This is a genomic window from Streptomyces sp. NPDC055400 (genome assembly GCF_053644375.1).
On record NZ_JBSHLM010000003.1, the window covers coordinates 283,886 to 340,923 of the forward strand.

General features: G+C 69.6%; 51 protein-coding genes, 1 tRNA gene and 2 pseudogenes (2 of these 54 running past the window's edge). 37 read left to right on the forward strand and 17 right to left on the reverse strand.

Features of this window, described 5'->3' with window-relative positions:
- The 6 genes from ACWIGU_RS09410 to ACWIGU_RS09435 all read left to right on the forward strand — a co-directional run.
- Positions 1-435, forward strand: the 3' portion of a protein-coding gene (locus ACWIGU_RS09410; protein WP_454399066.1) for a hypothetical protein. Its footprint begins 108 nt before the window's first position; only the last 435 of its 543 coding nucleotides appear in the window; its start codon lies beyond the left edge, outside the window; it ends in the stop codon at positions 433-435.
- The gene (locus ACWIGU_RS09415) at positions 432-626 is read left to right on the forward strand and encodes a MerR family transcriptional regulator (RefSeq protein WP_356276658.1); all 195 of its coding nucleotides are present in this window, start codon (positions 432-434) and stop codon (positions 624-626) included. Before ACWIGU_RS09410 ends, ACWIGU_RS09415 begins: the two co-directional genes overlap by 4 nt.
- Before the next feature lie 261 nt (positions 627-887).
- Positions 888-1,289 (forward strand): hypothetical protein, encoded by a 402-nt coding sequence (locus ACWIGU_RS09420; RefSeq protein WP_454399068.1) that lies wholly within the window; start codon positions 888-890, stop codon positions 1,287-1,289.
- A gap of 42 nt (positions 1,290-1,331) precedes the next feature.
- A complete protein-coding gene (locus ACWIGU_RS09425; protein ID WP_454399070.1) occupies positions 1,332-1,934 on the forward strand; it encodes a phage tail tube protein in 603 nt (200 codons plus the stop codon).
- A gap of 99 nt (positions 1,935-2,033) precedes the next feature.
- Positions 2,034-2,324: a hypothetical protein gene (locus tag ACWIGU_RS09430; protein WP_454399072.1), complete on the forward strand. Its 291-nt coding sequence runs from the start codon at positions 2,034-2,036 to the stop codon at positions 2,322-2,324.
- 65 nt (positions 2,325-2,389) lie between these two features.
- Positions 2,390-2,734, forward strand: a complete 345-nt coding sequence (locus ACWIGU_RS09435; protein ID WP_454399074.1) for a hypothetical protein — start codon at positions 2,390-2,392, stop codon at positions 2,732-2,734.
- Between the two features lie 9 nt (positions 2,735-2,743).
- Here ACWIGU_RS09435 and ACWIGU_RS09440 read toward each other — a convergent pair whose 3' ends face one another.
- On the reverse strand, positions 2,744-3,085 hold the full coding sequence (locus ACWIGU_RS09440; protein ID WP_454399076.1) for a hypothetical protein: 342 nt from the start codon (positions 3,083-3,085) through the stop codon (positions 2,744-2,746).
- Between ACWIGU_RS09440 and ACWIGU_RS09445 the strand changes: the two genes are divergently transcribed.
- From ACWIGU_RS09445 to ACWIGU_RS09480, 8 genes are read left to right on the forward strand one after another with little or no spacing between them, the layout of a single operon-like run.
- Positions 3,084-3,851 (forward strand): hypothetical protein, encoded by a 768-nt coding sequence (locus ACWIGU_RS09445; protein WP_454399078.1) that lies wholly within the window; start codon positions 3,084-3,086, stop codon positions 3,849-3,851. The genes ACWIGU_RS09440 and ACWIGU_RS09445 overlap by 2 nt on opposite strands.
- A gap of 31 nt (positions 3,852-3,882) precedes the next feature.
- Complete coding sequence (locus ACWIGU_RS09450) at positions 3,883-4,998, forward strand: hypothetical protein (protein WP_454399079.1); 1,116 nt, start codon at positions 3,883-3,885, stop codon at positions 4,996-4,998.
- 10 nt (positions 4,999-5,008) lie between these two features.
- On the forward strand, positions 5,009-5,854 hold the full coding sequence (locus ACWIGU_RS09455; protein WP_454399081.1) for a hypothetical protein: 846 nt from the start codon (positions 5,009-5,011) through the stop codon (positions 5,852-5,854).
- The gene (locus ACWIGU_RS09460) at positions 5,841-8,216 is read left to right on the forward strand and encodes a hypothetical protein (RefSeq protein ID WP_454399083.1); all 2,376 of its coding nucleotides are present in this window, start codon (positions 5,841-5,843) and stop codon (positions 8,214-8,216) included. Before ACWIGU_RS09455 ends, ACWIGU_RS09460 begins: the two co-directional genes overlap by 14 nt.
- Complete coding sequence (locus ACWIGU_RS09465; protein ID WP_454399085.1) at positions 8,213-8,359, forward strand: hypothetical protein; 147 nt, start codon at positions 8,213-8,215, stop codon at positions 8,357-8,359. The genes ACWIGU_RS09460 and ACWIGU_RS09465 overlap by 4 nt, the downstream gene beginning before the upstream one ends.
- 19 nt (positions 8,360-8,378) lie before the next feature.
- A complete protein-coding gene (locus ACWIGU_RS09470) occupies positions 8,379-9,017 on the forward strand; it encodes a hypothetical protein (RefSeq protein WP_454399087.1) in 639 nt (212 codons plus the stop codon).
- An 11-nt stretch (positions 9,018-9,028) separates the two neighbouring features.
- On the forward strand, positions 9,029-9,892 hold the full coding sequence (locus ACWIGU_RS09475) for a peptidoglycan-binding protein (protein ID WP_454399089.1): 864 nt from the start codon (positions 9,029-9,031) through the stop codon (positions 9,890-9,892).
- Positions 9,885-10,133 (forward strand): hypothetical protein, encoded by a 249-nt coding sequence (locus ACWIGU_RS09480; protein WP_454399091.1) that lies wholly within the window; start codon positions 9,885-9,887, stop codon positions 10,131-10,133. The genes ACWIGU_RS09475 and ACWIGU_RS09480 overlap by 8 nt, the downstream gene beginning before the upstream one ends.
- A 74-nt stretch (positions 10,134-10,207) precedes the next feature.
- Here the strand turns inward: ACWIGU_RS09480 and ACWIGU_RS09485 are convergent, their stop codons facing one another.
- The 5 genes from ACWIGU_RS09485 to ACWIGU_RS09505 all read right to left on the reverse strand — a co-directional run bounded on the left by ACWIGU_RS09485 (position 10,208) and on the right by ACWIGU_RS09505 (position 15,641).
- A complete protein-coding gene (locus tag ACWIGU_RS09485; protein ID WP_454399093.1) occupies positions 10,208-10,672 on the reverse strand; it encodes a heat shock protein transcriptional repressor HspR in 465 nt (154 codons plus the stop codon).
- Between the two features lie 4 nt (positions 10,673-10,676).
- Entirely contained in the window at positions 10,677-11,867 is a 1,191-nt protein-coding gene (dnaJ, locus tag ACWIGU_RS09490; protein ID WP_356276699.1) for a molecular chaperone DnaJ, read from the reverse strand.
- Positions 11,868-11,900: 33 nt separating this feature from the next.
- The gene (grpE, locus tag ACWIGU_RS09495) at positions 11,901-12,599 is read right to left on the reverse strand and encodes a nucleotide exchange factor GrpE (RefSeq protein WP_454399095.1); all 699 of its coding nucleotides are present in this window, start codon (positions 12,597-12,599) and stop codon (positions 11,901-11,903) included.
- Entirely contained in the window at positions 12,596-14,449 is a 1,854-nt protein-coding gene (gene dnaK / locus ACWIGU_RS09500) for a molecular chaperone DnaK (RefSeq protein ID WP_454399096.1), read from the reverse strand. Before dnaK ends, grpE begins: the two co-directional genes overlap by 4 nt.
- Positions 14,450-14,609: 160 nt before the next feature.
- Complete coding sequence (locus tag ACWIGU_RS09505; protein WP_454399098.1) at positions 14,610-15,641, reverse strand: MraY family glycosyltransferase; 1,032 nt, start codon at positions 15,639-15,641, stop codon at positions 14,610-14,612.
- Positions 15,642-15,916: 275 nt separating this feature from the next.
- On the opposite strand from ACWIGU_RS09505, the gene ACWIGU_RS09510 reads away from it, so the two are divergent.
- The 12 genes and pseudogenes from ACWIGU_RS09510 to ACWIGU_RS09565 all read left to right on the forward strand — a co-directional run bounded on the left by ACWIGU_RS09510 (position 15,917) and on the right by ACWIGU_RS09565 (position 31,996).
- Positions 15,917-18,199 (forward strand): (Fe-S)-binding protein, encoded by a 2,283-nt coding sequence (locus tag ACWIGU_RS09510; RefSeq protein ID WP_454399100.1) that lies wholly within the window; start codon positions 15,917-15,919, stop codon positions 18,197-18,199.
- Positions 18,200-18,457: 258 nt separating this feature from the next.
- Entirely contained in the window at positions 18,458-19,744 is a 1,287-nt protein-coding gene (locus ACWIGU_RS09515) for an FG-GAP repeat domain-containing protein (RefSeq protein WP_454399102.1), read from the forward strand.
- A gap of 129 nt (positions 19,745-19,873) precedes the next feature.
- Positions 19,874-21,250: an FG-GAP repeat protein gene (locus tag ACWIGU_RS09520; RefSeq protein ID WP_454399662.1), complete on the forward strand. Its 1,377-nt coding sequence runs from the start codon at positions 19,874-19,876 to the stop codon at positions 21,248-21,250.
- A 199-nt stretch (positions 21,251-21,449) separates the two neighbouring features.
- Entirely contained in the window at positions 21,450-22,922 is a 1,473-nt protein-coding gene (locus tag ACWIGU_RS09525; protein ID WP_454399104.1) for an FG-GAP-like repeat-containing protein, read from the forward strand.
- A 102-nt stretch (positions 22,923-23,024) separates the two neighbouring features.
- A complete protein-coding gene (locus tag ACWIGU_RS09530) occupies positions 23,025-24,479 on the forward strand; it encodes an FG-GAP-like repeat-containing protein (protein ID WP_454399106.1) in 1,455 nt (484 codons plus the stop codon).
- A 17-nt stretch (positions 24,480-24,496) separates the two neighbouring features.
- A complete protein-coding gene (locus ACWIGU_RS09535; RefSeq protein ID WP_454399108.1) occupies positions 24,497-25,954 on the forward strand; it encodes an FG-GAP-like repeat-containing protein in 1,458 nt (485 codons plus the stop codon).
- Positions 25,955-26,004: 50 nt separating this feature from the next.
- Positions 26,005-27,426, forward strand: coding sequence for an FG-GAP-like repeat-containing protein (locus tag ACWIGU_RS09540; RefSeq protein WP_454399110.1), 1,422 nt, complete (start codon positions 26,005-26,007; stop codon positions 27,424-27,426).
- Positions 27,427-27,637: 211 nt separating this feature from the next.
- Positions 27,638-27,856: pseudogene (locus ACWIGU_RS09545) on the forward strand (VCBS repeat-containing protein); the annotation flags it as partial.
- A 12-nt stretch (positions 27,857-27,868) separates the two neighbouring features.
- Positions 27,869-28,015 carry a hypothetical protein gene (locus tag ACWIGU_RS09550; protein ID WP_454399112.1) on the forward strand — a complete coding sequence of 49 codons (147 nt, stop codon included), beginning with the start codon at positions 27,869-27,871 and terminating at the stop codon, positions 28,013-28,015.
- 52 nt (positions 28,016-28,067) lie between these two features.
- Positions 28,068-29,069 carry a Yip1 family protein gene (locus ACWIGU_RS09555; protein ID WP_454399114.1) on the forward strand — a complete coding sequence of 334 codons (1,002 nt, stop codon included), beginning with the start codon at positions 28,068-28,070 and terminating at the stop codon, positions 29,067-29,069.
- Between the two features lie 138 nt (positions 29,070-29,207).
- Positions 29,208-30,824, forward strand: coding sequence for an MFS transporter (locus ACWIGU_RS09560; protein ID WP_454399116.1), 1,617 nt, complete (start codon positions 29,208-29,210; stop codon positions 30,822-30,824).
- Between the two features lie 287 nt (positions 30,825-31,111).
- Complete coding sequence (locus ACWIGU_RS09565) at positions 31,112-31,996, forward strand: hypothetical protein (protein ID WP_454399118.1); 885 nt, start codon at positions 31,112-31,114, stop codon at positions 31,994-31,996.
- 169 nt (positions 31,997-32,165) lie between these two features.
- Here ACWIGU_RS09565 and ACWIGU_RS09570 read toward each other — a convergent pair whose 3' ends face one another.
- Positions 32,166-32,675, reverse strand: coding sequence for a phosphoribosyltransferase (locus ACWIGU_RS09570; RefSeq protein WP_454399120.1), 510 nt, complete (start codon positions 32,673-32,675; stop codon positions 32,166-32,168).
- An 8-nt stretch (positions 32,676-32,683) separates the two neighbouring features.
- Positions 32,684-33,259, reverse strand: a complete 576-nt coding sequence (dcd, locus tag ACWIGU_RS09575; RefSeq protein WP_100596440.1) for a dCTP deaminase — start codon at positions 33,257-33,259, stop codon at positions 32,684-32,686.
- A 526-nt stretch (positions 33,260-33,785) separates the two neighbouring features.
- On the opposite strand from dcd, the gene ACWIGU_RS09580 reads away from it, so the two are divergent.
- Positions 33,786-33,859, forward strand: a tRNA-Gly gene (locus ACWIGU_RS09580).
- 89 nt (positions 33,860-33,948) lie between these two features.
- On the opposite strand, the pseudogene ACWIGU_RS09585 reads toward ACWIGU_RS09580, so the two are convergent.
- A pseudogene (locus tag ACWIGU_RS09585) lies at positions 33,949-34,287 on the reverse strand (tyrosine-type recombinase/integrase); the annotation flags it as partial.
- A gap of 121 nt (positions 34,288-34,408) precedes the next feature.
- On the opposite strand from ACWIGU_RS09585, the gene ACWIGU_RS09590 reads away from it, so the two are divergent.
- From ACWIGU_RS09590 to ACWIGU_RS09605, 4 genes are all read left to right on the forward strand, one after another.
- Positions 34,409-35,518 carry a PP2C family protein-serine/threonine phosphatase gene (locus tag ACWIGU_RS09590; protein ID WP_454399122.1) on the forward strand — a complete coding sequence of 370 codons (1,110 nt, stop codon included), beginning with the start codon at positions 34,409-34,411 and terminating at the stop codon, positions 35,516-35,518.
- Between the two features lie 510 nt (positions 35,519-36,028).
- Complete coding sequence (locus ACWIGU_RS09595) at positions 36,029-36,487, forward strand: universal stress protein (RefSeq protein WP_454399124.1); 459 nt, start codon at positions 36,029-36,031, stop codon at positions 36,485-36,487.
- A gap of 165 nt (positions 36,488-36,652) precedes the next feature.
- Complete coding sequence (locus tag ACWIGU_RS09600; RefSeq protein ID WP_454399126.1) at positions 36,653-38,482, forward strand: glycoside hydrolase family 15 protein; 1,830 nt, start codon at positions 36,653-36,655, stop codon at positions 38,480-38,482.
- Positions 38,479-39,924, forward strand: a complete 1,446-nt coding sequence (locus ACWIGU_RS09605; protein ID WP_454399128.1) for a glucose-6-phosphate dehydrogenase — start codon at positions 38,479-38,481, stop codon at positions 39,922-39,924. The genes ACWIGU_RS09600 and ACWIGU_RS09605 overlap by 4 nt, the downstream gene beginning before the upstream one ends.
- A 58-nt stretch (positions 39,925-39,982) precedes the next feature.
- Here the strand turns inward: ACWIGU_RS09605 and ACWIGU_RS09610 are convergent, their stop codons facing one another.
- The 3 genes from ACWIGU_RS09610 to ACWIGU_RS09620 form a co-directional block, all read right to left on the reverse strand.
- Positions 39,983-41,023 carry a C-terminal binding protein gene (locus ACWIGU_RS09610; RefSeq protein ID WP_454399130.1) on the reverse strand — a complete coding sequence of 347 codons (1,041 nt, stop codon included), beginning with the start codon at positions 41,021-41,023 and terminating at the stop codon, positions 39,983-39,985.
- Positions 41,010-42,800 (reverse strand): IlvD/Edd family dehydratase, encoded by a 1,791-nt coding sequence (locus tag ACWIGU_RS09615; protein ID WP_454399132.1) that lies wholly within the window; start codon positions 42,798-42,800, stop codon positions 41,010-41,012. Before ACWIGU_RS09615 ends, ACWIGU_RS09610 begins: the two co-directional genes overlap by 14 nt.
- A gap of 119 nt (positions 42,801-42,919) precedes the next feature.
- Positions 42,920-43,177, reverse strand: coding sequence for a hypothetical protein (locus ACWIGU_RS09620; protein WP_454399134.1), 258 nt, complete (start codon positions 43,175-43,177; stop codon positions 42,920-42,922).
- Positions 43,178-43,633: 456 nt separating this feature from the next.
- Here ACWIGU_RS09620 and ACWIGU_RS09625 point away from each other — a divergent pair, with 456 nt between their 5' ends.
- Complete coding sequence (locus tag ACWIGU_RS09625) at positions 43,634-44,032, forward strand: LPXTG cell wall anchor domain-containing protein (RefSeq protein WP_454399136.1); 399 nt, start codon at positions 43,634-43,636, stop codon at positions 44,030-44,032.
- Positions 44,029-45,903, forward strand: coding sequence for a DUF4012 domain-containing protein (locus tag ACWIGU_RS09630; protein WP_454399138.1), 1,875 nt, complete (start codon positions 44,029-44,031; stop codon positions 45,901-45,903). The genes ACWIGU_RS09625 and ACWIGU_RS09630 overlap by 4 nt, the downstream gene beginning before the upstream one ends.
- A gap of 80 nt (positions 45,904-45,983) precedes the next feature.
- On the opposite strand, the gene ACWIGU_RS09635 is transcribed toward ACWIGU_RS09630, so the two are convergent.
- Together ACWIGU_RS09635 and ACWIGU_RS09640 are read right to left on the reverse strand one after the other, a co-directional pair.
- Positions 45,984-46,520, reverse strand: coding sequence for an arsenate reductase/protein-tyrosine-phosphatase family protein (locus ACWIGU_RS09635; RefSeq protein WP_454399140.1), 537 nt, complete (start codon positions 46,518-46,520; stop codon positions 45,984-45,986).
- Positions 46,521-46,523: 3 nt separating this feature from the next.
- A complete protein-coding gene (locus tag ACWIGU_RS09640) occupies positions 46,524-47,987 on the reverse strand; it encodes a polysaccharide biosynthesis tyrosine autokinase (protein ID WP_454399142.1) in 1,464 nt (487 codons plus the stop codon).
- Between the two features lie 337 nt (positions 47,988-48,324).
- Here ACWIGU_RS09640 and ACWIGU_RS09645 point away from each other — a divergent pair, with 337 nt between their 5' ends.
- The 3 genes from ACWIGU_RS09645 (at position 48,325) to ACWIGU_RS09655 (ending at position 51,670) form a co-directional block, all read left to right on the forward strand.
- Positions 48,325-49,641, forward strand: coding sequence for a glycosyltransferase family 4 protein (locus ACWIGU_RS09645; RefSeq protein ID WP_454399144.1), 1,317 nt, complete (start codon positions 48,325-48,327; stop codon positions 49,639-49,641).
- Between the two features lie 52 nt (positions 49,642-49,693).
- Positions 49,694-50,632, forward strand: a complete 939-nt coding sequence (locus ACWIGU_RS09650; RefSeq protein ID WP_454399146.1) for a glycosyltransferase family A protein — start codon at positions 49,694-49,696, stop codon at positions 50,630-50,632.
- 96 nt (positions 50,633-50,728) lie between these two features.
- Positions 50,729-51,670 (forward strand): glycosyltransferase, encoded by a 942-nt coding sequence (locus ACWIGU_RS09655; RefSeq protein ID WP_454399148.1) that lies wholly within the window; start codon positions 50,729-50,731, stop codon positions 51,668-51,670.
- A 218-nt stretch (positions 51,671-51,888) separates the two neighbouring features.
- Here the strand turns inward: ACWIGU_RS09655 and ACWIGU_RS09660 are convergent, their stop codons facing one another.
- Genes ACWIGU_RS09660 through ACWIGU_RS09670 form a run of 3 tightly spaced genes read right to left on the reverse strand, consistent with a single transcriptional unit; the run spans position 51,889 to position 55,282 of the window.
- A complete protein-coding gene (locus tag ACWIGU_RS09660; RefSeq protein ID WP_454399150.1) occupies positions 51,889-53,274 on the reverse strand; it encodes a UDP-glucose dehydrogenase family protein in 1,386 nt (461 codons plus the stop codon).
- Between the two features lie 20 nt (positions 53,275-53,294).
- A complete protein-coding gene (gene galE, locus ACWIGU_RS09665) occupies positions 53,295-54,326 on the reverse strand; it encodes a UDP-glucose 4-epimerase GalE (RefSeq protein WP_454399152.1) in 1,032 nt (343 codons plus the stop codon).
- Positions 54,327-54,328: 2 nt separating this feature from the next.
- Positions 54,329-55,282, reverse strand: coding sequence for a UDP-glucuronic acid decarboxylase family protein (locus tag ACWIGU_RS09670; protein ID WP_454399154.1), 954 nt, complete (start codon positions 55,280-55,282; stop codon positions 54,329-54,331).
- A gap of 405 nt (positions 55,283-55,687) precedes the next feature.
- On the opposite strand from ACWIGU_RS09670, the gene ACWIGU_RS09675 reads away from it, so the two are divergent.
- A protein-coding gene (locus ACWIGU_RS09675) for an oligosaccharide flippase family protein (protein ID WP_454399156.1) crosses the window boundary here: on the forward strand, positions 55,688-57,038 show its 5' portion. It continues 119 nt past the right edge of the window; only the first 1,351 of its 1,470 coding nucleotides appear in the window; it begins with the start codon at positions 55,688-55,690; the stop codon falls past the right edge of the window.

The following is a 57,038-nucleotide window of genomic DNA, read 5'->3' on the forward strand; positions in this document are numbered from 1 at the left end:
ACCCCGCGGCCGGGCAGCCCCGGCAGCCAACGCACCGGAGGCGGCCGCGCCCCGCTGCGGCTCTACGTCTCCGACACCCTGCGGGACGTGACCGACGGCGTGGTCGAGCTGGAGGAGGCGGTACGCGAACGGCTCGCGCTGCGGCCCGCTCGGCCCGCCCCCGTGCCCGTACGCCTGCGCCGCCTCGCCGAACTCCTCGACCGGGTCGCCGACGCCCCTGATCTGTACGCCCACGTGACCAGCGAGGCGCGGCGGATGGCCGGCCGGTGCGCCCGGGCGACCGGCGACCCGGAGCAGCTCGTGCGGATCCCCGGGCGCTGCCCCGCCTGCGATTCCGTGTCGCTGCGGGCCCTGCCGGAACGGGCCGTCGTGATGTGCGTGAACCCGGTCTGCCGTCACGTGCTCGACGCGCTCCACGAGGAGGGTTCCGAATGACGTACGTGACCGGAGACCTGGCCGCCACCGAAGCGGGGGTGGCCCCCGCGACCATCCGCAAGTGGGTGCAGCTCGGGCATCTGCGGACGGCGGGCAGGCAGGGGCGGCGGAGGCTGTACCGGCTTGAAGACGTGTTCGCCGCGGAGCGGGTCGCGCACGGCAGGAGCGAGCGACCACGTCGCGACGAGTGAACCGCGAAGAAACACAGGGAGAGGGCCCGTCGATGGCACGTCGACGGGCCCTCTCCCTGTGCCTGAAGTCAGGCGCTGACCAGACCGGTTGCGGGATTCGGCCCCCCGGATCACACTTGAAGCAGCGGCAGAGCTGCGCCCACCACCCGGGCGGCGGACCTGCCGCTTTGTGTTGCCCGGACCCTTGCCCGGACTCCCTCGTCGCGGTCGCGGTCCGGGCACGAACCCACCCCAACCTCCCTTCTCCGAAGGAGAGTCCATGTGGCCGTTCTGAACTTTCCCGACGTCGAGATGCTCGTCGTCACCTTCCTCAAGAACCGCGCCGAGCTGGCCGGGACGACCGTAGACAACCGGCCGCCCAGCGGCTTCGACGGCACCCAGCAGGTCGTCCTCGTCTCGCGCACCGGTGGTACGTGGATCGACGACCTCTACCTCGACCATCCGATCGTCGACCTCGAGGTGTACGCCGCCGGCAAGACGACGGCCCACACGATCTCGCTCGCCGCACGCGCCTGCGTCCATGAACTCCAGGGCACGGCCTACGGAACGGCGATCGTGACCGACGTGTCGGAGGCGGAGGGGCCGCGCTGGTACCCCGACTACAACCGTCCCGCGAGCAACCGCTATCTCACCCGGCTCCAGCTCTCCATCCGCCCTGCCTGACCCGCTCATCCGGCAATCCAGACCTCGTGAAGGAGCCACCCCATGGCCTCTCCCAACACCAGCTCCCAGATTCGCGTCCCGGGTACCGGCAAGGTGCTCGTCGCCGCTTACAACCCGACCACTCCGGCCGCCGCGCCCGCCGACACCGGTGTTCCCTGGGCGGCCGCGTGGACCGAGCTCGGATACACCTCCACCGACGGCGTCAAGCTCGCCAAGAAGGACAAGATCGACCAGGTGGACGGCTGGCAGTCGGTGAGCGCGCTGCGTTACATCTACTCCGACCGCGAGCTCACTCTGAAGTTCCAGCTGATGCAGTTCAACAAGAACACTCTGCCGTTCTTCATGGGCGGCGGTGCCACGGCGACCGCGCCGACCCCGGCCGAGGCCGGCACCTACAAGTACGACCTCACCACCAACCCGGCCGCCGACGAACGCTCCCTCGGCTTCGAGTTCACCGACGCCCAGGGCGGCACCGCGGTCGTCTACCGCCTGATCGTCCCGCGCGGCCAGGTCACGGACACCGAGGAGATCTCGATGACCCGCACCGGGGCCATGAAGCTCGGGATCACCTTCACCGCGTTCGCCCAGGACGACACGACGAAGCCGCTGGCGACGTGGCTGATGAAGGACGGGGCGTACGCGTAACGGGTCCCGCCCGGCACCAGGAGGCCCGGCGCGCATCCCATGCGCGCCGGGCCTCGGTCGCCCCCCTGTCTTCGCCAACACACCTGATGGGAGCACCTCATGCCCGGATTCGACGTCAACGCCGCCCGCGCCCAGCGCCTGGAAGCACTCGGCCGCGCGTGGACCTTCGACCTCGACGACGACTCGTTCGAGCTGCCGACCGAACTCAGCCGCGCCGTCGCCCGCAAGCTGCGCGACCTCGACGACAACGACGTCGACGGACTCCTGCGACTCCTCCTCGGCGAGCAGCAGTTCACCCGCTTCGAGCGCCACGACGTCACGATGCAGGACATCGCCGCGATCCTGGAGGCCTACGGCAAGGAGACGGGGCTGGGCCTGGGGGAAGACTGAGCCTCGACGCGCTCGTCGAAGAGCACGCCGAGGCCATCGAGGCCGATCTGCTGCGCCACTACGGCGTGGACCTGCTGGACTGGTATCGGGGGCGGCTGTCGTCGCGGCGGCTCGCGGTGCTGGTGCGGCACCTGCCACGCGACAGCGCACTCGCCCGCGAACTCCATGGAGAGTCCGCCGACTGGTCGGCCACCGAGCATCTGCTGGCGCACATCGCGGATCAACTCGCCGACGCGAACTGGATGTTCGCGACCGTCAACCGCGACGAGGAATCGGAGCCGCTGGAGTTCCCCCGTCCGTACCCGCGCCCGGGATCCACGGACGAGGCTGCCGAGGATTCCCCGACGCAGCCGGCACCCGCATCGGACGAGCCGAATCCGGCGGAGCTGGCCCGCTTCTTCGGGAGCTGACCGACGTCGTCAGTCCCGGCGCATCAAACGCTTGATCCTGCCGGGCCGCTCGGGTTCGGGTTCCTCCGGCGGGGCGGGCTCCACGACTTCGACGAGTCGGCTCACCGACACACGGAACGACGCCGTCCACGAGACCCAGCCGGACTTCTCTCTCCCGGCCACGAACCAGGAGTCCTCACTCAGCTGATGAATTTCCCGCACCAAACTCTTGAACCGCAAATCTTGCTCGTGCGTGCGCGCAATCTCAAGGGCTGCGCGTCGCGCGTCTTCCTTCACCCCTTCTACATGTCGCACTTTGCACCTCGATTCATATTCTTCGAGGATTACGTACCACACATCATGCTCATCCATGAAGGCCTCGCTGACTGCCGCGCCGGGAAGGCGGATCGATATGGGAAATCCCGGGAAGACTCCACCCGAAGCCAATTTCCTGGACCGGGTGACCTGGATCGACAAAGCGGACTACGAACGAACGAAGTCTAAAGCCTACGCGGCTTCGACCACAGCCACCGGGATCAAGAGTGACATCACCCTGCTGAAAGCGGAGCTGACCGGCTTCACCGCACTCTCCATCGGCTACTCCCTGTTCAAGATCGACGAAAAGGGGATCTCCTACCGCGGAAAGATGCTTTATGCGGCCAAATATGCAGATATGGCCAAACACCTCCAGGTCAAGACGGAGCGCCTGGAAGAGAAGACGATCAAGGATCACGCGAAGCTCGAGACGCAGGTGTCGCAACTGGCAGAACTCCGGGCCGAAAGGTCCGGGCGCGAATCGGCCGCACAGGAGGCGGTCGGGCGCCGTAACGAGGCGGCTCGTATTCACCGTGATTATCCGCACGAAACCTCGGGCGAAAACCTGAGAGCGGCGGAAGCCGAAGTCCAGAGGACGCGCCAGGAGGTCGAGAAAAATAATCGCCAGATAACCGTGGCCCGGCGCCAGGCCAGGGCGTCTCTCGCTGAACTGCGGAAGACTGCGAAGAAAGCGAAGGAGCAAAGGGAGACCTTTACGGCAGAGAAAGAACGACTACAAAAAGGCTCCGAAGACATCCACGATTCTCTGGATGCAATAAAGAACAGCATCAACGGCGTGTCCGCCGCAGCCGCCGGCCCCTGAGTGCATCACCCCACAATTCATTGGTGGAACCGTGAATCTGAAGCAGTCTCTCAATCAGGCGACAGCAAGCCTCGGCAAGCTGCGCAGCGCGGTATCGCAGACTTCTTCCACCCTCAAGCAGTTGCAGAGCTCCACCGGCACGGCCTCGACCGCCGTCGGGAGGATCAAGTCGTCCTCGGGGCAGGCCGACCCCGCTCTGACCAAGCTGAAGGGCGGAACGGACAGGCTCAGTGGTTCGCTCAACAAGCTGCGGACGTCGGCCACTCAAGGTGGCTCACAGCTCGGCAAGGTCAGGTCCACCGCCTCCCAGCTGGACAGCGGCGTCGGGAAAGCCCGGACCACGACCGACAAGTTCAAAACCTCCCTAGATCACCTCAAGTCCTCCTCCACCAAGGCCAACACCGCCCTCCGCGACGTAAAACGCCAGTCCGACTCCGTGGAGAAGTCCGTCGGCAAGGCCGGCAAGTCCGCGACCGGCAGCGGGAAGTCGATGGGCGGGCTCGGCAAGGGGCTCAAGGGGGCGACCCTCGCCCAGAAGGGCCTCAACACCGCCATGAAGGCCAACGCCTTCGGGCTGATCATGGCGCTGCTCGCGCCGATCATCGGACAGTTCATCAACATGGACAAGGTGTCCAAGGCCCTGGCCGCGGGCGTGAAGTGGGCCTGGAATGCCATCTCCGGGGCCATCAAGTCGCACGCCGGGCCCATCAAGGGCGTGATGAAGGGCATCGTCAACTCCTTCACCGCCCTGCCCCGCGCCTTCATCAGCGGCATCAACGCCATGATCGGCGGCCTGAACGGGATTCACGTCAAGATTCCCGGCTGGGTACCGGTCTTCGGCGGCAGGGAATTCGGGATCCACATCCCCAAGATCCCCAATATTCCGACGCTCGCCGAGGGCGGTGTCGTCGCCGCCCGCTCCGGTGGCCGGCTCGCCGTCGTCGGGGAGGGCGGCGAGGCCGAGGCCGTCATCCCGCTGTCCAGGCTCAGCGCGATGCTCGGCCATCACCCCGGCGGCGGCGCCGCCCTGCACCGGCTCGCCGCCGCCGTCGAGGCGCTCGCCGACCGGCCGGTGCATGTCGCGGTGGACTCGCAGATCATCGCCCGCGCCGTCCAGGTCGGACAGCGCCAGCTCGCCCGGAGGTGAAGGGAACGACATGACCAGGAACCTGTGGATAGGGAAGCCCGGCGCGCTGCGCGAGATCGAACAGGCGGCCAAGAGCTGGGACCGCACGGCCGATCTGAACGTCACCGAGTTCAAGTCTCTGGAGGGGACTGTCACCACCGTCGCGCCCGCGCGGACGGTACGCCGGCTCAAGTTCTCCTGGGACACCCTCCCCCCGGAGGACGCCCAGCATCTCGCCCGGCTCGCCCGAAGGGTCAACGGGCCCGGATTGCAGGGAAGCCCGAAGACCTCGTACGGGCCCGTCGTCGTCATCGACCCGGCCGCCGGCAATCTTCTCGACCCGTACCAGGCCGCCGCCCAGAGCGATTCGCCCAGCGGCGCCGACCACTGGTTCACCGTGCAGGGAACGATCGCCATCGGCCCTTTCATCGGGGACACCGTCGTCGGCGACTGCCAGGACCCCGCGACGCGGATCGGGTGGCGGCACGGCACCTGGAGCGGCTGGCCGGTGGCCCCGGGTCTGCCGGTGTCGTGGCTGGTGCCGCCCGACTGGAATCCGGCTGCCGCCGCGGCCCAGCTGGACTGGAAGGACGCCGACGGGGCCTATCTCAGTACGAGTTACGCCGCCGGGAACAACGTCACCGGGACCGCCCCGGCCGGCGCCGCCTTCGTCACGCCGATCGCCTCGCCCGGCGCCACCGGCATCGTCGGCCTCGCGGGTGCCTGCCTGACCATCGGTGAGGCCCCCGTGGCCTTCGCCCTCGGCGACGGCTGTCCGGCGATGAGCGTGACCGCGTACAGCGACGCACCGGCGAGTCCGCTGCCGTACCGCAACGTCAGCATCGATCTGGTGGAGGTGCGCGGTGCAGAGCTCTGACGACGACGCCCTCGACGCGGCACTCACCGCGCCCGAGCGCACGCCGGACCACTCGACCCGGCTCGGCGGCCGGGAGCTGGGCGGGCAGGTGCAGTCGTGGAAGGTGGAGCGGGCCTACGCGACCGATCTGCCGGACGCGATGCGTGCTGTCTCCGGCAGCGCGTCGGCGCAGCTGGAGGTGCAGCTCGGCGGCTCCGACGCGGTCCCCGCGCCCCGGCTGTACTCGGCGTGGGCGCCGCGCTCGACCTCCGATGTCGTACGGCCAGGTCAGTCCGTGGTGCACACGGCGGGTGTGGCGGGCCGCACCGTCCCGGCCTTCCGCGGCACCGTCCGCACCCGGCAGGCCGCGTCCGGCGGCGACACCGTCGTCGTACAGGCCCTGGACGGAGCCGAGCGGCTGCGCGGTCCTGCCCAACTTCCCCGCCCCTACCACGGGTTGCTCTACGGAAAGCCGGTGGCGACCACCGCCTGGTGCGTGGACGAGCTGCTGCGCCAGGGCGGCATCCACACCTGCCCGCCGCCGCGCGCCCCCGCCCCGGCCGACGACCCCACCCAGCCGTTCACCGCCCTGTACGCCTCCCTGCACGGCGGCTTCAACGCCACGCACGGCCAGCCGGAGACGCTGCCCGACCCGTCCGCGTACAGCTGGATCCGGGACGGGGCGCCGCACGAGATGGCGCTCCTGCCCGCGGCTGCGGGGCTGACCGTGTCCTGGATGCCGCGCTCGCGCTTCACCGTGTCCGGGAAGGTGTTCCAGGCGGAGGTCCACGTGAACACCGCGCTGGTCAAGGGCAGCATCGTCGAGGTGAAGCTGGTCTTCGACCGCAGCGCGGGCGCCTACGGCTACTACACCGGCACCTTCGACATCTCCACCGGACAGGTCAGGATCACTTCAGGCACGCTGAACGGCTCCGGCTGGATCTTCTCCTGGACGTTCAGCAAGCTCGGCTCGCTGCGCGGCGCCTGGCATCTCGGGTTCGCCGTGGACACGAGGGCGGGTGGGTCATCGGTCCTCGCCACCGTGAAACCGCGCTTGACCGCTCCCGACGGCGAGTACCTGGCCGGCAGTCCGGGAACCTACGTGGACGCCTCCGCCGGGCAGCCGCCTTCAGAACTCCACCGCGTCGACCTCAAGACGGACATGGCAGTCGAATGTCTGCAGGTCACCGACCGCTCCTGGCCCGACCTCGACTCCTACAACGCAGACGAGTGGGACATGAAGGGCCGTTGGAAGAAGGGGGCTGTGCTGGATGAGGCAGACGTGCCGCTGTACGACGTCCCGCAGGTGTCGGGGTCGCAGTGGGACGCGCTCACGGAGATCGCGCGGGCCACGATGTCGACGGCCGAGTTCGACGAGCAGGGCGTCTTCCGGTGGCGCGGGGCCGGCCGGTTCCGCACGGTGCCACCGCGCCCCGATCTGACGGTGACCACGCGCCGCTCCGTCGCCGCGCTCACCGTCTCCGAGGAGATCGACGCCTGCCGCAACTACTGCCGGCAGCCGTACGCGGACTGGGCGGGCATCACCAGCTTCAACGGGGAGACCGTGCCCGACACCGTGGTCCGGGAGATCAAGCCGGGAGCCGTGGTGGAGGTGCGGTACACCGTCGCCGAGGACGAGAACGACATCGGCCCGCTCCAGATCGACGACGACGCCGCCCCGATCACCGGCCACAAGGTGCGCTTCGGCAGCGCGGCCACCGGCGGCACCTCGGTCAAGGGCAGCGTCACGGTCAGCTCGCTGCGCGACGGCCCGGACTACGCCGTCCGTTTCATCAACCACGGCAGCGCGAGTGTGTGGACAGTGACGAAGGACGGCAAGCCGTCCGTCCAGATCGTTCCGCAAATCCGCTCCGGCCAGTCCAAGCAGCGCACCTTCGCCTGGTACAACACCACGAGCCAGGCGTACTACGGCAAGCAGGTCTACGAGGCCCCGGCCTCCGCCTGGGTGCAGTCCCGGCAGTCCGCCGACACCCTCTCGCACGCCATGCTCGACGCCGGCCGTTTCCCGGTGCCGGTGCTCGGAGAGGTGGAGGTGCTGCACGACCCGCGCATCCAGCTCGGCGATGTCGTACGGGTGGTGGACACCACCGGCGCCGCGCTCGACACGCTCGCCTGGGTGGTCGGCGTCCGCACCACCTGCCAGGCCGGATCGGCGCCGCAGCAGACACTGACACTGCGCGGCACCTCGTACAACGGTGTGCCCCTCGACCCCGGCCTCACCCCCGACCCGCCGGTCGATCCGGTGTACGGCACGCAGCGCACGTACGGGGAGATCACCGCGGCCTACGCGACGCTCGACCAGCTCACCGCGACCGGACTCACGTACCGCGAACTGCTCGCGGCCACCGGAGGCGCGACATGAATGAACTGCCCCCTGAATCACAGGAGTTGGAACCGGCCGACGAGGGGAACGTGGCGCTCCCGGTCCCCGTGGACAGCCCCGCGGCCACGTCCGGCGACGGTGCGTCGCCCAGCGAGACACTCCCGCCCGCACTGCCCGCCTGAGCCCCACCGGAGGAGACCCATGTCCCTGCTCACCCCGCTCGGCGGTCTGCCCTACCCGCAGCCGGCCGACGCCGCGAACATCCCCCTGCACCTCCAGTCCCTCGCCGAGGCGGCGGACGGCCGCACCGTGTTGCGGTTCGCCGACGCGGCGTCCCGCGACGCGAAGGTCGTCGCGCCGGTCGCGGGCATGCTGGCCTGGCTGAGCACACCCAAGCAGTTCACGTACTACACGGGGACGGCGTGGGCCCAGCTCGCGCCCGGCCCCGTCCACAAGGCCAACACCACGACGGGCACGACGACTTCGACTGCGTACGTCGAGACGCTGACCGGATCGACCGGCGACCCGACGACCGTCACCTTCGTCGCCCCGCCGTCCGGCGCCGTCCTGATCACGCTCGGCGCACGCGCCAACAGCTCGGCTGCCACGGCCTGTTACGCGTCGGCGAGCGTCAAGAACGGCACGACCACCGTGCTCGCCGCCGCCGACTCCCGTGCCTCGATCGCCACCGGCACGAGCGCGATATCGGCCTCGACCCAGTTCCAGGTCACGGGTCTGACCGTGAACACGGCGTACACGGCGACACTCGCCTACAAGTCGGCCGCCACCACCAGCACCGCGACGTTCACCAACCGCTTCGTCACGGTCACCAGCGTGTGAGGAACCCGCCCATGGCCACACCCCTGACCGCATACGCCCTCGCCCGTGCCCTGCGCGACGAGGGCGTACGCCTGAGAGAGCACGCCAACTGGCAGACGCACAACCGCAATCACAAGGGCCCGTGGGGGCCGGTGAACGGCGTCATGCTGCACCACACCGCGGGCAGCGACAGCCTCACCCTGTGCCGCGACGGCACCGCCGCCCTTCCCGGACCGCTCTGCGTCGGCCTGGTCGCGAAGGACGGCACCGTGCATCTGGTCGGTCACGGCCGCACCAACCACGCGGGCGCGGGCTCGTCCGCCGTGTACGCGGCCGTGCGCGCCGAGCGGGCTCTGCCCTCCCCGCCGGGCCCGGACGCCGTCGACGGCAACACCCACTTCTACGGCTTCGAGATCGAGAACCTGGGCAACGGCAAGGACCCGTACCCGGCGGCCCAACTCGCCGCCGTGGAACGCCTGTCGGCAGCTCTGTGCCGGGCGCACGGCTGGACGGCGGCGAGCGTCATCGGGCACAAGGAGTGGACCCGCCGCAAGATCGACCCGTCGTTCTCGACGGTCGGGATGCGGACGCGGATCGAGGCGCGGCTCGGCGTGCGCCCCGTGCCCGCTCCCGCTCCTGCGTTCGTGGCCTTCCCGGGCACCGCGTTCTTCGTGCCCGGCCGCCGCAGCGAACTGATCACGCGAGTCGGGCGGCGCCTGGTCGCGGAGGGCTGCGGCCGCTACCGCGTCGGCCCCGGGCCCGTGTGGGGCGAGGCAGACGTCCTCTCGTACGCCGCCTGGCAGCGCGGGCTCGGCTACGCGGGCGCGGACGCGGACGGCATCCCGGGCAGGGTGAGCTGGGACCGGCTGCGCGTGCCGGAGGCGGGTCATGAGTGAACAGGTCGACGTGGCCCTGGAGCTGGAGCGGCTCCGGCGCTCCGTCGATGTCGGGTTCGCCGCCACCCAGGGCAATCTGGCGCTGGTGCTCCAGCGCGCCGACCAGACGGACAAGACGCTGGGTGAGCACGAGGACCGCCTCGACGCCCTGGAGCGCTCGCGCTGGCCGCTGCCGTCGCTGGCGGCGCTGACGTCCTGCGCCGCACTCGTGGTGGCGCTGTGGGAGGCGGCGGGACGGTAGGCGCACACGAAGGGGCCCGGAGGCGACAGCCTCCGGGCCCCTTCACGTGTGTACACAGGTCAGTTGTGCACCGGTCAGTCCTGCGGCCGCTTGGGCCTCCACACCACGAGCGCGCTCGTCTGCTGGACCTCCTGGTACGGGACCAGGTCCCGGCGGTACGAGGCGTGGACGGCCGCCTCGCGCTGCTGCATCGCGGCGGCCGCGCCCTCCACCGCGGAGGACAGCTCGGCCACCCGGGCCTGCAGCGCAGCGACCTGGTTCTCCAGTTCGATGATGCGCTTGATGCCCGCGAGGTTGATGCCCTCGTCCTGCGACAACTGCTGGACGGTGCGCAGCAGTTCGATGTCGCGGGCCGAGTAGCGCCGGCCCCGGCCCGCCGTGCGGTCCGGGGAGACCAGGCCGAGACGGTCGTACTGGCGCAGGGTCTGCGGATGCAGCCCGCTGAGCTGGGCGGCCACCGAGATGACATAGACCGGAGTCTCGTCGGTCAGCTCGTAGGCCCTGCCAACAAAGGGACTCTGTCGTCGACGGCCGTCCATACGCTCATGCTCCCTTCGCGGCCTGGAACAGTTCTGCCCGCGGATCGGTCTCCGCAGTCGCCTTTCGGTACGCCTCAAGGGCGTCCTTCGCGGTGTCGGTGAGATCCGTGGGGACCGCGACCTCCACCGTGACGAGCAGATCGCCACGAGTTCCGTCCTTGCGGACGGCGCCCTTGCCGCGGGCCCGCATCGTCCGCCCGTTCGGCGTGCCCGGGGGCAGCTTGAGCGTGACCGGGGGCCCGCCGAGCGTGGGGACCTTGACCTCGCCGCCGAGCGCGGCCTCCGGGTAGCTGACCGGGACCGTGACCGTGAGGTTGTCGCCCTTGCGGCCGAAGACCGGGTGGGAGTCCACGTGCACGACCACGTACAGGTCGCCCGCGGGGCCGCCCCGCTCGCCCGGTGCGCCCTTGCCGCGCAGCCGGATGCGCTGATTGTCCGAGACGCCGGCCGGGATGCGGACCTGCATCGTCCGGGAGGACTTCGCACGGCCCGACCCCTTGCAGACCTCGCAGGGGGTCTCCGCGATCAGGCCGCGGCCCTTGCAGTCCACGCACGGGTCGGTCAGGGAGAAACCGCCGCCGCCGCCGCGCGAGACCTGGCCCGTGCCGACGCAGGTCGGGCACACGCGCGGTGTGCCGTTCTTGTCGCCGGTGCCGGAACATGCCTTGCAGGGCGCCTGCGACGACATGCGCAGCGGCACCGTCGCCCCGTCGACCGCCTCGGTGAAACTGAGGGTGACCTCGGACTCGATGTCCTGACCGCGGCGCGGCTGCGTGCGCGTGCCGGTGCCCGCGCCGCCCCGGTTGAACAGGCCGCCGAAGACGTCCCCGAGTCCGCCGCCGAACCCGCCGGCGCCCCCCGCCGTTCCGCCCTGGGCGCCGCCTCCGAAGAGGTCGCCCAGGTCGAAGTTGAAGGAGCCGCCGCCCGGCCCGCCCGGCCCCGGACGGAATCCGCCGTTGCCGAACAGGGTGCGCGCCTCGTCGTACTCCTTGCGCTTCTTGGGGTCACCGAGGACGTCGTTCGCCTCGGAGATCTCCTTGAAGCGCTCCTCCGCCTTGGCGTTGCCCTTGTTGGCGTCGGGGTGGTTCTCACGGGCGAGCTTGCGGTACGCCTTCTTGATCTCGGCGTCGGTGGCGTCCTTGGGGACGCCGAGGACCTTGTAGTAGTCCTTCTCGATGAAGTCCTTCGTGCTCATCCTCGACGTCCCTCCTCTCGCTGCTCACTGCCCTCAGCCCTCGTCCGGGCCACCGCTGTCCTCGTCGTCGGCGGCGGCCGATTCCCTGTCCTTGGCGGACTCGCCCTTGGCCGGCTGGGCCCCGGGCTGCGGCTCGGCCACGGCCACCCGCGCGGGGCGGATGGTGCGCTCGCCGATCCGGTAGCCCGGCTGCAGAATCGCGACGCAGGTCGTCTCGGTGACGTCCGGCGCGTACGAGTGCATCAGGGCCTCATGGATCGTCGGGTCGAAGGGCTCGCCCTCCTTGCCGAACTGCTGGAGCCCCATCTTGGCGGCGACCATCTCGAGCGACTCGGCGACCGACTTGAAGCCGCCGACCAGCTCGCCGTGCTCGCGGGCACGGCCGATGTCGTCGAGTACGGGAAGAAGCTCGGTCAGAAGGCCCGCGACCGCGACCTCCTTGACCGTGACCCGGTCCCGCTCCACCCGGCGACGGTAGTTCTGGTACTCGGCCTGGAGCCGCTGGAGGTCCGCGGTGCGCTCGCCGAGCGCCATGCGTACCTGGTCCAGCTGCGCCGTCAGACCTACGTTCTGAACCGTCGAAGCGGCTCCTGCTGCTGCGTCCCCGGCCGGGGACGCCCCCTCGCCCTTGTCGGGCGAGGGAGCGGCCTTCGGCTCGGCGTCGTCGGGGGTGGCGCCGGAGGGGACGTCAGGCTCGTCGCTCTCGCTGAAGCCCGGGGTCTCCTCCGTCACGCGGCACCGTCCTTACGGTCCTCGTCGACGATCTCGGCGTCGACGACGTCGTCATCGGCGGCCTTGTGGTCGTCGCCCGGGGCTCCGGCCTCGGGACCGCCCGCGGCCTGCGCGCCCTGGGCGTCGGCGTACATGGCCTGGCCCAGCTTCTGCGAGACGGCGGCGACCTTCTCGGTGGCGGTGCGGATCTCGGCGGTGTCCTCGCCCTTGAGCTTCTCCTTCAGCTCGGCGATGGACTCCTCGACCTCGGTCTTGACCTCGCCGGGGACCTTGTCCTCGTTGTCCTTGAGGAACTTCTCCGTCTGGTAGACGAGCTGCTCGCCCTGGTTACGGGTCTCGGCGGCCTCGCGGCGACGGTGGTCCTCGTCCGCGTACTGCTCGGCCTCCTGGCGCATCCGGTCGACCTCGTCCTTCGGCAGCGAGGAGCCGCCGGTGACGGTCATCTTCTGCTCCTTGCCCGTGCCCAGGTCCTTCGCGGTCACGTGCATGATGCCGTTGGCGTCGATGTCGAAGGCGACCTCGATCTGCGGGACACCACGCGGGGCCGGCGGCAGACCGGTGAGCTCGAACATCCCGAGCTTCTTGTTGTACGCCGCGATCTCGCGCTCGCCCTGGTAGACCTGGATCTGCACAGACGGCTGGTTGTCCTCGGCCGTCGTGAAGATCTCGGAACGCTTGGTCGGGATCGTGGTGTTGCGCTCGATGAGCTTCGTCATGATCCCTCCCTTGGTCTCGATGCCGAGGGACAGCGGGGTCACGTCGAGGAGCAGGACGTCCTTGACCTCACCCTTGAGGACACCGGCCTGCAGGGCGGCGCCGATGGCGACGACCTCGTCCGGGTTCACGCCCTTGTTGGCGTCCTGACCGCCGGTCAGCTCCTTGACGAGCTCCGCGACGGCGGGCATACGGGTCGAGCCACCGACGAGAACGACGTGGTCGATCTCGGAGAGCTGGATGCCCGCGTCCTTGATGACGTTGTGGAACGGCGTCTTGCAGCGCTCCAGAAGGTCGGACGTGAGCTGCTGGAACTGGGCGCGCGTGAGCTTCTCGTCCAGGTGCAGCGGGCCCTCGGCGGACGCCGTGATGTAGGGCAGGTTGATCGTGGTCTCGGTCGAGGACGAGAGCTCGATCTTGGCCTTCTCGGCGGCCTCACGCAGGCGCTGGAGCGCCATCTTGTCCTTGGAGAGGTCCACGCCGTGGCCGTTGTTGAACTGCTTGACCAGGTAGTCGACGACGCGCTGGTCCCAGTCGTCACCACCGAGGTGGTTGTCGCCGTTCGTGGCCTTCACCTCGACGACGCCGTCGCCGATCTCGAGCAGCGAGACGTCGAAGGTGCCGCCACCGAGGTCGAAGACGAGAATGGTCTGGTCGTCCTTGTCGAGACCGTAGGCCAGGGCAGCGGCCGTCGGCTCGTTGACGATGCGCAGGACGTTCAGACCGGCGATCTCGCCGGCCTCCTTCGTCGCCTGGCGCTCGGAGTCGTTGAAGTACGCCGGGACGGTGATGACCGCGTCCGCGACCTTCTCGCCCAGGTACGCCTCGGCGTCGCGCTTCAGCTTCTGCAGGATGAAGGCGCTCATCTGCTGCGGGTTGAAGCTCTTGCCGTCGATCTCGATGTTCCAGTCAGTGCCCATGTGGCGCTTGACCGAACGGATCGTCCTGTCGACGTTGGTGACCGCCTGGCGCTTCGCGACCTCTCCGACGAGCACCTCACCGTTCTTGGCGAAGGCGACGACGGACGGCGTGGTCCTGGCGCCCTCGGCGTTGGTGATGACGGTGGGCTCGCCGCCTTCGAGAACGCTGACGACGGAGTTAGTCGTGCCCAGGTCGATGCCGACCGCACGTGCCATTTCAATTCCTCCAGCATGACTACTTGAGTGGATCTGGCTCAAGGATGCACGACGGCCGCTGTTCAGTCAACAGAGCTGAGTCGAGCCGACTCAACTTTTATGTGGCCCATATGGCAGCCAGGGGGATACGCGCAGGTCAGCTACCGCGCCGGGACCTTCGTCATGGACCCGCGACGTCCACAACAGCGGTCGGTACGGGCCGGTGGACCCGCCGCCGCACCCCGTAGACCGGCACCCGCAGCAGCCCGGCGACCGACCCGGCCGCCGCGCAGAGCGGCCACAGCGCGACCAGCGGATCCAGCGTCCCGTCGTGCAGCAGGAGTCCGGTCACCGCACCTGCGAGCGACGCGACGCCGAGCACCACCGCCACGCCCCGCGGGGTGAGGCCGAGCAGGCGGAGCCGGTGCGCGATGTGGTCGGCGCCGCCCTGGAAGAGCGGCCGCCCCGCGCGTCGCCGCGACACCGCCACGAGGGCCGCGTCCGCCGTCACGACAACCGTAAAGGCGAACAGCGAGCCCGCGCCGGGCAACGCCTCGTGGCCCGCGTTCACCAGGACCGCGGCGGACGCCAGCAGGAAGCCCGTGAAGAGGGACCCGCAGCTCCCGAGGTGCATCCGCGCGGGGTACCAGTTGTGCATGAGGAACCCGGTGAGCGCCGCCGCGAGCACCCCGAGAGTGGCGGCGAGCGGGCCGAGCCCCTGGGCGGCGGCGCAGGCGCTCAGGCCGAGCGCGGTCACGACGGCGACGGTGCCGAGCGCCCCGTCCGAGGTGTCGAAGAGCCGGCAGGCGTTGGTGACGAAGACGATCCACAGGACGGCCGCCGCGCCGGCGAGGAAGCCGAGTTGAGCGGTGTGCACGACGAAGGTCGCCGCCCCCGCCTCGACGACGACGCGGGCCCGCGCCCCCACCGGCCGCACGTCGTCGAGCAACCCGAGCGCGGCGACGGCCCCGGCCGCGATCAGCAGCGTCAGCGCGCCGGAGCCGAGCGGAAGGAGTCCGGTACAGGCTCCGGCGGTGGCGACCACGGCGGTCACCGTGGCGACGGCGGCGCCGCCCAGGCGCGGCGTCCGCCGCCCCGCGCGGCCCACCCGCCGGACGGTGAATCCGGTGCGCAGGGCGACGGGACGGAGCAGGGCGGTGAGGGCGGAGGCCGCCAGCAGGGCGGTCGCGGCGGCGGCGATCCCGTAGGACACGGCAGACGTCCCGTCAGCTCGGTTTGCGGTATCGGGGTGACACCGGAGGGGCACGCCCGGCCGGAGACCTTCATAAGCTAGTCGCTTATGTCGCAATATGGGGTGAATAACACGATCTGCTTTCGCTGTCGACCCAGGGTGGCCTCAGCGACGCAGATCACCGCCCGGCTGGCTACAGTGCGGCCACACAAGTGGGTAGTCTCAGCATGGACTGAAATAAGTTACCGCTTAGTAATCGCTGAATATCCACCCTCGCAGGCCCGAGGAGCCCCCGAATGCAACTCGCCGCGATCATCGTGTCGCTGGTCCTGATCGTGGTCGGCGTCGCACTGTTCGTCCGAGCCATCGCGCAGATCTACCGCTTCATGCGGCTCGGCCAGAACGTCCCCGCCGGCACCCGCACCGACGAACCCGTACAGCGCACCGTGACGGTGGCCAAGGAGTTCCTCGGCCACACCCGGATGAACCGCTGGGGCATCGTCGGCGTGGCGCACTGGTTCGTGGCGGTGGGCTTCTTCTCGCTGCTGCTGACGATCGTGAACGCCATCGGCCAGCTCTTCCAGGCCGACTGGCTGCTCCCGATCATCGGTGAATGGGCCCCGTACAACGTCTTCGTCGAGTTCCTCGGCACGATGACGGCCCTCGGGATCCTGACGCTGATCGTCATCCGGCAGCTGAACCGGCCGGACCGGCCGGGCCGCAAGTCCCGCTTCGCCGGCTCGAACACCGGCCAGGCGTACTTCGTCGAGGCCGTCATCCTCATCGTCGGCATCTGCATCTTCACGCTGCACGCCCTGGAGGGCGCCCAGCACCATGTCGACGCCTACGAGGCCTCGTTCTTCGTCTCGTACCCGGTCGTCTCCTGGTTCCGCGGCATGGACGTCTCCACGCTGCAGAACCTCACGTACTTCTTCGCCGGGCTGAAGATCGCGACCTCCTTCATCTGGATGATCACGGTCGCCCTGAAGACCGACATGGGTGTCGCCTGGCACCGCTTCCTGGCGTTCCCGAACATCTGGTTCAAGCGTGAGGCGGACGGCGACGTCGCGCTCGGCGCGCTGCAGCCGATGACCAGTGGCGGCAAGGAGATCGACTTCGAGGACCCGGGCGAGGACGACGTCTTCGGCGTCAGCCAGGTCGAGCAGTTCTCCTGGAAGGGTCTGCTGGACTTCTCCACCTGCACCGAGTGCGGGCGCTGCCAGTCGCAGTGCCCCGCGTGGAACACCGGCAAGCCGCTCTCGCCGAAGCTCCTGATCATGTCGCTGCGCGACCACGCGCACGCCAAGGCCCCCTACCTGCTCGCCGGTGGCGGCAAGTCGATGGAGGGCGAGGAGAAGGCGACCGAGGAGCAGCTCAAGGACGTTCCCGCCGCCGCGCTGGCGGAGGCCGAGCGGCCGCTGATCGGCACCCTCGAAGAGAACGGCGTCATCGACCCGGACGTCCTGTGGTCCTGCACCACCTGCGGCGCCTGCGTCGAGCAGTGCCCGGTCGACATCGAGCACATCGACCACATCGTCGACATGCGCCGCTACCAGGTGATGATCGAGTCCGCGTTCCCGTCCGAGGCGGGCACGATGCTCAAGAACCTGGAGAAGAAGGGCAACCCCTGGGGCCTGGCCAAGAAGCAGCGCCTGGAGTGGCTCAAGGAGCTCGACTTCGAGGTCCCGGTAGTCGGCAAGGACATCGAGGACCTCACCGAGGTCGAGTACCTCTACTGGGTCGGCTGCGCCGGCTCGCTCGAGGACCGCGCGAAGAAGACCACCAAGGCCTTCGCGGAGCTGCTGCACATGGCGGGCGTCAAGTTCGCGATCATGGGCGGCGACGAGAAGTGCACCGGTGACTCCGCGCGCCGCCTGGGCAACGAGCCGCTGTTCCAGCAGCTCGGCCAGGAGAACGTCATGGCCCTGAACATGGCGTTCGGCGAGGAGCTCGACGACGACGGCAAGGTCGTGCCCGAGTCGGCGAAGCCCAAGTCCGCGAAGAAGATCGTCGCGACCTGCCCGCACTGCCTCAACACCATCGGCAACGAGTACCCGCAGCTCGGCGGTGACTACGAGGTCATCCACCACACCCAGCTGCTGCAGCACCTCATCGACGAGGGCAAGCTCATCCCGGTCACGCCGGTCGAGGGTCTGATCACCTACCACGACCCGTGCTACCTGGGCCGTCACAACAAGGTCTACACGCCCCCGCGTCAGATCATGGACGCCGTCCCGGGCCTGCGTCAGCAGGAGATGCACCGCCACAAGGAACGCGGCTTCTGCTGCGGCGCCGGCGGCGCGCGGATGTGGATGGAGGAGCGGATCGGCAAGCGCATCAACAACGAACGTGTTGACGAAGCGCTGTCGCTGAACCCCGACATCGTCTCCACCGCCTGCCCGTTCTGCCTCGTCATGCTGACCGACTCGGTCAACGGCAAGAAGAACGACGGCCAGGCCAAGGAGTCCGTCACGGTCGTCGACGTGGCGCAGTTGCTCCTCGACTCCGTGAAGACGCCGGTCGACCCGGCGGGTTCGCAGGAGACCGAGGACGCGCCGGAGCCGGAGCCGGTGAAGTAGCGGTTCCGTAGTTCCGTACCGACGTACGCGGAGGGGCCGATCGGGGAGACCCGGTCGGCCCCTCCGGCGTGCGCGGGGCCGTCTACAGGACACAGGAGGGGACGCAGAAGGGCCATTTGCAGGACACAGGAGGGGCGTTTACGGGACAGGGGCCGCGCTCCGTGGCCAAACCGGCAGGCCCCGCCCCTACCCCCTCCCTCACCCCGGCGGCATCATGAACGGGTCAAGTGGCGCATGAGGCGGGCGGGGTCAGAGGCGATGGTGGGCAAACGGGGCGGCCGCAGCGCCGCGATACGCAGGGCCGCGGCGGGGTGCACCCTGCTCATGGTCGCCGCCGTCACCGGCTGCGGCGGTGACGACAAGCCCGCCGCCAAGCACCGTCCCGTGGCCATGACCGGCAGGTCCGGCGCCGCGCTCCCCGTCCCGCACGGCCGCGGCAGCAAGGTGCCGGACGACTTCAACGGGGACGGCGCCCCCGACCTCGTACTGGACGATCTCGTGCACGACGGACTCGGGGACGACGCCGGGATCGGGGTCGTGTACGGGAAGAAGGGGCACGGACTCGTGCCCGGGGCACGGCAGTTGCTGCGTCCCGCGAAGTACGCGGCGCCGACCGGGGGCGAGACGCCCGCCGCGTTCGACTCCGAGGCGAGCTGTGACCTCGACAAGGACGGCTTCAGCGATCTGGTGGTGTCGACCGATCCGCCGTTCGACGGGCAGGGGCAGCCGCCGGTGCCGCTGCAGATCCTGTTCGGCGGCCCGGGCGGGCTCATCCACCAGGGCGTGAAGCTGGTCGTCCCCGCCCAGGCGCGGTTCGGCAACGACTGGCCGGACCAGCCGGTGTGCGGCGACTTCGACGGGGACGGCTCGGTCGACCTCACGGTCCACGCGAGCGGCGGACGGCTGAGCTTCCTGCGCGGCCCCTTCACGCGCAAGGGCGCCCCGCGCGCGGCCGGCAGGCCGCTGACCGCCCCCGGCAACGTACCCGTGGGCCCCGCCTTCGACGTCGACCGTGACGGGTACGACGACCTCCTCGTGCGCCGCACCTCCCGCGGCTCGTCACCGTCCCGGATCGTCCTGGGCGGCCCGCAGGGACCGGCCCGCTCCGGCGCCGCGCTGCCGTCCGGCCTCGGCCTCGCGGTGGGCCGTTTCACCAAGGGCGCCGGCGCGGACACCGCGCTGCTCACGCCCTCCGGCGTCACTCTCTCGCGGCCGGGCGCCGCCGCCCTCAGGGCCACCGGAACGGCCATCACCGCGGGTGACTTCGACGGGGACGGCGTGGCCGAACTCGTCGTGTCCGGTGGTGACGTGACGATCCGGAAGGCGAGTGGGAAGGGCGCGGTGACCGTCACCCCGAAGGCGACCGGCACCACGCAGGTCCTGAAGGCGGCCGACTTCGACGGGGACGGCCGTACGGACCTCGCGGTCCGCACGTACCGCGGGGAGAGCGCGGACACGGTGGCGGTGTATACGGGGGTCAAGGGCGGCAAGCTGGTCACGGCGAAGCCCCAAGTGACGTTCTCCACAGCTGAGTTCACGTCCTGAGGCGTACGGATCCGATGACTGAAGGCCGCCGTTCACCGCACGGCCCCCCGGACACAACCATCCCCTCACCTCACGAGTCACACCCCCGGAACCCCTTCCCCCCATTTCCCGGGAGTGCTTCTCGTGCGTATGCGCAAGCTCGTCATCGCCGCAGGTGCCGCCGTCGTCGCGGCGGCCGGACTCACCCTGCCGCTCGCCGGAACCGCCTCCGCCGCCACCACGCTCAAGGACGACTTCAACGGCGACGGCTACCGCGACCTGGCCGTCGGGACCCCGGGCGCGAACTCCGTCACGGTCACGTTCGGCTCCGCGAGCGGCGTGAGCCCGTCCCACGCCGTGACCGTCACCCAGAGCACGTCCGGGGTGCCCGGAGTCACCGAGCCGGAGGACGAGTTCGGCGAGAACGTCACCTCGGGCGATGTCAACGACGACGGCTACGCCGACCTGATCGTCGGCGCGCCCGGCGAGCGGGTCACCGGCAACACCACGGGCTCCGTCACCATCGTCTGGGGCGGCCCCAGGGCCTTCAACCGGGGCGCCAAGGTCCTCAACTCCCCCACCGCCGGCACCGAACGCTTCGGTGAGGCCGCCTCCTTCGTCGACATCGACGGCGACGGGTCCGCCAACCTCGCCGTGATCAGCTCCGACGCCTGGTGGTACTACGCCGAGAGCGCGGACCCGACCCGCGCCATCGCCCCCGAGGTCGACTTCCTGCCCGACGGCGTCCGTCTGGAAGGCATGGAGGCGGCCACGTTCCTCTCCAAGGACGGCTACACGTACGTCCTCTACGGGGAGCGCGCCGACGGCAAGCCGTACACCGTGTACATGAAGGGCGGCGTCGGCGACATCGGCTACTACTCGGGCGTACTCGCCGAGGGCGACGACCCGCGTGCCACCCGGGAAGCGGCCGCGGCCGCCGACGTGAACGGCGACGGCTACACCGACCTCGTCACCGGCAACGCCGCCGCGAACTCGGTCACCGTGCGCTACGGCGCGCAGGGCTCCTTCGGGGCCACGAAGACGTACACGCAGGACTCCGCGGGCGTGCCCGGCGCCGACGAGCCGGAGGACCGCTTCGGCGCCGCCGTGAGCGCCGGTGACCTCGACCACGACGGGTACGCGGACGTCGCCGTGGGCGCGCCCGGCGAGAGCGTCGGCACGGTCACGGGAACGGGCAGCGTCACCGTCCTCAAGGGCGGCACCGGCGGGCTCGGCGCGGGCCGCGCCTACCACCAGGACACGGCCGGGGTGCCCGGCGTCCCGGAGGCGGGCGACCACTTCGGCTCGTCCCTGCGCTTCAAGGACATCAACAAGAACAGCCGGGCCGACCTGGCGATCGGCGCGAACGGCGAGGACATCGGCACCTCGGCCGACGCGGGCGCCGTCTGGGTCCTGCGCGGCGCGGTCCCGTACGTCACCACGTCGTACGCCACGTCCTTCAACGGCGCGGACTTCGGGACGGCGACGAGCGGTGCGGGTCGCGCCTTCGGGACAGTCCTGCGCTGAACGGGCCCCGGGAACACCGAAATCCCGGGCGGCCGGAAATAACTGTGAATCACATACAACCCTCCGGCCCCACTACGAGTCTCCTGTTCGCCAACCGCAGGGCAATGCCTGGGACAACTCCCGGCAAACACCGGCGGAACGCACCCCATTGACTGCGGATGCCCGCCAGGCATCCCCGCATGCTGCAGGAGAATCCCGCATGCACAAGCACATACGTATCGCCCTCGCCTCGGCCGCCGCGGTCGCGCTGACGGGCGGGCTGCTCTCCCTCTCCACGGGCTCGGCCCTCGCCGCCGACTCCGTCCACCACCACGAGGCCGACTTCAACCACGACGGGTACGGCGACGTCGCGTACTCCGCCGGGTGGTCGACGGTCGGCGGTAAGAAGGGCGCAGGCCAGATCGTCGCCCTGTACGGCTCCGCGAACGGCGTGAACGGCGCCGCCCGCAAGACCGTCAGCCAGAACACCACCGGTGTCCCCGGCTCCGCGGAGACCAACGACGGCTTCGGCTGGGTCAGCGCGTACGGCGACTTCAACCACGACGGTTATGACGACCTGGCCGTCTCCGCCCCCTGGGAGGACGTGGACGGCGACACCGACGGCGGCACCGTCCTGATCATGTGGGGCTCGGCGTCGGGCCTCACCGGCGGCACGACCATCAAGGACCCGGCCGTGTCCTCCCACGACAACTGGGGCAACGCGCTCGCCGCCGGCGACTTCGACGGCGACGGCAAGGACGACCTCGCGATCGGCTCCTCGTCGAGCACGATCTACGTCTACAAGGCCGGCATCACCTCCGCCGGCACGTCGGGCGGCCGCTACACCATCAAGCCGCCGATCATGTCCGGCGGCGGCACGGGACCGCTCAACCTCACCGCGGGCGACGTCAACAACGACGGCAGGACCGACCTCGTCGTCGACGGCTTCGAGACCACCAGCGACTACGGCTGGAACACGAACTACTACGTGCCCGGTTCCGCGGCCGGCCTCGACGGCTCGTCCGCCACGGAGCTGAAGCGCGGCGTCATCACCGGCATCGGCGATGTGAACGGCGACGGCTTCGGCGACATCGTGACCGGCCAGGAGTGGGACCCGTCCACGGACGGCACCCCCTCCGTCCCCGAGTCCGTCACCGGCGGCAAGGTCAACATCACCTACGGCTCGGCCACCGGCCCCGCCACCACCACCGCCATCTCGCAGGACACCGGCAACGTGCCCGGCGGCTCCGAGCGCGGCGACGACTTCGGCGGCGAGCTCACGCTCGGCGACATCAACGGCGACGGTTTCCAGGACCTGGCCGTGGGCGCGCCGGGCGAGAACCTGGGCGGCGTGGACAACACCGGCTCCGTCACGGTCCTCTACGGCTCGCCGAACGGCATCGACACGTCCACCGGCGGCCAGTTCTTCGCCCAGTCCACGGCCGGCGTCCCCGGCTCGGACGAGAAGGACGACCAGTTCGGCAACGAGGTCAAGCTCACCGACATGACCGGCGACGGCAAGGCGGATCTCACGATCGGCGCGTTCGGCGAGAACACCGGCAACGGCGCGCTGACGTACCTCCCGTCCAACGGCACCAAGCTCACCACCACCGGAGCCCGCTCCCTTTCGGCGACATCGGTGGGCGTCTCGACGGACGGCTACCCGGAGCTGGGCGGAAACGCGGCGAACTAGCGTCCCTCGTCAGCTTATCGGGCCCGCACCACTCCGGTGCGGGCCCGCTCGGCCGGCGGGCCCGCGCCGTCACTCAGTACCCGCCACCATCTCTGGAGCAGCATGCGTCAGCGAAACAACCTCCTCCTGGCCGCGGCCGCTACGGCGGGCCTCCTCACCGCCGTCCTCACTCCCGCCTCCGCCTCGGCGGCCCCGTCCGGGCTGCAGGGGGACTTCAACGGAGACGGCTACCGCGACGTGGCCGTCGCCGCCCCGGGCGCCACGGTCGACGGGAAGAGCTGGGCCGGACAGGTCGCCGTCGTCTACGGCACAGCCGAAGGACTCGCCCCCGCCCGGCACGCCGTCATCAGCCAGAACACCTCCGGGATCCCCGGCGCCGCAGAGGCGTACGACGAGTTCGGCGACCGGGTCGCGACGGCCGACCTCAACCGTGACGGGTACAGCGACCTGATCGTGGGCGCCGAACACGAGGCCGTGGGCAGCAAGGAGGACTCCGGCACCGTGGTGATCGTCTGGGGTTCGGCCGCCGGTCTCTCCGGCGGGACGACGGTCAAGAACCCCCTTCCCCTGTACGGGAGTTACTTCGGTCTGAGCATCGCCGCCGGGGACTTCACCGGCGACGGAAAGCCCGACCTGGCCGTCTCGGCACAGAGCGACTCCGGTGCCAACCCCTACCGGATCCGCCTCATCCGCGGCCCGTTCGGCAGGACCGGCTCGACAGGAACGGTCTCCACGTACACCCCCGGCGTCGACCGTCCGGGACTCACCGCGGGCAAGGTCAACGGCGACTCCAAATCCGATCTCGTCGTCACCGGCAGGAAGACCAACAGCGACCACCTCGCCGCCGCCCTCTACTACCAGGGCACCTCCTCCGGCCTCAGCAAGGGCGCCACCTTGCGGGCGGGCACGAACGCGGCCGTCGGCGACATCGACCACGACGGCTACGGCGACATCGTCCTCGGCAACCCCGACGACCCCGACACCGAGCCGTCCGGCTCCACGGGCGGCGAGGTCAGCATCGTCTACGGCACCTCGTCCGGGCCCAGCAGCACCCGGCGCACGACCCTGACGCAGGCCAGCGCGGGCGTTCCCGACAGCGCCTCGTACGGGGACAAGTTCGGCGAGGCCGTCGCCCTGGGCGACCTCGACAAGGACGGTCACGCGGACCTCGCGGTCGGCGCGCCCGGCGAGGCCTTCGGGGACGAACTCGACTACCGCTCGTCCGCCGGAGCGATCACGCTCCTGCCGGGAAGCGCGTCGGGCGTGACGACCACGGGTGCCGTCGCGCTCACGCAGGACAGCCCCGGCGTGCCCGGAACCATGGAGGCGAGCGACAACTTCGGCGCCCGGCTGCTGGCCTCGGACGTGAACGGCGACGGCCACAGTGACCTCACCGCGATCGCCGCCCAGGAGAACGACGACGCGGGCGCCCTGTGGCATCTCCCCGGAGCCACCGGCTCCCTCTACTCGACCACCGCCTCCACCTCCTTCGGCCCCACCAGGACCGGCCTTTCCAGCAACCAGCGCGGAGCCTTCGGCTGCGACCTCACGGGCTGACCCTCCAGGGAGAACTCATGCGCATCCGAACCACCGCCGCCCTGGCCGCCCTCGCCGCGGCGGCCCTCACCCCCATGGCGCTCCCCACCTCCGCCGGCGCCACCACCACGTCGCCGGCCAAGTACGCCGATGACTTCAACGGGGACGGATACCGGGACATCGCGGTCGCCGCACCGCAAGCGACCGTGTCCGGCCACGAAGCGGCCGGGGCCGTCGTCGTGCTGTACGGCACCGCGTCAGGACCCTCCGCCGCGAAGCGCAAGCTGATCACTCAGGCGAGCACCGGGATTCCCGGTTCGCCCGAGACCGCCGACCACTTCGGCGGATCCGTGGCCTCCGCCGACCTCGACCTCGACGGCTACGCCGACCTGGTGGTCGGCACGCCGGACGAGGACACCGACGGCGCGTTCAACAAGGGCTCCGTCACCGTCGTCTGGGGCAGCGCGCAGGGGCTGGGCTCCGGCACCGTCCTGCCCCTCACGTACGGCGCCGGAGACCCTTCCGGCTGCGCGTTCGGCGTCGACCTCGCCGCCGTCCCCGCATCGCCGGCCCCGCGCCCGTGGATGCACATCGCCGGTGGCTGCTCGGTCTGGACACTGCAGGGCCCCATCACCCGTACCGGCAAGGCCTACAGCAGGTCCGAACGCATCCAGGGCCCCTCGACCGAGAAGATCGTGACCGGCCGGCTCTCCGACAACCATTCCGACCAGATCGAGGTCTCGGTCCCCCTGAGCGACCACCCAATGGGCGCCGTCTACATCAACCGGGTGTCCAGCTCCAACCCCCCGCCCCTGTCCACCGACGCGAGCAACGCCACCGTCGGAGACGTCAACGGTGACGGGTACGGCGATCTCGTCCTCGGCGACCCCGGTGACATGACCGTCGACGGAACGCCGCAGGAGGGAACCGGCCACGACGGCGGCCAGATCGCGATCTGGCCGGGAAGCGCGCAGGGCGTCGACCCCGCGGCGCAGCCGCTCCTCATCAACCAGTCCACGCCCGGCGTACCCGGCTCCTCCGAATCCCACGACACGTTCGGGACGGACGTGACCGTCGCCGACCTCAACCACGACGGCTTCGGTGACATCGCCGTCGGCGCCCCCGGCGAGACACTCGGGTCGGTCAGGCAGGCCGGCGAGGTCGTGATCGTCCCCGGCGGTCCTGACGGACCGACCGGCGCGGGCTCCTACGCCATCACGCAGAACTCGACGGGCGTACCCGGTACAGCTGAGCACGGGGACGCCTTCGGCACGACCGTGCGCTTCGCCGACCTCACCAAGGACGGCCGCGCGGACCTCGTGGTCGGCGCACCCGGTGAGCTCGCCCCCGGTGCCACGCGCTCCACGGGCGGCATCTGGGTGTTCAAGGGCACGTCCACCGGTGTGAGCCTCGGCAGCTCGTACAGCGTGATGGCGGGAACGGTGGGCCTGCCCACGACCAGCGACACCAACTGGTCGGCCGTGCAGGCCCCTTGATACCGGTGACACCAGAGGCTCTCTTCTCTCCTCTCCCCCCAAGGACTCCCATGCGCCTACGCACCACCACGGCCCTCGCGGCCCTCGTCGCGGCGGGCCTCACCCCGCTGACCCTGCCGTCCGCCCCCGCTTCCGCCACGCCCTCCGGACTTCAGGGGGACTTCAACGGGGACGGGTACCGGGACCTCGCCGTCTCGGCCCCGGCTGCCTCGGTCGGCGGCGCCGGCCGCGCCGGCACCGTCGTCACGCTGTACGGATCCGCCTCCGGCATCACCGCCGACCACCGGAAAGTCATCAGCCAGAACTCCTCCGGTGTCCCCGGATCCGCTGAGAAGAACGACGTGTTCGCCTCGGCCACCGCCACGGGTGACTTCAACGGGGACGGCTACGCGGACCTCGCAGTGGGCACTCCGGGCGAGGACGTGGGAGACGACACGGACGGCGGCACCGTCACCCTCCTCTGGGGCAGCGCCTCGGGCCTGTCCGGCGGCACGACCGTCCCGGACCCCGCACCCACCAAGCACGACGACTTCGGGCAGTCGCTCGCGGCGGGCGACTTCAACGGCGACGGCAGGACCGACCTGGCCATCGGCAGCACCGGCACCGCCGTGTGGATCTACAAGGGCGGGATGACGAAGGCGGGCGGCAACGGCGGCAAGCTCTCCCTCGCCACCACCGTGGACGGGAACGGTCACGGCGTCTACCAACTCGCGTCCGGCGACCTGAACGGCGACGGCACCTCGGACCTGGCCGTCGGCGGAATGTGGTCCAGCCTCGTCTACGAGAGCGGGCCCGACGGCCTCACGCTCGCCGCATCCCTGGACGACGGCGACAGCACCAACCGGCAACACCTCGCCATCGGCGACATCACGGGCGACGGCTACGACGACTTCGTCTTCGGAAACCCCTACGACCTGAACGGCTGGGCCAGTGGCGGCGGAAGCGTGAACGTCTTCCGCGGCGGCGTCGACGGCATCTCCGCGGAGCCGAACCAGGTCATCAACCAGAGCACTTCCGGTATCCCCGGACCCGACGAGTACGAGGACGCGTTCGGCAGCGCCGTCTCCGTGGGCGATATCACCGGCGACGGACTCGCCGACGTCGCGATCGGATCCTCGGACGAGTCCATCGGCAGTGCCACCACCACCGGCCAGGTCTTCGTCCTCAGGGGTACCCCGACCGGCCTGGCCACGTCCGGGGTACAGAACTTCCATCAGGACTCCGCCGGAATCCCGGGCGCGAACGAGGACGTCGACCGCTTCGGCTGGGCCGTCCAACTCACCGACGTCAACGCCGACAACCGCGCCGACCTGTTCATCGGCGCCCAGAACGAGAACGCCGGCGCGGGCGCGCTCTGGTACCTGCGCGGCCCATCGGCGGGTGCCGGTACGAGCGGCGTGGTGAGCTACGGCCCCGGCTCCGTGGGCCTGTCCTCCACGGGCGGGGACTTCGGAAGTGTCCTCACCGGCTGATCTGCCGCACCCGACGTATCAGCCCCGCCAGCGCCTCCGGCCGGGTCCTGAGCACGTCACCCGGGGCGTCGCTCTCCCTCAGGAGGGCGGCGCCTTCGTGCGTGGCGAGTTCTAGGCAGTCGGGCCCGTCCTGACCGCCCGGCCCGACTCCCACGACGGTTATGGCGGCATCCTTGAAGCCGGTGACTTCGACGGGGACGGCCACCTCGACCTGGTCATCGGCTCCCCCGGCGAGGACCTGACGGGCGGCGCGGACACCGGAGCGGCAACGGTCCTGTACGGAGCGACGGACGGCTCCGGGATCACCACCAAGGGCGCCCTGTTCCTGGAACAGAACAACGCGTTCGTCCCCAACTCCAATGAGAAGAACGACCAGTTCGGCTGGGACGTCCACCTCGACGACCTGAACGGCGACGGCCGCGACGAGGTGTACGTCGGCGCCTTGGGCGAGAACGGCGGCAATGGTGCCGTCTACCCGGTGAAGGTCAAGGCGGACGGCACCCTCGCGGCGTCCTCCGGCATCTACACGTCCACGCTCGGCATCTCCGCGTCGGGCACCCCGGCCCTGGGCGCCAACTTCACGGACTGACGCCCCACCCCACCCCGGCCCCCGGGGAACACCCTGAAATCTCCCTTAGGGGATGTCACAGCTCGGCAGCAAAGCCGGGCCCGATCCACCGGGCCCGGCACCTCGCTCCCCGGGACCAGGTACGTTCGATGACGTGGCTGGATTCAGGATCGGACGCGGCCGGGACAACCGCGCCTCGCAATCGCGACCGTACGGACAGGGTGCCCCCCGGGGGCAGGCCCCGTACGGCTACCCTCCCGCGCCCCCGAACGGGCAACCGCGGCAGCACCAGTACGGCGGCCGGCAACCGCAGCAGCCGTACGGTCAGCAGCAGCGGCCCCGGTCCGGAGGCCACGGCGAGCCGGAGTACTTCGGCGACCCGAACGGCCCGCAGGGGCACGGTCAGCAGGGCCAGGGCTACGACCCGTACGCGGCGAACAACCCGGGGCACACCCAGGCGTTCTCCGTGGGTGAGGACCCGTACACCCAGGGCGACACGTACCGGGCGGGTTCGGCCCCGGCCGCGCCCGTCGGTCCCCGGCTGCACTGGAAGCAGCTGCTGTCCGGGGTCGTCCTGCGCCCCGGCCAGACGTACCTCCAGATGCGGGACTACGCGATGTGGGGCCCCGCCCTCATCGTGACGTTCCTCTACGGGCTGCTCGCGATCTTCGGCTTCGACTCGGCCCGCGAGGACGTGATCAATGCCACGCTCTCGGCGGCGGTCCCGTACGTCCTCACGACCGGCGTGGCGATCACCGTCAGCTTCTTCGTGCTCGGCGTGGTCACGCACACGCTGGCCCGCCAGCTCGGCGGTGACGGAGCGTGGCAGCCCACGGTCGGCCTCGCGATGCTGATCACCGCGATCACGGACGCCCCGCGCCTGCTCTTCGCGATGTTCCTCGGCGGCGACGCCCCGTTCGTGCAGATCATCGGCTGGGCGACGTGGGCGCTCGCGGGCTTCCTGCTGACGCTCATGGTCGGCAGGTCGCACGACCTCCCGTGGCCGAAGGCGCTGGCCGCCTCCGCGATCCAGCTGATCGCGCTCCTGTCGATCATCAAGCTGGGCACGTTCTAGAGACCTGACACCTGAGTGGGGCCCGGCACACACGGTGCCGGGCCCCACTCGCGTTCGCCGCCACCCCGTCGCCGCCAACGGGTGACGCCGGTGGCGGGTCGGAGCACCGGCCTCCGGGACAGCTGCCACCATGCGCCCATGGCACCTGCGGCAGGCACTGCTGGGAGTTCGACGACGGCGCGACTCGTCCTGCTGACACTCGCGGCAGGTCAGTTCCTGATGGCTCTCGACAGCTCGGTCATGAACGTCTCGATCGCCACCGTGGCCGAGGACGTGGGCACGACCGTGACGGGGATCCAGGGCGCCATCACGGCGTACACCCTCGTGATGGCGATGTTCATGATCCCGGGCGGCAAGGCCGGCGCGCTGATCGGCCGCAGACGCGCGTTCATGACCGGCTGCGTCATCTACGGCTGCGGCTCCCTGACCACGGCGCTCGCACCCAACCTCCCCGTACTGCTGCTCGGCTGGGCGCTCCTCGAGGGGGTCGGGGCCGCTCTCATCATGCCCGCGATCGTGGCGCTCGTGGCGGGCAACTTCGTCACGGAACGCCGTCCCGCCGCCTATGGTCTCGTCGCGGCCGCAGGGGCCGTGGCGATCGCGGTAGGGCCGCTCGTCGGAGGTGTCGCGACGACGTACTTCTCCTGGCGCTGGGTGTTCGCCGGTGAGGTCGTGGTGGTGCTCGGCATCCTCGTGCTCGCCCGCCGCATCGCCGACGCGCCGGTCGGCGAACGCTCCCGCATCGATCTCCCCGGCTGCGTGCTCTCCGCCCTCGGCCTCGGGATCTTCGTCTACGGAGTCCTCCGCTCGGACGAATGGGGCTGGCTCCGGCCCAAACCAGGCGCGCCTTCGTGGCTCGGTATTTCGCCGGTCGTCTGGCTGGCGCTGGCCGGTCTGCTGCTGATCTGGCTCTTCCTCCGCTGGGAGGCCCGCCTGGTGGAGCAGCGCAAGGAGCCGCTCATCGACCCGGCCCTGCTGCAGAACAAGCAGCTCACCGGCGGCCTGACGATGTTCTTCTTCCAGTACCTCGTGCAGATGGGTGTGTTCTTCGTCGTCCCGCTGTATCTGTCGGTCGCCCTGGGCCTGTCCGCGCTCAAGACCGGTGCCCGCATCCTGCCGCTCTCGCTGACGCTGCTGGCGGCCGCGATCCTGATCCCGCGCTTCCTCCCGGATGTCTCACCGCGCCGGGTGGTGCGGCTCGGGATCCTCGCGCTGCTCGCCGGCGCGGTGGCCCTGATGGCCGCGCTCGACGTGGGAGCCGGCGCGGAGATCGTCACCCTCCCCCTCCTGCTGATCGGGCTCGGGATGGGCGCGCTGGCGTCCCAGCTCGGGTCGGTCACCGTGTCCGCGGTGCCGGAGGCACAGAGCGCGGAGGTCGGCGGAGTCCAGAACGCCGTCACCAACCTGGGCGCTTCGCTCGGTACGGCACTCGCCGGGTCGATCCTCATCGCCGCGCTCACGACCTCGTTCGTCACCGCCATCGAGCAGAATCCGGCGGTCCCGGCCGATGTCAAGAGCCGGGCCTCCGTCGAGCTCCAGAGCGGCGCGCCCTTCCTCTCGGACGCTCAGCTCAAGACCGCGCTCGACGAAGCCGGCACGAGCACGGAGGTCACCCAGGCGGCGCTCGACGCGAACAACGAAGCACGGCTCGACGGGCTCCGCGCCGCACTCGCCGTCCTCGCCCTCACCTCGCTGCTCGCGATGTTCTTCACCTCACGGATCCCGACGACCCAGCCCCGCTCGGCGACGCCCTAGCCCACGCGCGCCGTATGCCGTGCCGCTTGCTCAAGCGTCCGGAACTTACCCGGCCCGGGTGCGTTGGGAGCTTGTGGCCAACGGGACTTCGGAGGCCACTGTGACGCCGGCTAGGGATCTTGCGCTTCTATAGCGGGGGCTTTGACAGCCCCCAAAGATCGAGCTTCATCCGACTCGGCCCGAATGGTGCTATGTCATGCACCTGACTGGCCACGCAGGCCCGAAACACTCCCTTGGGGGGAACGTTGACGAGAAGCACCATGCCGAGACGCATACTGGCCCGGACGGTGGGCGTTGTCGCGGCGGTGACAGTTGCGCTCACGGCTGCGCCCTTGGCGGGCACCGCGCAGGCCTACAGCGCGACATCGGGAACGCTGAGCTTCAGCGGCGATCCGGGTGAGCACATTTCAGGCGGTCAGTCGTATGAGTACACGGCTGGAGCGGTCCAGATGTTCGACGTCCAGGGCAGCAGGGACGACAACAGCCTCACCGTCGCGATCGATTCGGACCAAGGCACGCTCTGGCGTCTCATCGTCGCCGCCCCAGATGGTCAGAAGCTGACTGAGGGCACCACGTACACCGGGGCGAAGAAATGGCCCTACGTCCAGCCGGGGGATCCGCAACTGGAGTTCGCCGGGATCGACAACGGGACCGAAAAAGGGTGTAACACCAACTCCGGCTCCTTCACCATCGAGCACATCGCTTTCGGCCCCTACGGCTACGTCCGCGCACTCGATGCCACCTTCGAGCAGTACTGCAACGGGTCGACAGTGCCTCTGCACGGTGCGGTTCACGCGGTCATGCCCGACCCGCCGGCCGAACTCGCAATGACGATGAACGCCGACCCCACGGGCACGGTGAACGTCAAGAACGGTCAGATCACCGTCGGCGGCACCGTGACGTGCAACAAGCCTGCGAGCGTCTCGCTCACCGGCCAGGTCTTCCAAATCCTGAAGAAGGGGACGCCAGGCGCGTCCTACGAGACGGCCGTGGCGTGCACCCCGGGCGCACCCGTCCCCTGGTCCGTCGAGCTGACCAGCCAGGACCCCGGCGTCTCGTTCGAGCCCGGCACCGCAACGATGCGCAGCAGGGCCAAGGCGGATGACCGGGACTACCCGGTGACTGCCGACACCGGACAGCAGGAGTCAGAGGTCACGCTTTCCAAGAGCTGAGCCCAGGCGGCTGCGAGATCAGCTGACATCGCTGGTGACAGCAGCGGGAGCCGACAGCCCCGATCGACCGGAGCGGTGAACCGGCCCCGGGATGACGCAGGGGCCCCTCGATGCCTGTCGAGGGGCCCCTTCGCGTCGACAGCGCGCGACGAAGACCTTGAAGCGCAGATCAGAGCGCTTCCTTGTTCTCCTTGGGCGCCTCTCCCGACTTGTGTACCGGAGGCAGGACACTCCACGGGAAGTTGATCCACTCGTCCGTGCGCTTCCACACGTACTCGCACTTCACGAGCGACTGCGACTTCTCGTAGATCACGGCGGAGCGCACCTCGGCCACGGTGTCGAGGCAGAAGTCGTGGACCAGCTTCAGGGTCTTCCCGGTGTCGGCGACGTCATCGGTGATGAGCACCTTCTTGTCCGAGAAGTCGATCGCGTTGGGCACGGGCGCCAGCATGACGGGCATGTCGAGCGTCGTTCCCACACCCGTGTAGAACTCGACGTTCACGAGGTGGATGTTCTTGCAGTCGAGGGCGTACGCGAGCCCGCCGGCCACGAAGACGCCACCGCGCGCGATGGACAGCACTATGTCCGGCTCGTAACCGTCGTCGGCGATCGTCTGCGCCAGCTCGCGCACGGCAGTGCCGAACTTGTCGTACGTAAGGTTCTCGCGTACGTCACTCATGCTGCTGCTCACACCTGTGTCCGATGGAAATTGAGGAAGGAACGGGAGGCCGTGGGGCCGCGCTGGCCCTGGTAGCGGGACCCGTAGCGCTCGTTGCCGTAGGGGAACTCGGCGGGCGAGCTCAGCCGGAACATGCACAGCTGCCCGATCTTCATGCCCGGCCACAGCTTGATCGGCAGCGTCGCGAGGTTCGACAGCTCCAGCGTGACGTGCCCGGAGAACCCGGGGTCGATGAAGCCGGCGGTGGAGTGCGTGACGAGCCCGAGCCGGCCGAGGGAGCTCTTGCCCTCCAGGCGCGAGGCGAGATCGTCCGGCAGCGAGATGACCTCGTACGTGGAGGCGAGCACGAACTCGCCGGGGTGGAGGATGAAGGGCTCGTCGCCCTCCGGCTCCACGAGCCGCGTCAGGTCGGCCTGCTCCACCGCGGGGTCGATGTGCGGGTAGCGGTGGTTCTCGAACACCCGGAAGTAGCGGTCGAGCCGCACGTCGATGCTCGAGGGCTGCACCATGGATTCGTCGTACGGATCGATGCGGACCCGCCCGGCGTCGATCTCGGCCCGGATGTCCTTGTCTGAGAGAAGCACGTAGCGAGGATACGCAGAGCGCGCGGGCCCGCCACAATCCGGCCATTGCACCGCGACTGTGGCGCACCCGCGCGCCTGCTCTCCGGCTGTGCGCCGGCTACCGCTTCTCGAACTCCACAGGAACCGCGTTCCTCAGCCGCGCACACCGCGGACATCGGATCAGCCGGCCGGGTCCGAGCCGGTCGGCCTGCTGCATCGGGAACGAAGCGGTGCTGAACACGTGCCCCTCGGCACAACGGACGAATGTGCGCTCCATCGAGTCCCAGAGTCCCTTCCCCACGAACCACTACGCCATTTCTGGCTGACAACGATGGGTCACATTACGGGATGAAAGGGACGCCACTCCAGGCGGCACTCCGCACACGGAAGGACCCTCGAAGCCGGCCCCACCGTACGCCCCAACTCCCTTCACCCGCAGTCACTTCCGGCACGCACAACGCATCCGGACCCCACGGCGAAAGCACCGGGGGCCCGAGGTGTTGTAGAGTGTGCGACGTTACGACTCCGGCTCAACCCGGCGTCTTACGCGGGTGTAGTTTAGTGGTAGAACATCAGCTTCCCAAGCTGAGAGTGCGAGTTCGATTCTCGTCACCCGCTCCATAGTTGAGGCCCAGGTCAGAGACCTGGGCCTTGTTTGTTGTCCGGACCTATTTAGCTGTCTTCAGCACCCGCGCACCACATCCGCACCATTAGGGCTGTCGGGCGCTGTCGGGCGGCTCGTCCTTGTGGTGCTTCGCACGCTGAGCGCGCACCATCTCGTCGAGCCCGTCGGCGACCTCATGCTGACGCTCATGATCGGAGTGCTGATAGATCAGCGCCGCCTTCTCCGAGGACTGTCCCGCTCGGACCATCGTGTCCTTGAGCGTGGCGCCCGAGCGCGTCGACAGAGTGTGACCGGTGTGGCGGAGGTCGTAGAACCGGAAACCTTCCGGCAGCCCAGCTGTGACACGGACCCGACGCCGGACGCGCCCGAACGTGGTGCGCCGGAAGGCTCCGCCGCGCTCGCCGACGAAGAACAACCCGTCCGGGCACGCCAATCGATCACCGTTCGTGTGTAGCCGCCCTCGGGCCTACAACATCATGAGGCGAGCTGCGACTCCCCGCTCGTATCGTGAAAAGAGACAGAGCTGCGAGCAAGGCAGGGCAGTCATGAAGGTACCGGCGATCGACTACGCGGCGGTGTTCCAGGCCCTTCCCGGGGCGGTGGCGCTAGTGACCCCGCACCTGATCTACGCGGACGCCAACGCGGAGTTCTTGCGCCTGCGGGGCCTTCCAAGCGAACAAGTGATCGGTCACTTCGTGTCTGATGACCACCCCGAAAAAGCCCCCGCCGAGCCTCTCCTGCTCAGAGTTCTGGCGTCACTGCGCCAGGCGGCCGACACCGGTGAGCGCAGCATCGTAGCGTTGCAACGCTACGACAGGGAGGACCCCGATCAGCCCGGAGTGTGGCTCGAGCGGTACTTCAACCTGACCAACATTCCTGTGTTCGGACCGGATGGACGGGTGGCGCTGCTGCTGCACCGGGCGGAGGAAGTCACCGAACTCATCCGCGCCCGTGAAGTGGCGCTGGCCTTGCAGGAATCCATGCTGCCCGCTTTGCGCCGGGTCGGCCGGCATCAGGCGGCCGTACGCTACCGGCCCGCCGCCGAAGCACTGAATGTGGCCGGCGACTGGTACGACCTGGTCGACCTGCCCGGCGACCGCATCGCCGTCGCGGTCGGCGACGTCGTCGGCCACGGCCTGCCCGCGGCCGGCGTCATGGGACAACTGCGCAGCGCCCTCAGCGCCGCCTCCCTCGTCGCCGAAGGACCCGCCCGCGCCCTGGAAGTCCTCGGGCTGTACGCCCGCACCGTCGACGGCGCCGAGAACACCACCGTGGCCACGGCATTCATCGACTGGAAGAGCCGCACCATCACCTACAGCAGCGCCGGCCACCCACCACCCGCGCTCCTGCAGAGGGACAAGACCGTCGAGTTCCTCAACCAGGCCACCGACCCGCCACTGGCCGCCCGCCCTCAGCATGCCTCCCGGATCCAGGCTGTCACAGCCTTCCGCGAGGGCGCGATTCTCGCGCTCTACACCGACGGCCTGATCGAACGCCGCGGCGAAGACATCGACACCGGCCTCGCCCGGCTCGCCGTCTCCCTGGCGCGCCACCAGGCAGACGACCCCGAAGCCCTCGCCGACGCCGTGCTCAACGACCTGCTTCCATCAGGCGACGCCACCGACGACACCGCCCTGGTCATCTTGCGCCTGTGAATCCAGCCCGCTACGTTCGCCTGCCCGTTTGCACCCCGCCGACAACAGTGAAGCGCTTGGATACGAGTGGCGGGGCGCCACGGCGCTCGGGGCAGACCAGGGACAGCGATGTTCTGCGACGGCGTTTCCGCTGGTGGCAGGCAGGCAGGCCGGGTGTCTGTAGACCTGCCGGCTCAGCCGTCCCAGGTTCGAATCCTGGCGCCGAGCAGCTGCATCATGATCCGCCCCGACCGAGAAAGCGAGAACAGAAGCCCTGCCGGCTGCTACCTGCACAGATCGACGGGCCGGAGCGGTCGAAGGTATTCGTAGTGACTGGGTGGGGGTTCAGGCGCGGCACGGGCCGTACAGGCTCGGTCTGCATTCCCGTATTGCCGCAGAGCACCGGCCCTCCCCCATCTGGACCTGTCGGACTGCGCATGTGGTGCTGATGGCATGAGCCTGGAGTCCAGGTCCAGTGGCGCCGGACGGCGGGCCCTCGCGGTTCGTTCACTGTCGAGTCGAGAAGGAACCATGGCTGATCAGCAGGAGGACACGGGTCGCATCGTGGTCGGCGTGGATGGTTCGGAGCCATCGAAGCAGGCGCTTCGATGGGCCGCGCGTCAGGCGGAGCTTACCGGTGGGGTGGTGGTGGCGGTGGCCGCCTGGAACATCCCGCACTTCTACGGCGCACGCGCCTGGCTGCCCGCGTCGAGCACGGATCAAGGGGCCATCGAAAGCCGGACACGCACGGAACTGGAGCAAGCGGTTGAGGAAGCCCTGGGATCCTCGCCGACGGTCGAGGTGCAGACCGAGGTGCGCTACGGCACGGCCGCAAGTGTGCTCATCGACGCCTCCCAGGACGCGGCCGTGCTTGTGGTGGGCAGTCGGGGCCTCGGGGACTTTTCGGGGCTGCTCCTGGGGTCGGTGGCCCAGCGCTGCACCCAGCACGCCGCCTGTCCGGTCCTCGTGATGCGCGGTGCCGGTGAGTGAGCTCGGCGGCCTTGGAAGGTTGCTCTCAGGGGGAAACCCACTGTCCGGGCCGGCGAACGGGTTTCCTCGACCCGCCGAATCCGACGACCTTTGAATGGCCCCGATGACAGGAAACGAGCTCCCGAGCTCTCCGACAGGAACCTCTTGTTGCGGAAGGGAGGCGGCATGCACGATTCCGATCCGCCGTTCCGGTCGGTCCGAAGCCGCGACGGCTATCTGCCGCTGGAGGATCTCGGCCTCATCGGGGACGGAACGACCACCGCCCTGGTGGGCCTGGACGGTTCCATCCCGTGGATGTGCCTGCCCCGGTTCGATGCCGAGCCGCTCTTCTGCGGCCTGCTCGACCATGCGCGAGGCGGCCGGTTCACCCTCGCGCCGGAGGACCTGGTGGAGGCGCGGCAGCACTACGAACCGGACACCGGCGTCCTGACGACCGAGTTGCGCAGCCGCACCGGTCTGGTGCGCATCACCGATGCGCTGGTCCTGCGCTCCGGCGCCGACCTCACCGACGACGCACCGGCCGACCGGTCCGAACTCGTGCGCTCGGCGGTTGTGTTGGACGGAAGCGTCCGCCTGCGCGCGGAACTGGAGCCCCGCGGCGGCGCACAGGTGCGCGCTCTGTTCAGCGGACTGGAAGTGCGCCCCTCCCAGCGGCCGGACCTGCGGCTCCACCTGCGGTCCAACCGGCCCCTGACCGGCCTGCACAGCACCCACGACCTGCGGCAGGGCGATCGCCTCGATCTCGTGCTGTCCTGGGGCCGCTTCCACCGCCACCACCGCTTCGACACCGACACGATGCTGCAGACGACGGCCGACGCGTGGCGGCGCTGGATGCGGCACTTCGACTACGGCGGCCCCGAGGAACCCCTCGTCAGGCGGGCCGCGATCACCTTGAAGCTGTGCGACGACTGGGCCAACGGCTCGCTGGTCGCGGCACCCACCTCCTCCCTGCCCGCGCCCATCGGCGGCATCCGCAACTGGGACTACCGCTACGCCTGGATCCGCGACGCGGCGTACGCGGTGTTCGCCCTGCGCCGCATCGGCTTCCGCGGCGAGGCCGACGCCTTCCTCGGCTGGGTCCTCGACGCCTTCGAATACAGCGGGCGGCCGCGGATCATGTACGGGCTGCGGGGCGGGCTCGTACCGGACGAGGTCGAGGACGGCGAGCTGGAGGGCTACCAGCGCTCCGCCCCGGTGCGCTGGGGCAACGGCGCCGCCGACCAGCGCCAGCACGACGTCTACGGCGAGATCCTGGACTGCGCCCACCAGTGGCTGCGTTCCGGCGGTGAGATCCAGCCCGGGCTGTGGGCCGGCCTGGCCGGGCTCGCCGACACCGCGGAACAAGCCTGGCGGCAGCCGGACCAGGGCATCTGGGAAGTGCGCAGCGAGGGCCGGGTGTTCACGTACTCCGCCGGGATGTGCCAGGTCGCCCTGGACCGGGCCGCGCAGATCGGTGAGCGGCTCGGGCTGTCCGGGCGGGTCGCCCAATGGCGGGCCTCGGCCGACGAGTTGCGCCGGCTCGTCCTGGAGCAGTCCTGGGACGAGAAGACGCAGACCCTCAGCGCCCACCTCGACGGGGGCGGCCTGCTGGACGCGAGCCTGCTCGCGCTCCCGCTGCGCCATGTGGTGCCGGCCGATCACCCGCGGATGGTGGCGACCACCAAGGCCGTCGCCGAGCGGCTGTCGGCGGGCGACGGCCTGCTCTACCGCTATCTGCACGAGGAGTCCCCCGACGGCCTGGCCGGAGACGAGGGCGCCTTCGTGCTGTGCAGTTTCTGGCTGGTCGACAACCTGATCGGGCAGGGCCGGATCGAGGAGGCCGAAGGGCTGTACGCCTCGCTGTGTGCCCGCAGTAGCCCGCTGGGGCTGCTGTCGGAGCAGATCAACCCCTCGACAGGAGAGTTCATGGGCAACTTCCCGCAGGCGTTCAGCCACATCGGCGTCATCGCCAGTGGCGTCAACCTCGCCCGAGCGAAGGCAGGCGGACGGACATGATCAACCGGCTGGCCGTCTTCGGCGGGACGGGCGACCTCACGGCGCGCTATCTGCTGCCCGCGCTGGCAGCCCTGCATGCGGCAGGACACCTCGGCGACCGGCTGGAGTGGACCGGCGCCAGCAGGGAGGACTGGGACACCGAGCAGTACCGGCAGTGGATCGCCGAGCAGTACGAGCGGCACGACGACTTCAGTCCGGCCACCTCCCGGCAGGCGATCACTGCTGCGGCCCGCTACGTGCGGGCCGATGTCACCGACCCCGCCGAGGTCGCCGCGGCCGTCGCGGGCGACGGCCCCGTCGCCGTCTACCTCGCCCTCCCCCCGGCGCTCTTCCCGCCCGTGGTCACCGCGCTGCACGAGGCGGGCCTGCCGGCGGGCAGCCGGATCGTGCTGGAGAAGCCGTTCGGGGAGGACCTGGCCGGTGCGCAGGAGCTGAACCGGCTGCTCGCCGACCTCGTACCGGAGCAGGCCGTGTTCCGCGTCGACCACTTCCTGGCCATGACGACCGTCCAGAACGTCCTCGGCAGCCGCCTGGCCAACCGCGTCCTGGAGCCCATCTGGAACAGCACCCACATCGCCGAGGTCGAGATCGTCTGGGACGAGACGCTGGCGCTGGAGGGCAGGGCGGGCTACTACGACCATGTCGGCGCGCTCAAGGACATGCTCCAGAACCACCTTCTGCAGTTGCTCTGCCTGGTGGCCATGGAACCGCCGATCACGCTCGGCGAGCGGGACCTGCGCGACCGGAAGGTCGACGTGCTGCGCTCGGTGCGGCTGCTGACCGAGTACGACGTCGTGCACCGCACCCGCCGCGCCCGCTATCTGGCCGGCCGGATCGGCGGCCACGACCTGCCCGCCTACGTCGACGAGGAAGGCGTGAGCCCCGAGCGCCGTACGGAGACGTACGCCGAGGTGGAACTGGAACTGGACAGCTGGCGCTGGGCCGGGACGACCTTCCGGCTGCGCAGCGGCAAGGCGATCGGGGCGGACCGCAAGGAGGTCGCGGTGCGCTTCCGCCCCGTGCCGCATCTGCCCTTCGGGCACAGCGGGGAGGCGCTGCCCAACGTGCTGCGCTTCCACCTCGAACCGGAGGGGCTGGCCCTGGATCTGACGGGCATCGGCGCCCACACCGACGAGCTCGCCCCGCTCGCGCTGACCGCGCGGATGGAGCCGCCGGGCCTGCCCGCCTACGGCCGGCTGCTGCTGGACGTCCTGCGGGGCGACCCCGCCCTGTCCATCCGAGGCGACGAGGCCGAGGAGGCGTGGCGGCTCCTGGAGCCCGTACTGTCCGCCTGGGAGAAGGATCTTGTGCCCCTGGAGGAGTACCCGGCCGGCTCGGACGGGCCGCCCGCGCGGGAGCAGCACGCGGACGGCCTGCGGCGGCGGGAAGCCCTGCTTCACGATCCAGCGATCCCGCCCGACATCCGGCAGTCGGACGCGTGACGCCGGAACGACAGCCACGGGCGACCGTGTCGGGAATCGAGCCGCCGACACGCAGTCTTCAGGTCCCGCGCGAGGAAGGGCCGTCCCCGTGTGGGCGGGAGGCGGCCGCCGGCTGGTTGACGGGGAACCGCGCCGGTTGCCCGGTCAGCACCCGTACGGCCTCTTCGGCGGCGATGGTCCGTACCGTTTTGATGGCTTCTTCGGAGTAGTAGGCGGCGTGAGGTGTGACGATCACGTTGGGCAGCTCGAGCAGGGGGTTGTTCGGGCGCCAGCCGCGTTGTTTCGAAGGTTCCTCCTCGAGATCGTCCAGCGCCGCACCGGCGATCCACCCTTCCGACAGTGCCTTGTGGATCGCGGCATCCTGCACGATGGGCCCGCGTGCGGTGTTGACGAGGATGGCGGTCGGCTTCATCCGGCGGAGTGTCGCGCGATCGAAGGTGTGGTGTGTCTCAGGGGTGAGCGGCGATTGGATCACCAGATAGTCGGCACCTGCCACGAGGTCGTCGAAGGACGTCGGCCGGACCTGACGCGCTCGGATCTCGGACTCGTCGAGGAATGGGTCATGAGCCCAGACTTCGACGCCGAATCCCCTCGCGCGTTCGGCGATGAGCCGTGCGATGAAGCCGAAGGACAGCAGGCCGAGCACCTTTCCCTTCAGCTTCCGGATGGGCTGTCCGGTCTGCCAGTGCCATTCGCCCTGGCGGGTCGCTCGGTCGTAATGGCAGATCTTCCGAGCGGCCGCGAGCCAGAGCGCGATGGCATGGTCGGCGACCTCTTCGGCGCACCAGTCGTTCGGTGCGTTCGTGACCTGGATTCCATGCCGGGTCGCGGCGTCGACGTCGACGATGTCCACGCCAGTGCCGTAGCGGGCGATCACCCGGCAGTGGGTCAGCGCATCGATGGTGCGGGAACCGACCCGCGCGTACTGGGTCAGGATGCCGCCGGCCTGGCGCCCGGCTTCGATCACCTCGTCCTCGCTCTTGCACTGCGCGGCAAGGAGATGGAGTCCGGCGCCTTCGACGATGGCGCGTTCGATGTCCACGTCCCCGAAGTCGTAGTCGGCGATCAGAATTGTTTCGCTGGGGTCAGTGCGAGTCACGGGGAATTCCCTTGGTATGGACGAGATCCTGGTATGACACGGCAAGCTCCAGACAGCCCCCGGTGTCCAATTGACCGACCGTGGAACGGTAGATCTCTTGCCACGGCGTCTGGTGCTCCAAGGGCGGAGGTGTGTAGTGAGCCTTCCGGTCGGCGATCTCCTCATCCGACAGCAGGACGTCGACGCGCGCGTTGTCCAGGTCGACACGGATCCGGTCGCCCGTGCGCAGGATGGCGAGGTTGCCGCCGACCGCGGCCTCGGGGCTGGCGTTGAGAATGGACGGTGCGTCCGACGTGCCGCTCTGCCGGCCGTCGCCCATCGTGGGCAGGGCGGTGATGCCTCGCTGGATCAGTGCGGCAGGCAGCTCCATGTTCACGACCTCGGCCGAGCCCGGATATCCGACCGGCCCGGTGTAGCGGATGACGAGAATGCAGTCCTGGTCGATACCCAACTCGGGATCTTCGATGCGGGCGTGGTAGTCCTCAGGCCCGTCGAAGACCACGGCGCGAAAGACGAACACCGACGGATCGTCGGGGCCCGGCAGACCACGGGCCCGGAAGTTGTCGGTGATGACCGACGTTTTCATGATCGCGGAATCGAACAGGTTCCCGGTCATGACGAGCAGGCCGCCCTGCGCGGTGACGGGGTCGTCGACGGGGCGGATGACCGCCGGGTCGGCGGGCGGCGCATCATCCAGGTTTTCGGCCACGGTCCGACCCGAGATCGTTACGGCATCGCCGTGCAGGTGCCCCGCGGCCAGCAACGACCGCATGACCGCCGGGACACCGCCGGCGCGGTAGAAGTCCTCGGCCAGGAACTCACCTGCGGGAGCGAGGTTCACCAGCACCGGAATGTCGGATCCGACGCGGTGCCAGTCCTGGTTGGACAGATTTACCCCGACGTGACGTGCGATGGCGTTGATGTGGATGGGCACGTTCGTCGATGCAGCGATGGCCGATGCGACGACGATCGCGTTCTCGAAGGCCTGTCGTGTCATGATCTTGCGGGGGGTCAGGTCCTCGCGCACGATGGTCACGGCCCGGCGGCCCGTGTCGTAGGCCATTTGCGCCCGCTCGCGATAAGGGGCCGGGATAGCCGCGCAGCCGGGAAGGGACATTCCCAGGGCCTCGGCCAGGCTGTTCATCGACAGAGCGGTGCCCATCGTGTTGCAGTGGCCGATGCTGGGCGCGGAGGCCGCGACGCGTGCCATGTATTCGTCGTAGTCGATCTCCCCGCTGGCGAGTAGCCGCTTCGACTGCCAGATCACCAGCCCCGAGCCGGTCCGCATCCCGTTGTGGTAGCCGTTGAGCATGGGCCCTCCGGACAGGACGATCGCCGGGATGTTCACGGTCGCCGCCGCGGTCAGGCACGCAGGCGTGGTCTTGTCGCAGCCTGTCGTCAGGACCACACCGTCGAGTGGATATCCGTACAGCACCTCGACCAGTCCGAGATAGGCGAGGTTGCGGTCCAACGCCGCGGTGGGGCGCTTCCCCGTCTCCTGCAACGGATGGACGGGGAACTCGAACGGAATGCCGCCACCATCGCGAACCCCGTCCTTGACCCGGTCGGCGAGGTCGAGATGGTGTCGATTGCAGGGAACCAGATCGTTGCCCGTCTGGGCGATGCCGATGATCGGTCGCCCCGACTGAAGTTCTGCCGGCGTGAGGCCGTAGTTCAAGAACCGTTCAAGATAGAGCGCCGTCATCTCCGGATTTTCCGCGTTGTCCCACCATGCCTGGCTGCGCAGCTCCCCCGTGGTGCCCTTCGGCGGTGACATAAGAAGCTCCTCGCAGACCTTGCGCGCTGGCGTGGCTCAGGAGAACTGATGGCGGCGTACCCGGCACTGCCTCCCGCTACTACCGATTTACGCAGACATAGGGGAAATCGCTCGGTATTTCACAGCTGCGCGCCGAAGGGCTCGGTCATGCGTTCGTATCGCGGTAGATCGTCGGAACCCCAGACGTACAGACAGCCGGCGCCGCCGGCGCTTCCCACGACCGTGGGCGCCGCCCGGACCAAAAGGATCAAGGACCGGCCGATGGCGAGAATGCTCGGGCGGCTTCGCCCCGCGCTGAGCTGCGCGAAAGCCTCGGTGCACTGGTCGACGACCTGGTAGACCCAGAACCCGCCGCCGAAGTCGGGGACCTGGATCACGGTGGGGCCCCTGGCCGACCGACCCTGACCCGCCGTCAGCACGCCGGCTGCCCTTTGCTCCTGCTCCTGCTCCTGCTCCTGCTCCCGCTTGACGACATCCCGGACGGCCTCACCGTCCCGCGCCAGCTATTCGGCATGGAGAACGTCGCCGCACTGAACATGGTTGCGCTCGATACCGCCGACGCCCCCGCGCCGAGTCAGGGCAGGGGCGGGGCGTCGCCGACTTCCAGCGTCGAATGTGGGCCAACCGGCATCTGCGCTACCCCATCCGATGCCATATGTCGGGACAAGCGTTAATTGTCTTGCAAATTGCCTATCTATCCCTCTGTCTAGACCTTGATCGGCCCGGGCCGACGCCAGGCCCTACCCAAATCCAGGAGAGTGGAGAAGATGACGAAATCGCCGCGATGGGGTTCTGTTCTGGCCTCAGCCGCCACGGCTACCGTGCTGGTCGCAGTGCCACTGGCAACCGCTGGGGCCGCCTACGCACAGGACCCGTATCCCCCGCACTCGACGTCACACCCGTACCCGCCGAAGCCGCACCACCCGCACCACGACTACCCGCCGAAGCCGCACCACCCGCACCACGACTACCCGCCGAAGCCGCACAAGCCGCACGGGTCGGGACACGGGGACGGGCACAAGGGCGACTGGGACGGAGGATACGGGGACGAGCACAAGGGCGACTGGGACGGAGGACACGGGGACGGGCGCAACGGCGGGCACCGCCCGCCGCACCTCGCCAACACCGGTGACGACAGCACGAAGAACGTGGTCCTCGGAAGTGTGGCGGCAGGTCTGATCGCAGCAGGCGCAGGCACCTTGCTGGTGGTGCGCCGCCGCCACAACTCATGAGGTTGTCCGCACTGCGCATGGCGTTCCCCTGGCGTCCCGGGCGTGCCCGGGACGCCTGCCGGGCACGCCTGCGCGCCCTCGGGCCTCTGGCGAGGACCGCGCTGCTGGCCGCCGCCGCCGTTCCGGTGGCGGCGGCCGCCTGGATCGGAGTCACCGGCTGGCTCGCCCGCTCCGAACTCCTCGCCGCCCAGCAGAACTTGAACGCACTCCGGGAGTCCCTCGCGACCGCGGTCGGGGGGGACGCCGCCCCGGCGGCAGCAGCCGGGGCCCCGGCAGAGTCCGGCCAGGAGCGGCTGCTGCGTTCCGCGGCCGCGCACGCCGCACGCGCGCATCACCTCACCACCGGACCGGCCTGGTTCACCGCCGCCCAACTCCCCTTCGTCGGCGACCCCCTGCAGTCCGTACGCGGTATCGCGCAGGCCTCGGACGAACTGGCCGGCGAGGCGCTGCCGCCGCTGGTGCGAGCCGTCCCCCGGCTCTCGGCGGGCGCTCACGCGGGCGGCATCCCGCGTGCTCTCACGGAACTGGAGAGCCAGGCGCCCACGTTCGCCCGCGCGGGAAGGGTCGCGGCCGAGGTGCGGGACGACACCCACCGCCTGCCCCGCTCCACCTGGCTGCCGGCGGTCGACAGCGCCCGTACGCAGTTGTCGGACCAGCTCGACCGTCTCGTCCCGCAGGCCCACGACCTCGCCGTCGCTGCCCGTGTGGGACCCACCATGCTGGGGGCGCACGGGCCGCGGCGCTACATCCTCGCCTTCCAGAACACGGCCGAGGCGCGGGGCACCGGTGGCCTCCCAGGAGCCTTCGCCGTGCTGCGGGCCGACCGAGGCCGCCTGTCCTTCGAGCGTTTCGGCAACGACAACGACATGGACGGCGTCCGCGCGAAAGTGAACCTCGGAGCCGAGTTCGCGGCCCAGTACGGGAACAACGGGCCCGACCGCACCTGGGTGAACTCCAACATGAGCCCGCACTTCCCCAACGCGGCACGCCTGTGGACCTCGTACTGGCGCACGAAGACCGGTCAGAGCCTGGACGGTGCGATCGCCACCGACCCCGGGGCGCTCGGCCTTCTCCTGCGCGCCACCGGACCGGCCCGCATGGCCGACGGCACCGCCATCACCGCCGACAACGCCACGGACCTCACCGAGCGGGTGAGCTACGCGAAATACAGCGATTTCTGGAAGCGCAAGGCATTCTTCGTCGACGCCGCCCGCACCGTGGCCGGACGGCTGATGACCGCGACCGGCGACCCGCGCCTGCTGCCCGCGCTGATGAGCGCCCTGCACGAGGTCCAGCGAGAAGGCCGCATGCAGGTGTGGAGCGCGCACGCGGCGGAGGAACAGGAGCTGGCGTCACGGCCGTTCGGAGGGGTCCTCCCCCAGCAGCCCGGCCCCTTCGCCGGGCTCGTGGTGAACAACGCGGCCGGCACCAAACTGGACTACTACCTCGACCGAAGCCTCGTATGGGCGCCGGGTGCCTGCACGGACAACGGCCGGTCGGTCACCGCGACCATGACGCTCACCAACCGGGCCCCGGCCTCGGGCCTCCCGCACTACGTCACCCTGCGGCCCGACGCCCCGGCCTACCGAACCCGCCCCGGCGACAACCGGCTGCTGGTGTCCTACTACGCCGGTGAGGGGGCCCGACTGATGCGGGCCACCCTGGACGGCCGCCCGGTCAAGCTGATTCCGGGCGCCGAACGCGGCCACCCGGTGTACACCCTCTACCTGGAGCTTCCCCGGCAGTCCAGCCGCAAGCTGGTGCTTCACCTCAGCGAGCCCGAGGCCGACGGCCCGCCGACGATTCTCCGGCAGGCGCTCGTGACGCCGCTGCGGGCCACGGTCAAGCACGGGGCGCCGTGCCGCCCCTGAGCACCACCGCAAACAGCCGCTGCCGCGGCACCCGTGAACCGGGTGCCGCGGCAGCGGCTTGTTGAAGCGGCGACGGGACGTCAGGGCGAGGCGGCCAGGATCCCGGCCAGCGCCCGGACCGCGTCGCGGACCTCCAGGGCCCGCGCCTTGTGCACGTCGGGGGGCTCGCCGACCGGGTCGGCGATACCGTCCGACTCGTCCGGCCGGGGAACCGCCATGCCGCGCCGGGACGCGGCCAGCCGGACCGCCTCGTGCGGGGTGCCGGACCTCGTCCCGTCCGTGAGCCGGACGAACTCCCGCAGGGTGAAGCTGCGGCGCATCGCCAGGGGGTGAAGACGCACCACCGCCTCCCGGTGGCAGCGCTCCAGGCCGAGCACCAGATCGGCCTGCTCGATCTGGCCGGCCCTCAACGGCCGGGCAGTGAACTCCCGTGTGTCGCCGCCGAGTTCGGTGAGAATCGCGCTCGTCAGGGGGTCCATCGGCGCCGGCCGGGCACCGGTACCCGCGCTGCGGACCCGGAAGTCCGGCTCCGGCAGCGCGGCGGCCAGCAGTCGTTCCGCGACCGGCGAGCGGTGCAGGTTGCCGGTGCAGACGAAGAGCACTTCGAAGGCGGTCACGGCCTACTTCTCGCCGACGGGAGACCGCGGTGCGGCCTCGGCGAATTTCCCGTGCCCGGCGGCCGGACGCGGCACGGGCACATCCGCCGGGGCGTAGCCGTACCCGTAGCCGTACCCCTTGCCGTTGAAGCCGGCGGACATGCTGAACACGGTGCCCAGGATGCGCACGCCCGTCCGGCTGAGCGACTCGGCGGCGCTGCGGATCTGGTCGCGACCGGTCTTGGAGGCGCGTACGACGAACAGCACCCCGTCCGCGAGCGGGGCCAAGCCGATGGTGTCGGCGACCGGCAGCAGAGGAGCGCTGTCCACGACGACCATGTCGTAGGTGCCGGCGAGTTCGCGAAGCACCCCCTCCATTCGTTCGGAGGCGAGCAGTTCGGTCGGGTTGGGCGGCACGGCACCGCTGGTGAGCACCGTGAGACGGCCTCCGGCCTGCTGCACCACATCCTCGATACCAGCCTGGCCGATGAGCACCGTGGTCAGTCCGGCGTCCTGGACCAGCCCGAAGGTACCGGCCACGGACGGCCGGCGCAGGTCGGCGTCGACCAGGCAGATCCGCATACCCGCGTCGGCAAGAGCGAGGGCCATGTTGACGGCGGTGGTGGTCTTGCCCTCACCGGGCACCGAGCTGGTCACGACGATCACCCGCGGCCGATCGTCGACCTGCGCGAACTGCAGGTTGGCCCGCAGCCTGCGGAAGGCCTCGGCGCGCGCAGAGGTGCTTGCGGCGTCCATCGCGATCCGCTGCCGGGCCGAGCCCCTGTCATAGGGGATGGAACCGAGACCTGGCAGCGAGGTGAGCTCTGCGAGCGCATCGCTGGTCTTGACGGTGGTGTCGAGTGCCTCGCGCAGTGCGACGATTCCGGCACCGAGCAGCAGCCCGCCGAACAGTCCGGCCACGAGGTCGAGCAACCACTTCGGCGAGACGGGATCCTCGGGGATGCTCGCCTGCTGGGTGACACCGAGCGAGACCGGTGAGATGAGAGGGGAGGACGCGCCGGGCTTCCTGGCGAGCGTCTGGACCTGCTTCGGTGTCTCCAGCTTCTCGACGACGGTGACGAAGCGCTGTGCGACGGCGTCGGCGATACGTGCCGCACGTGCCGGATCGGTGTCACGGACCGTGATGTTGATGAGCACGGTGTTGAGCGGGGCCTCGGCGGTGATGCGGGACGCGAGTTCCTCCGGCGTGTACTCCAGCCCCAGCTCGGTGATCACGGGCTGCGTCACCTGGCGGGTGGCGACGATCGCCGCGTATGACTGGACACGTGCCTGCGAGAAGCTCTGACCGTTGTTCAGATCGGCGGTGTCCGCGCCGGTTCGGGTGGCGACGAAGAGCTGGGTCTGCGCCTGGTAGACCGGCGTGGTCAGCGCGGTCACCGTCACACCCACGCCGATACCCACCAGCAGACAGATCAGGACGGTGGGCCAGCGTCTGGCGAGTACTTTGAGATATCCACGAAGGTCCAACGGGTATCCCTCACAGGGCTAGGAATATGCCTTTTATTGGGTTTCACCACTCAATGCGCCGCTCACGATAGGCACAGCAGACCCATGCCTCGGGGAGCCACGGCAGCTCGGGCACGCAAGATTCCCCCTTCGCAGGGCCCGTTCAATCCGTCTGGCCGAAGCCCGAGGCCGATCGGGGGAAAACAACCCAAAACGGAGCACGCAGAAGGCTTCGGCGCTGAATCGCAGGCCGCACCACAGCAAAATGCCTGGCGCCAGGACGGGCCCCACAGCGGATGGACAGGTCTTCATGCGTAGGACAATCGTCAATGAGGCCGGGCCTCTTGATCTCGACCCCATGACACAGGAGCCCGCGGACGGCTCCCCCGCGTCACGCTCGCTGCGCATCGTGCTGGTCGCGTTCACCTGCGATCCGACGCGCGGCAGCGAACCGGCCATCGGCTGGGGCTGGGCCGAATCACTCGCGAGCCGCGGGCACACCGTGGAGGTCCTGACGCACCCCGAGTTCGACAGCGTGCGGCACGCCGAGCGGCGAGTGGCGGACCTGGGGGCGGTGGGCGAACGCATCAGACTGCACGTCATCCCGGAACCACGAGCGCCCCGGTGGACCGGCCTGCTGCCCGGCCCGCTGAGCGACATGGCCGCGGAAGTCCGGCGCTACGACGGATGGCAGCGCCGGGCCCTGGCGTACGCCCGCAGCCACGGGCTCGACAGAGCCGACCTTGTGCACCACGTCTCGTACGGATCACTGCAAGGTGGCTCCGCCCTGCGTCACCTCGGACCGCCCTTGGTGTTCGGTCCCGTCGGCGGTGGCCAGATCGCACCGCACAGTCACCGGCGTTACCTGGGCGCCTCCTACCGGCAGGAGGCGTTGCGGACCTGGTTGTGGGTGCGCTGCCTCAGCCGTCGACCGGCCTGCCGCACGACACTCCGCGAGGCGGCGGTGGTGCTGGCCACCAACCGGGACACCGAGCGACGGGTCGGCCGCCTGAGCCGTACCGCCACCCGTCTGATGCTGGCCGACGGCATCCAGGAGTCGCTGATCCGGGAGCCGGCACAGCCTCGGGCGGCTCGGTCCGGTCGCCCGCCCACCCTTCTGTGGGTCGGCAGGCTGCACCCGCGCAAGACTCCGGAGCTGGCGGTGCGGGCGCTCGCACATCTGCGGTCGGAGATCCCCGACGCGCGCCTCGTGATCCTCGGGGACGGACCTCTGCGGCCGTCCCTGGAACAGCTCGCTCTGCGTCTGGGAGTGGGTGAATCCGTCGAATTCCGGGGCCTGTTGCCCCGGCAGGAGGTGTTCACCGCCTGTGACGAGGCCGACGCGTTCCTGATGACCAGCCTGCGGGACTCCTCCAGCACGCAGACCCTGGAAGCGTGGGCCCGAGGCCTCCCCGTCGTCCATCTCGGCCACCACGGCATCAGCGATTTCTCGGCGCCGGGCGGGGCGGTCTCCGTGCCTCTCGGCGACCCCGCCGACCTGCCCCAACGCCTCGCGTGGGCGCTCAGCGGCGTGCTGAACGATCAGCAGACACGTCACTGCATGGAGCGGGCCGCGCTGGCGTGGGCGCGCAAACACACGTGGACGGCGAAGGCGGAAACCGCCGAAGAGCTCTACCGCGCCGTTCTGCCCGTCGAGCGTGGCCCCCGGCTGTGATGTACGCCCCTGACGCACCCTGAACCTTCGAGAGGCAGTCATGCTCGTATCAGTGATCATCCCCCTGTACAACAGAGAGAAGTACATCGGAGCCTGCCTCGCGTCCGTCCTCGGCCAGACACACAAGGATCTCGAAGTCATCGTGGTGGACGACGGGTCCACCGATGGCGGCGCGGCGATCGCCGAAGGCATCGCCGACGAGCGTATTCGGGTCGACCGAGGCCCGAACCGCGGGGCCGCAGCCGCCCGCAATCGCGGTCTCGCCCTCGCCAAGGGCGAGATCGTGGCGTTCCTCGACTCTGACGATCTCTGGTTTCCGGAGAAGCTCTCCGAGCAGATCAGCGTCCTTCAGAGCGACCGCGACGTCGTCGCGGTCGGCGCGGTCTTCCAGTATCTGTCCAGAGACGGCCGGCGCCTGCTGGGCCGGGCTGGTCAGGACGCTCGGGACGCCGACTCCCGTGAGCGGATGAAGCGGGGTCAGCTGGCGCCGTTCCCGATCAACTCCGCCCTGATCGCATCGACTGACACCGTGCGGACCGCTGGAGGGTTCGACGAGTCACTCACGTTGGTCGACGATATCGACCTCATCTCTCGACTCGCCCTGGCGGGATCGGTTGCCACGGTCATGCGGCCGCTCGGCGCCTACCGAGTTCACAGCGACTCCCTCTCCTCCTGTCAACACGCCAAGGTGAAGTTGCAAATGCGCTTCGTCGAGCAGCGGGCCACGGCCCGGCTCGAAGGCAGGCCCGCACCCGACCTGGAATCGTTTGCGTCCTCATATCGCCTCACGAGGGCGCAGCGGTGGCAGGACGGCGCGGCACGGCGCTTTCGTGACGCCGGCCTGCTGGTGATGGAAGGACGGTACGTCAGGGCGACCGTGCTGTTCGCTGTCGCCCTGGTGGCCCGGCCGTCGTACACGCTGCGCCGCATCGCGATGCGTCTTCCGGTTCGCCGTACACCAAGTGCCGTTGCTGCCCACGGCGGGAGCTGAAGCCGGCTCGGCGAAGGGCGGCATCGGCCGGAACTCGCTCTCCACCAAGGCCGTCGCCTCCCGGCGGTCTTCCACCCCAACCCTCAAGAGGCAGCCATGCTCGTATCAGTGATCATCCCCCTGTACAACAGTGAGAAGTACATCGGAGCCTGTCTCGCGTCCGTCCTCGGCCAGACACACAAGGATCTCGAAGTCATCGTGGTGGACGACGGGTCCACCGATGGCGGCGCGGCGATCGCCGAAGGCATCGCCGACGAGCGCGTTCGGGTCGACCGAGGCCCGAACCGGGGAGTCGCCGCCGCCCGCAATCGCGGTCTCACCCTCGCGAAGGGCGAGATCGTGGCCTTCCTCGACTCTGACGATCTCTGGTATCCGGAGAAGCTCTCCGAGCAGATCAGCGCCCTCGAGACCGACCGCGTTGTCGTGGCCGTAGGCGCGGTCTTCCAGTATCTGTCCGGAAACGGCCGCATGCTCGGCCAGAACGGTCAGGAAGCTCGGGACGCCGACTCCCGGGAGCGGATGAAGCGGGGTCGACTGATGCCGTTCCCGATCTCTTCCCTGATCGCCCGGACCGACGCCGTACGGGCCGCGGGAGGGTTCGACGAGTCACTTCCGCCCGTCGCGGATCTCGAGCTCATGACCCAGCTGGCCGTGGCTGGACCGGTTGCCACGGTCATGCGGCCGCTCGGCGCCTACCGAGTGCACAGCAACGCCATGACATCCCGTCAACACGACGAGATGAAGATGCTCACGCGCTTCGTCGAGCAGCGGGCCACGGCCCGGCTCGAAGGCAGGCCCACACCCGACCTGGAATCGTTTGCGTCCTCGTACCGCCCCACGAGAACACAGCGGCGACTCGACGGCGCGGCGAGGCGATTTCGTGACGCCGGCATGCTGGCGATGGAAGGACGGTACGTCAGGGCGACCACGCTGTGCGCTCTGGCCCTGGCGGCCCGGCCGTGGTACACGATGCGCCGCATCGCGGCGCATTTTTCGGTTCGTCGTACGCCAAGGGCCGTTGCCCACGGCGCGAGCTGAGTCTCCAGGACCGCGTTCCACGATCCGGCGAAGGAAGCCCACGACCGGTCGAGTCCGGGTAGTGCACATCGACCGCGCTCACAACATGCCTGATACGGACAGGAATTGAGCCGTAATCGGATCCGCCGCCGCCCAGGCGAACGACATCTGCCCGGTCAACAGCAAGCCGGAGACCACGTCACGCGGTCTCCGGCTCCAGGTGTGCTGTTCAGACAGGTTCAGCCCAGCTCGGCGGAGTAGACCGGCGGCGCGTGGTCGACGGCCGTCTGCTGGCTCGGAAGGGTGGACGGCATCGGGCGGCCGAGCGCCCGCAGGGTCCATCCGGCGGACCGCCACAGTGCCGCGTCGAGGGCGTTGCGCGCGTCGAGGATCTTCCGCGCGGGTGTCACGGCGGCGAGGGCGGCGGGGTCGATCCGGCGGTAGTCGCTCCACTCGGTCAGGTGCAGCACGACATCCGCGCCCTCGCACGCCTTGGCCGCATCGGGGGCGTATCCGAGCAGGGGCAGGACGGCACGCGCGTTGTCCATTCCCTCCGGGTCGTGAAGCCGTACCTCCGCGCCCTCGCGGTGGATCGCGGCCGCGACGGCAAGGGCGGGCGAGTCACGGACGTCGTCGCTGTCGGGCTTGAACGTGGCGCCGAGTACGGCGATGCGACGGCCGGCGAATCCTCCGCCCGCCATGTCCCGGGCGAGGGCGACCGTGCGCCGCCGCTGCCGGACGTTGATCTCGTCGATCTCACGGAGGAACGACACCGCGCCGCCGACGCCGAGTTCGTCGGCGCGGGCCGTGAACGCCCTGATGTCCTTGGGGAGGCACCCGCCTCCGAAGCCGAGGCCGGCGGAGAGGAAGCGGCGGCCGATGCGGGTGTCGTACCCGAGGGCCTCGGCCAGGGTGGTCACATCGGCACCCGTGGCATCGCAGACCTCGGACATGGCGTTGATGAACGAGATCTTGGTGGCGAGGAACGAGTTCGCCGCGACCTTCACCAGCTCGGCGGTCGCCGGGTCCGTACTGATGTAGGGCACGCCGGTGTTCAGGATCGGCGCGTACACCTCGCGCAGGGTCTGGTCGGCCCGCCCCGACAGGGCGCCGACCACCAGCCGCTCCGGGCGGAGCGTGTCCTGGACCGCGAAACCCTCCCGCAGGAACTCCGGATTCCAGGCGACGTCGACCTCCGTGCCCTCCGGCGCGAGCTCCTGGACGCGCGCGGTGAGCCGGGCCGTCGTTCCCGCGGGGACCGTGGACTTGCCCACGATCAGGCAGCGGCGGCGCAGCCGGGGCGCCAGCCCGTCGATGACGGCGTCGACCGCCCGCAGGTCGGCGGCGGGCGAGTCCCGGCGCTGCGGAGTGCTCACACAGACGAAGTGCACGTCGCCGAAGTCGGCCGCCTCGTCGAGGGAGGTGGTGAAGCGCAAGCGCCCCGAGCCGACGGTTCTGCTGAGAACGTCCTGCAGACCTGGTTCGAAGAAGGGCACCCTGCCCTCTCCGAGAGCCGCGATCTTCTCGGCGTCGATGTCGACGCCGAGCACCTCGTGCCCGATGTCTGCCATGCACGCGGCGTGCACCGCACCGAGGTATCCCGTTCCGATGACGGTCAGTCGCATCTCTCTCGCCTCTTTCGGTGTCAGTTCGGATAGCCGGACGGGTTGAGCTCCTGAAACCGCCAGGCGTCCTCGCACATCGCGGTGAGGTCTCTCGTCGTGGTCCAGTTCCAGGCCCGGGCCACGGCGCTCGGGTCGGCGACGAGGGCCGGCACGTCACCGGGGCGGCGGCCGGTGATCTCGTACGGGATCGGCGTACCGCAGGCGCGCTGGAACGCGGCGACGAGTTCGAGCACCGATGTGCCCCGTCCCGTACCGAGGTTGAAGACGCGCATGCCGCTGTCGTCGTCGAGGTGTTCCAGCGCGACACGGTGGCCTTCGGCGACGTCCATCACGTGGATGTAGTCGCGCACCCCCGTGCCGTCGGCCGTGGGGTAGTCGTCGCCGAAGACGCTGAGCTTCGGGAGCCGGCCGGCGGCGACCTTGGCGAGGTACGGCATCACGTTGTTGGGCACGGCTGACCTGGGCGCCTCGCCGAGCAGTCCGCTGGGGTGCGCGCCGACCGGGTTGAAGTAGCGCAGGGCCAGCACGGAGAGCTCAGGCAGGTGACGGCAGGTGTCGGCGAGAACCTGCTCGCAGAGCCACTTCGAGGTGGCGTACGGGTTGGTGGGGCCGGCCGGGTCCTCTTCGGTGAGCGGCACTTTGGTGGCGTTGCCGTAGATCGAGCACGACGAGGAGAACACCAGGCGGCGGACGTCGTGGTCGCGCATGGCGCGCAGCAGTGCCGTGGTGCCACCGAGATTGGTGTCGTAGTACTCGACGGGCAGTTCGACGGACTCCCCGACGGCCTTCTTCGCGGCGAAGTGGATGACGGCGTCGATGTGATGCTCGTCGAACACCCGGGAGAGCGCGCGCCGGTCGAGCAGGTCGGTCTCGTGGACGGCGAGCGGCGGGCGGGTGGCGGTCTTCGCGACGCGTTCCAGTGCGCCGGGCGAGCTGTTGGAGTAGTCGTCGACGACCACCACGTCATAGCCGTGGTCGAGGAGTTCGACGCAGGTGTGGCTGCCGATGAAACCGGCGCCACCGGTCACCAGGACGGTGGTGTCACCGGGCATGGTCAGCTCTCCTCGCCGGCGTCGTCGTGCGCCTGGCTTCTGAACCACTCCACCGTCCGCCGCACACCGTCCTCGACCGGTACTTCCGGGTGCCAGCCGAAGCGTTCCTGGATCCGGGTGATGTCCGGGCGGCGGCGGACCGGGTCGTCCACGGGGAGCGGGTGGTGCTGGATCTCCGAGTCCGAGCCCGTGATGTCGAGGACGAGCTCCGCGAGATCGGACACCGTCCACTCCTCCGGGTTCCCGAGGTTGAACGGCCCGGTCTCGGACGAGTCCAGCATCGCGACCAGGCCGCGGACCAGGTCGCTCACGTAGCAGAAGCTGCGGGTCTGCTTGCCGTCGCCGTAGATGGTCAGCGGTTCGCCGCCGAGGGCCTGGTCGATGAAGCTGGACACGACCCGGCCGTCGTGCGGGCGCATGCGCGGGCCGTAGGTGTTGAAGATCCGGACGATCCCGACGTCGACGCCGTGACTGCGGTGGTAGGCGGTCGAGACGGCCTCGGCGTACCGCTTGGCCTCGTCGTACACGCTGCGCGGTCCGACCGAGTTGACGTTCCCCCAGTAGTCCTCCACCTGGGGGTGGACCAGCGGATCGCCGTAGACCTCGCTCGTCGAGGCGAGCAGGAACCGGGCGTTGTTGCGCCGGGCCAGTTCGAGGGCGTTCTCGGTGCCCCGGCTTCCCACCGCGAGGGTCTCCAGGGGCAGCCGCAGATAGTCCGGCGGTGACGCGGGACTTGCGAGATGCGCGACGGCGTCGACCGGACCGTGGACTTCCGCGGTGACGCTCACGTCGGCATGAACGAATTCGAACGCGGGGTATTTCCGCAAGTGTCCGATGTTCTCGGGCCGGCCCGTGCTCAGGTTGTCGAGGCACACCACGGCGTCCCCGCGCCGCAGCAATGCCTCACACAGGTGCGATCCCAGAAAACCGCCCCCACCGGTTACGGCAACGCGCATGGATTCTTCTCCAGAAATGTAGGAAGGGGTGGAGACATTCCCCTAAAACCTCGAAAAGGATATGAGCGCACCTCTGCTTCTTCTTCGGACGCGGCCGGGACCGTGCACTGTTTGGCCGCTACTCGGAAGAAGGCAGGAATCCGGTGATAAGGCGACACAGCCCTTGGAATAGGGGATGCGACGAGGCGGAAAGCCGTCGCCGCGAACGGGTCGATCACCCGCATGTGTGAATGGACGCTTCGCGCGTCGCGCACCTCACCACCTGTGTGACTACTACGCCTCCGGGGCTACTTCGCCCCGGGTTTCGCGTGGCCGCCGTGGCTCCCCCCGAGCACCGCGAGAGGATCCTGCCCGCACGAGGCACACACGAGGAGCCCCCATGGAATCCGACGCCCCGGTGACCCCATGACGCAACTGACGTCCGTCACGGTCCGCGGCATGCGCTGGACCTATCTCACCAGCGTGACCTGCGCCGCCGTCCAGATTCCCTTTTCGGCCGCGATGGCCCGACTGCTCACCCCCGAGGACTTCGGGCTGATGGCGCTGGCATACCTGATGCCGCGTTTGGCTCACCAATTGGCCCAGAGCGGCCTGGGTTCCGCAGTGGTCCAGCGCCCGTCACTCACCGGCCGCGACGTACGCGTGATCTTCGCCCTGGCCCTCACCCTCGGCACCTGCTCCTACGCGGCGGTCTGGTTCATGGCGCCGTACGGTCAAGAGCTGGCCCACGGACCCTCTGACCTGACCAGCATGATCCGAGTGCTCGCACTGGGCATGCCGATCGGGGCTCTGGGCACCACCGCCAACGGGCTGCTGAGTCGGGGGATGCGATATCGGGCCGTCGCCCTCACCGACTTCTTCTCCTTCGTCGTCGGCTACTGCGTCGTCGCATTGCTGTCCGCGCTCCTCGGCGCGGGCGTCTGGAGCCTCGTCTACGGCCAACTCGGATGGACGCTGCTGCTGAGCCTTCTGTCCTACCTCCTGGTCCGGCACTCGCTGCGTCCGCTTTTCGATGTGCGTGCCATGCGTGACGTCATGCGCTTCGGCGGGAAGGTATCGGCCAACGGTTTCGTGGAGTACGTCACGGGGGACTTCGCCAAGCTCGCCATCGGCCGCTACGTGGGCGTCACCGCCGCCGGGCTCTACGACCGCGCCGGGCTCCTGGCGTCGTATCCGCTGCAACAGATCCAGCAGGCGGCCAGCAAGGTTCTCCTGCCCGGCCTCAGCCGCATGCAGCACGAGACCAGCCGGCTCGGTGCCTCCTACGCCGACTGCACGTCGGTGACCACACTGGTCCTCTTCCCCCTGTGGGCGGTGATCGGCGCGAGCAGCGAGCAGTTGGTGGCACTGCTGCTCGGCGGCCAGTGGCAAGGCAGCGTGGACCTGGTCCCGATCCTGGGCCTGGCCAGCGTGCTCGGTCTGGTGGCACAGATTTCGGGCACCGTCGTGGAGGCCATGGGTGTGGTGGGACCCAAACTGGTCATCCATCTGGTGCAGCTGACGGCGCTCGTCGCCGGTGCTGCCCTCGCGCTGAACCTCGGCGGCGGACTCCACGCGCTCATGGTGGTGGTGCTGGTGAGCCAGCTCGTCAAACAGGCCCTGTTCCACGTGTGGCTGCGCCGCCTCTTTCCCACCACCCGGCGGCTGGTCGCGGAAGCATACGCACAGGCTGCCGCTCTCGCCGGCCTGATCTGGCTCGCCCTGTGGTACGTCCAGCAGGCGCTCGGGGCCAGTAGCCCTGCGGCGTTGGTCCTCA

Excerpts from the sequence above, each read along its gene's own strand:
- dnaK (WP_454399096.1), bottom strand. The coding sequence starts at position 14,449 with ATGGCACGTGCGGTCGGCATCGACCTGGGCACGACTAACTCCGTCGTC.
- ACWIGU_RS09525 (WP_454399104.1), top strand. The coding sequence starts at position 21,450 with ATGCACAAGCACATACGTATCGCCCTCGCCTCGGCCGCCGCGGTCGCG.
- ACWIGU_RS09655 (WP_454399148.1), top strand. The coding sequence starts at position 50,729 with ATGCTCGTATCAGTGATCATCCCCCTGTACAACAGTGAGAAGTACATC.
- ACWIGU_RS09520 (WP_454399662.1), top strand. The coding sequence starts at position 19,874 with ATGCGCAAGCTCGTCATCGCCGCAGGTGCCGCCGTCGTCGCGGCGGCC.
- ACWIGU_RS09555 (WP_454399114.1), top strand. The coding sequence starts at position 28,068 with ATGTCACAGCTCGGCAGCAAAGCCGGGCCCGATCCACCGGGCCCGGCA.
- ACWIGU_RS09430 (WP_454399072.1), top strand. The coding sequence starts at position 2,034 with ATGCCCGGATTCGACGTCAACGCCGCCCGCGCCCAGCGCCTGGAAGCA.
- ACWIGU_RS09515 (WP_454399102.1), top strand. The coding sequence starts at position 18,458 with ATGGTGGGCAAACGGGGCGGCCGCAGCGCCGCGATACGCAGGGCCGCG.
- ACWIGU_RS09445 (WP_454399078.1), top strand. The coding sequence starts at position 3,084 with ATGAAGGCCTCGCTGACTGCCGCGCCGGGAAGGCGGATCGATATGGGA.
- ACWIGU_RS09660 (WP_454399150.1), bottom strand. The coding sequence starts at position 53,274 with ATGCGACTGACCGTCATCGGAACGGGATACCTCGGTGCGGTGCACGCC.
- ACWIGU_RS09415 (WP_356276658.1), top strand. The coding sequence starts at position 432 with ATGACGTACGTGACCGGAGACCTGGCCGCCACCGAAGCGGGGGTGGCC.
- ACWIGU_RS09440 (WP_454399076.1), bottom strand. The coding sequence starts at position 3,085 with ATGGATGAGCATGATGTGTGGTACGTAATCCTCGAAGAATATGAATCG.
- ACWIGU_RS09510 (WP_454399100.1), top strand. The coding sequence starts at position 15,917 with ATGCAACTCGCCGCGATCATCGTGTCGCTGGTCCTGATCGTGGTCGGC.
- ACWIGU_RS09475 (WP_454399089.1), top strand. The coding sequence starts at position 9,029 with ATGGCCACACCCCTGACCGCATACGCCCTCGCCCGTGCCCTGCGCGAC.
- ACWIGU_RS09670 (WP_454399154.1), bottom strand. The coding sequence starts at position 55,282 with ATGCGCGTTGCCGTAACCGGTGGGGGCGGTTTTCTGGGATCGCACCTG.
- dnaJ (WP_356276699.1), bottom strand. The coding sequence starts at position 11,867 with ATGAGCACGAAGGACTTCATCGAGAAGGACTACTACAAGGTCCTCGGC.
- ACWIGU_RS09465 (WP_454399085.1), top strand. The coding sequence starts at position 8,213 with ATGAATGAACTGCCCCCTGAATCACAGGAGTTGGAACCGGCCGACGAG.
- ACWIGU_RS09480 (WP_454399091.1), top strand. The coding sequence starts at position 9,885 with ATGAGTGAACAGGTCGACGTGGCCCTGGAGCTGGAGCGGCTCCGGCGC.
- galE (WP_454399152.1), bottom strand. The coding sequence starts at position 54,326 with ATGCCCGGTGACACCACCGTCCTGGTGACCGGTGGCGCCGGTTTCATC.
- ACWIGU_RS09535 (WP_454399108.1), top strand. The coding sequence starts at position 24,497 with ATGCGCATCCGAACCACCGCCGCCCTGGCCGCCCTCGCCGCGGCGGCC.
- ACWIGU_RS09560 (WP_454399116.1), top strand. The coding sequence starts at position 29,208 with ATGGCACCTGCGGCAGGCACTGCTGGGAGTTCGACGACGGCGCGACTC.
- ACWIGU_RS09570 (WP_454399120.1), bottom strand. The coding sequence starts at position 32,675 with ATGAGTGACGTACGCGAGAACCTTACGTACGACAAGTTCGGCACTGCC.
- ACWIGU_RS09590 (WP_454399122.1), top strand. The coding sequence starts at position 34,409 with ATGAAGGTACCGGCGATCGACTACGCGGCGGTGTTCCAGGCCCTTCCC.
- ACWIGU_RS09630 (WP_454399138.1), top strand. The coding sequence starts at position 44,029 with ATGAGGTTGTCCGCACTGCGCATGGCGTTCCCCTGGCGTCCCGGGCGT.
- ACWIGU_RS09485 (WP_454399093.1), bottom strand. The coding sequence starts at position 10,672 with ATGGACGGCCGTCGACGACAGAGTCCCTTTGTTGGCAGGGCCTACGAG.
- ACWIGU_RS09595 (WP_454399124.1), top strand. The coding sequence starts at position 36,029 with ATGGCTGATCAGCAGGAGGACACGGGTCGCATCGTGGTCGGCGTGGAT.
- ACWIGU_RS09540 (WP_454399110.1), top strand. The coding sequence starts at position 26,005 with ATGCGCCTACGCACCACCACGGCCCTCGCGGCCCTCGTCGCGGCGGGC.
- ACWIGU_RS09530 (WP_454399106.1), top strand. The coding sequence starts at position 23,025 with ATGCGTCAGCGAAACAACCTCCTCCTGGCCGCGGCCGCTACGGCGGGC.
- ACWIGU_RS09455 (WP_454399081.1), top strand. The coding sequence starts at position 5,009 with ATGACCAGGAACCTGTGGATAGGGAAGCCCGGCGCGCTGCGCGAGATC.
- ACWIGU_RS09600 (WP_454399126.1), top strand. The coding sequence starts at position 36,653 with ATGCACGATTCCGATCCGCCGTTCCGGTCGGTCCGAAGCCGCGACGGC.
- ACWIGU_RS09645 (WP_454399144.1), top strand. The coding sequence starts at position 48,325 with ATGACACAGGAGCCCGCGGACGGCTCCCCCGCGTCACGCTCGCTGCGC.
- ACWIGU_RS09470 (WP_454399087.1), top strand. The coding sequence starts at position 8,379 with ATGTCCCTGCTCACCCCGCTCGGCGGTCTGCCCTACCCGCAGCCGGCC.
- ACWIGU_RS09615 (WP_454399132.1), bottom strand. The coding sequence starts at position 42,800 with ATGTCACCGCCGAAGGGCACCACGGGGGAGCTGCGCAGCCAGGCATGG.
- ACWIGU_RS09425 (WP_454399070.1), top strand. The coding sequence starts at position 1,332 with ATGGCCTCTCCCAACACCAGCTCCCAGATTCGCGTCCCGGGTACCGGC.
- ACWIGU_RS09605 (WP_454399128.1), top strand. The coding sequence starts at position 38,479 with ATGATCAACCGGCTGGCCGTCTTCGGCGGGACGGGCGACCTCACGGCG.